Source organism: Shewanella sp. SACH, from assembly GCF_001887095.2.
Lineage (GTDB): Bacteria > Pseudomonadota > Gammaproteobacteria > Enterobacterales > Shewanellaceae > Shewanella > Shewanella baltica.
Genome location: NZ_MPDG02000005.1, coordinates 1 through 57,671, shown reverse-complemented (window position 1 = coordinate 57,671; position 57,671 = coordinate 1). Strand labels below are relative to the sequence as shown.

At 46.6% G+C, this 57,671-nt stretch carries 47 protein-coding genes; 19 read left to right on the top strand and 28 right to left on the bottom strand.

Going from position 1 to position 57,671, the window contains the following annotated elements:
* Nucleotides 1-232 precede the first annotated feature (232 nt).
* The 5 genes from BM607_RS17070 to BM607_RS17050 all read right to left on the bottom strand — a co-directional run bounded on the left by BM607_RS17070 (nt 233) and on the right by BM607_RS17050 (nt 5,475).
* On the bottom strand, nt 233-1,567 hold the full coding sequence (locus BM607_RS17070) for a hypothetical protein (RefSeq protein ID WP_140393431.1): 1,335 nt from the start codon (nt 1,565-1,567) through the stop codon (nt 233-235).
* Nucleotides 1,564-2,673, bottom strand: a complete 1,110-nt coding sequence (locus BM607_RS17065) for a nucleoid-associated protein (protein ID WP_071939923.1) — start codon at nt 2,671-2,673, stop codon at nt 1,564-1,566. Before BM607_RS17065 ends, BM607_RS17070 begins: the two co-directional genes overlap by 4 nt.
* A 91-nt stretch (nt 2,674-2,764) precedes the next feature.
* Entirely contained in the window at nt 2,765-2,995 is a 231-nt protein-coding gene (locus BM607_RS17060) for a hypothetical protein (protein ID WP_071939922.1), read from the bottom strand.
* A 60-nt stretch (nt 2,996-3,055) separates the two neighbouring features.
* Nucleotides 3,056-3,970, bottom strand: a complete 915-nt coding sequence (locus tag BM607_RS21945; protein WP_071939921.1) for a nuclease-related domain-containing protein — start codon at nt 3,968-3,970, stop codon at nt 3,056-3,058.
* A gap of 614 nt (nt 3,971-4,584) precedes the next feature.
* Complete coding sequence (locus BM607_RS17050; RefSeq protein WP_006080194.1) at nt 4,585-5,475, bottom strand: LysR family transcriptional regulator; 891 nt, start codon at nt 5,473-5,475, stop codon at nt 4,585-4,587.
* 138 nt (nt 5,476-5,613) lie between these two features.
* Between BM607_RS17050 and BM607_RS17045 the strand changes: the two genes are divergently transcribed.
* The 4 genes from BM607_RS17045 to BM607_RS17030 all read left to right on the top strand — a co-directional run bounded on the left by BM607_RS17045 (nt 5,614) and on the right by BM607_RS17030 (nt 9,527).
* Nucleotides 5,614-6,846 carry an MFS transporter gene (locus BM607_RS17045; RefSeq protein ID WP_071939920.1) on the top strand — a complete coding sequence of 411 codons (1,233 nt, stop codon included), beginning with the start codon at nt 5,614-5,616 and terminating at the stop codon, nt 6,844-6,846.
* Nucleotides 6,847-6,861: 15 nt separating this feature from the next.
* Nucleotides 6,862-7,911 (top strand): NAD(P)-dependent alcohol dehydrogenase, encoded by a 1,050-nt coding sequence (locus BM607_RS17040; RefSeq protein ID WP_071939919.1) that lies wholly within the window; start codon nt 6,862-6,864, stop codon nt 7,909-7,911.
* 148 nt (nt 7,912-8,059) lie between these two features.
* Nucleotides 8,060-8,464, top strand: coding sequence for a cyclophilin-like fold protein (locus BM607_RS17035; RefSeq protein WP_249269608.1), 405 nt, complete (start codon nt 8,060-8,062; stop codon nt 8,462-8,464).
* Nucleotides 8,465-8,516: 52 nt separating this feature from the next.
* Complete coding sequence (locus BM607_RS17030; protein WP_249269607.1) at nt 8,517-9,527, top strand: alpha/beta hydrolase; 1,011 nt, start codon at nt 8,517-8,519, stop codon at nt 9,525-9,527.
* A 235-nt stretch (nt 9,528-9,762) separates the two neighbouring features.
* Here BM607_RS17030 and BM607_RS17025 read toward each other — a convergent pair whose 3' ends face one another.
* The 3 genes from BM607_RS17025 to BM607_RS17015 all read right to left on the bottom strand — a co-directional run bounded on the left by BM607_RS17025 (nt 9,763) and on the right by BM607_RS17015 (nt 12,099).
* Nucleotides 9,763-10,734: a GGDEF domain-containing protein gene (locus BM607_RS17025; protein WP_071939917.1), complete on the bottom strand. Its 972-nt coding sequence runs from the start codon at nt 10,732-10,734 to the stop codon at nt 9,763-9,765.
* A 390-nt stretch (nt 10,735-11,124) separates the two neighbouring features.
* On the bottom strand, nt 11,125-11,691 hold the full coding sequence (locus BM607_RS17020) for a DUF2726 domain-containing protein (protein ID WP_014620595.1): 567 nt from the start codon (nt 11,689-11,691) through the stop codon (nt 11,125-11,127).
* A 162-nt stretch (nt 11,692-11,853) separates the two neighbouring features.
* Nucleotides 11,854-12,099 carry a DUF3297 family protein gene (locus tag BM607_RS17015; RefSeq protein ID WP_006080205.1) on the bottom strand — a complete coding sequence of 82 codons (246 nt, stop codon included), beginning with the start codon at nt 12,097-12,099 and terminating at the stop codon, nt 11,854-11,856.
* Between the two features lie 317 nt (nt 12,100-12,416).
* Between BM607_RS17015 and BM607_RS17010 the strand changes: the two genes are divergently transcribed.
* On the top strand, nt 12,417-12,833 hold the full coding sequence (locus BM607_RS17010; protein WP_071939916.1) for a ribosome recycling factor family protein: 417 nt from the start codon (nt 12,417-12,419) through the stop codon (nt 12,831-12,833).
* 31 nt (nt 12,834-12,864) lie between these two features.
* Here BM607_RS17010 and BM607_RS17005 read toward each other — a convergent pair whose 3' ends face one another.
* Both BM607_RS17005 and BM607_RS17000 read right to left on the bottom strand, forming a co-directional pair.
* Nucleotides 12,865-13,044, bottom strand: a complete 180-nt coding sequence (locus BM607_RS17005) for a DUF6435 family protein (protein ID WP_011845786.1) — start codon at nt 13,042-13,044, stop codon at nt 12,865-12,867.
* A gap of 221 nt (nt 13,045-13,265) precedes the next feature.
* A complete protein-coding gene (locus BM607_RS17000; RefSeq protein ID WP_071939915.1) occupies nt 13,266-14,930 on the bottom strand; it encodes a methyl-accepting chemotaxis protein in 1,665 nt (554 codons plus the stop codon).
* Nucleotides 14,931-15,249: 319 nt separating this feature from the next.
* On the opposite strand from BM607_RS17000, the gene BM607_RS16995 reads away from it, so the two are divergent.
* A complete protein-coding gene (locus tag BM607_RS16995) occupies nt 15,250-15,480 on the top strand; it encodes a hypothetical protein (RefSeq protein ID WP_006080209.1) in 231 nt (76 codons plus the stop codon).
* 259 nt (nt 15,481-15,739) lie between these two features.
* On the top strand, nt 15,740-17,929 hold the full coding sequence (locus BM607_RS16990; RefSeq protein ID WP_071939914.1) for an OsmC domain/YcaO domain-containing protein: 2,190 nt from the start codon (nt 15,740-15,742) through the stop codon (nt 17,927-17,929).
* Between the two features lie 159 nt (nt 17,930-18,088).
* Here BM607_RS16990 and BM607_RS16985 read toward each other — a convergent pair whose 3' ends face one another.
* Nucleotides 18,089-18,997, bottom strand: coding sequence for a sensor domain-containing diguanylate cyclase (locus BM607_RS16985; protein WP_071939913.1), 909 nt, complete (start codon nt 18,995-18,997; stop codon nt 18,089-18,091).
* Between the two features lie 379 nt (nt 18,998-19,376).
* Here BM607_RS16985 and BM607_RS16980 point away from each other — a divergent pair, with 379 nt between their 5' ends.
* Together BM607_RS16980 and lgt are read left to right on the top strand one after the other, a co-directional pair.
* Nucleotides 19,377-19,847 carry a cupin domain-containing protein gene (locus BM607_RS16980; protein ID WP_012588549.1) on the top strand — a complete coding sequence of 157 codons (471 nt, stop codon included), beginning with the start codon at nt 19,377-19,379 and terminating at the stop codon, nt 19,845-19,847.
* Between the two features lie 226 nt (nt 19,848-20,073).
* Nucleotides 20,074-20,853 carry a prolipoprotein diacylglyceryl transferase gene (lgt, locus tag BM607_RS16975; protein WP_071939912.1) on the top strand — a complete coding sequence of 260 codons (780 nt, stop codon included), beginning with the start codon at nt 20,074-20,076 and terminating at the stop codon, nt 20,851-20,853.
* 83 nt (nt 20,854-20,936) lie between these two features.
* Here lgt and BM607_RS16970 read toward each other — a convergent pair whose 3' ends face one another.
* A complete protein-coding gene (locus BM607_RS16970) occupies nt 20,937-21,854 on the bottom strand; it encodes an alpha/beta hydrolase (protein ID WP_071939911.1) in 918 nt (305 codons plus the stop codon).
* Between the two features lie 533 nt (nt 21,855-22,387).
* Between BM607_RS16970 and BM607_RS16965 the strand changes: the two genes are divergently transcribed.
* Nucleotides 22,388-23,749, top strand: coding sequence for an MATE family efflux transporter (locus BM607_RS16965; protein WP_071939910.1), 1,362 nt, complete (start codon nt 22,388-22,390; stop codon nt 23,747-23,749).
* Between the two features lie 59 nt (nt 23,750-23,808).
* On the opposite strand, the gene BM607_RS16960 is transcribed toward BM607_RS16965, so the two are convergent.
* Nucleotides 23,809-24,234 carry a CBS domain-containing protein gene (locus BM607_RS16960; protein ID WP_011845794.1) on the bottom strand — a complete coding sequence of 142 codons (426 nt, stop codon included), beginning with the start codon at nt 24,232-24,234 and terminating at the stop codon, nt 23,809-23,811.
* Nucleotides 24,235-24,489: 255 nt separating this feature from the next.
* Between BM607_RS16960 and BM607_RS16955 the strand changes: the two genes are divergently transcribed.
* Both BM607_RS16955 and BM607_RS16950 read left to right on the top strand, forming a co-directional pair.
* Nucleotides 24,490-26,256: an alkaline phosphatase D family protein gene (locus BM607_RS16955; RefSeq protein ID WP_071939909.1), complete on the top strand. Its 1,767-nt coding sequence runs from the start codon at nt 24,490-24,492 to the stop codon at nt 26,254-26,256.
* A 285-nt stretch (nt 26,257-26,541) separates the two neighbouring features.
* A complete protein-coding gene (locus BM607_RS16950; RefSeq protein ID WP_006080219.1) occupies nt 26,542-27,108 on the top strand; it encodes a phosphoribosyltransferase family protein in 567 nt (188 codons plus the stop codon).
* A 168-nt stretch (nt 27,109-27,276) separates the two neighbouring features.
* On the opposite strand, the gene BM607_RS16945 is transcribed toward BM607_RS16950, so the two are convergent.
* On the bottom strand, nt 27,277-28,554 hold the full coding sequence (locus tag BM607_RS16945) for a glycerophosphodiester phosphodiesterase family protein (RefSeq protein WP_071939908.1): 1,278 nt from the start codon (nt 28,552-28,554) through the stop codon (nt 27,277-27,279).
* A 370-nt stretch (nt 28,555-28,924) separates the two neighbouring features.
* On the opposite strand from BM607_RS16945, the gene BM607_RS16940 reads away from it, so the two are divergent.
* Entirely contained in the window at nt 28,925-29,227 is a 303-nt protein-coding gene (locus BM607_RS16940) for a DUF3622 domain-containing protein (RefSeq protein ID WP_006080221.1), read from the top strand.
* Nucleotides 29,228-29,593: 366 nt separating this feature from the next.
* Nucleotides 29,594-30,778, top strand: coding sequence for a DUF3103 domain-containing protein (locus BM607_RS16930; RefSeq protein WP_071939907.1), 1,185 nt, complete (start codon nt 29,594-29,596; stop codon nt 30,776-30,778).
* A 99-nt stretch (nt 30,779-30,877) separates the two neighbouring features.
* On the opposite strand, the gene azu is transcribed toward BM607_RS16930, so the two are convergent.
* The 3 genes from azu to rihA form a co-directional block, all read right to left on the bottom strand.
* Nucleotides 30,878-31,354 (bottom strand): azurin, encoded by a 477-nt coding sequence (gene azu, locus BM607_RS16925; RefSeq protein WP_006080224.1) that lies wholly within the window; start codon nt 31,352-31,354, stop codon nt 30,878-30,880.
* Between the two features lie 327 nt (nt 31,355-31,681).
* Nucleotides 31,682-32,593, bottom strand: coding sequence for a ribokinase (gene rbsK / locus BM607_RS16920; RefSeq protein ID WP_071940046.1), 912 nt, complete (start codon nt 32,591-32,593; stop codon nt 31,682-31,684).
* A gap of 19 nt (nt 32,594-32,612) precedes the next feature.
* Nucleotides 32,613-33,569, bottom strand: a complete 957-nt coding sequence (gene rihA / locus BM607_RS16915) for a pyrimidine-specific ribonucleoside hydrolase RihA (protein ID WP_071939906.1) — start codon at nt 33,567-33,569, stop codon at nt 32,613-32,615.
* Between the two features lie 808 nt (nt 33,570-34,377).
* Between rihA and BM607_RS16910 the strand changes: the two genes are divergently transcribed.
* The 3 genes from BM607_RS16910 to BM607_RS16900 are packed head-to-tail and all read left to right on the top strand — an operon-like array spanning nt 34,378 to nt 39,105.
* Nucleotides 34,378-35,610: an efflux RND transporter periplasmic adaptor subunit gene (locus BM607_RS16910; protein WP_071939905.1), complete on the top strand. Its 1,233-nt coding sequence runs from the start codon at nt 34,378-34,380 to the stop codon at nt 35,608-35,610.
* A gap of 2 nt (nt 35,611-35,612) precedes the next feature.
* A complete protein-coding gene (locus BM607_RS16905) occupies nt 35,613-37,646 on the top strand; it encodes a MacB family efflux pump subunit (protein WP_071939904.1) in 2,034 nt (677 codons plus the stop codon).
* A 7-nt stretch (nt 37,647-37,653) separates the two neighbouring features.
* Entirely contained in the window at nt 37,654-39,105 is a 1,452-nt protein-coding gene (locus tag BM607_RS16900; protein WP_071939903.1) for an efflux transporter outer membrane subunit, read from the top strand.
* 155 nt (nt 39,106-39,260) lie between these two features.
* Here the strand turns inward: BM607_RS16900 and BM607_RS16895 are convergent, their stop codons facing one another.
* The 10 genes from BM607_RS16895 to BM607_RS16845 form a co-directional block, all read right to left on the bottom strand.
* Nucleotides 39,261-40,403, bottom strand: a complete 1,143-nt coding sequence (locus tag BM607_RS16895; RefSeq protein ID WP_071939902.1) for a site-2 protease family protein — start codon at nt 40,401-40,403, stop codon at nt 39,261-39,263.
* A gap of 224 nt (nt 40,404-40,627) precedes the next feature.
* On the bottom strand, nt 40,628-41,005 hold the full coding sequence (locus BM607_RS16885) for a DUF4144 family protein (protein ID WP_006083004.1): 378 nt from the start codon (nt 41,003-41,005) through the stop codon (nt 40,628-40,630).
* Nucleotides 41,006-41,234: 229 nt separating this feature from the next.
* The gene (locus tag BM607_RS16880) at nt 41,235-42,923 is read right to left on the bottom strand and encodes a FapA family protein (RefSeq protein ID WP_071939901.1); all 1,689 of its coding nucleotides are present in this window, start codon (nt 42,921-42,923) and stop codon (nt 41,235-41,237) included.
* Nucleotides 42,924-43,404: 481 nt separating this feature from the next.
* Complete coding sequence (locus BM607_RS16875) at nt 43,405-44,448, bottom strand: methyltransferase (RefSeq protein ID WP_006083002.1); 1,044 nt, start codon at nt 44,446-44,448, stop codon at nt 43,405-43,407.
* 171 nt (nt 44,449-44,619) lie between these two features.
* The gene (locus tag BM607_RS16870; RefSeq protein WP_012088317.1) at nt 44,620-45,939 is read right to left on the bottom strand and encodes an alkaline phosphatase; all 1,320 of its coding nucleotides are present in this window, start codon (nt 45,937-45,939) and stop codon (nt 44,620-44,622) included.
* Nucleotides 45,940-46,013: 74 nt separating this feature from the next.
* The gene (gshB, locus tag BM607_RS16865; protein WP_071939900.1) at nt 46,014-46,967 is read right to left on the bottom strand and encodes a glutathione synthase; all 954 of its coding nucleotides are present in this window, start codon (nt 46,965-46,967) and stop codon (nt 46,014-46,016) included.
* Between the two features lie 91 nt (nt 46,968-47,058).
* Nucleotides 47,059-47,790, bottom strand: coding sequence for a 16S rRNA (uracil(1498)-N(3))-methyltransferase (gene rsmE / locus BM607_RS16860; protein ID WP_006082999.1), 732 nt, complete (start codon nt 47,788-47,790; stop codon nt 47,059-47,061).
* 8 nt (nt 47,791-47,798) lie between these two features.
* Nucleotides 47,799-48,578 (bottom strand): endonuclease EndA, encoded by a 780-nt coding sequence (gene endA / locus BM607_RS16855; protein ID WP_087486565.1) that lies wholly within the window; start codon nt 48,576-48,578, stop codon nt 47,799-47,801.
* 170 nt (nt 48,579-48,748) lie between these two features.
* Nucleotides 48,749-49,408 carry a SprT family zinc-dependent metalloprotease gene (locus BM607_RS16850; protein WP_071939898.1) on the bottom strand — a complete coding sequence of 220 codons (660 nt, stop codon included), beginning with the start codon at nt 49,406-49,408 and terminating at the stop codon, nt 48,749-48,751.
* A gap of 268 nt (nt 49,409-49,676) precedes the next feature.
* Nucleotides 49,677-50,834 (bottom strand): hypothetical protein, encoded by a 1,158-nt coding sequence (locus tag BM607_RS16845; RefSeq protein WP_071939897.1) that lies wholly within the window; start codon nt 50,832-50,834, stop codon nt 49,677-49,679.
* Nucleotides 50,835-51,150: 316 nt separating this feature from the next.
* Here BM607_RS16845 and blaOXA point away from each other — a divergent pair, with 316 nt between their 5' ends.
* On the top strand, nt 51,151-52,038 hold the full coding sequence (blaOXA, locus tag BM607_RS16840) for an OXA-548 family class D beta-lactamase (RefSeq protein WP_071939896.1): 888 nt from the start codon (nt 51,151-51,153) through the stop codon (nt 52,036-52,038).
* Here blaOXA and BM607_RS16835 read toward each other — a convergent pair.
* On the bottom strand, nt 52,035-52,946 hold the full coding sequence (locus BM607_RS16835; RefSeq protein ID WP_006082994.1) for a LysR family transcriptional regulator: 912 nt from the start codon (nt 52,944-52,946) through the stop codon (nt 52,035-52,037). The genes blaOXA and BM607_RS16835 overlap by 4 nt on opposite strands.
* Nucleotides 52,947-53,067: 121 nt before the next feature.
* Here BM607_RS16835 and BM607_RS16830 point away from each other — a divergent pair, with 121 nt between their 5' ends.
* Nucleotides 53,068-57,621, top strand: a complete 4,554-nt coding sequence (locus tag BM607_RS16830) for a biotin carboxylase N-terminal domain-containing protein (RefSeq protein WP_071939895.1) — start codon at nt 53,068-53,070, stop codon at nt 57,619-57,621.
* The last annotated feature ends 50 nt before the right edge of the window (nt 57,622-57,671 follow it).

Below are 57,671 nucleotides of genomic sequence, written 5' to 3'. Positions count from 1 at the left end.
GCAGAATTGACAGGTGCGAAGTTGCTTTTGCATGGCTTTGGGATAAAGCATTTCCCAATTGCCTGCCGCAGGCTTTCGCACTGTTACACCAGTGACTCGCCGTAGATACATCCTTGTAGGCTCTACTAAAACATCCATGTTTTAGAAGGTCACTGGTGCAACAATGCCTAATCTGGTGTACTCGTTGAGTGACGAATTATACCTACTCTGACGTTTTAAATGGGTGTTAAGACTAATCTGCGTTATCTTTTAAAAATATTTTTTCTCTTATTATTCTATTCTTTAAAATTAAAATAATTGTTGCTGAAAATGACACTGTAAATATAAATGTTCCTCTTTCAAAATTATTTCCGTATAGGCTATAAAAAACTATAATGCTAAATAAGGCTGGGAGCCAGCATATTACCCTGAAAAACCATAATGTTATATTTATTTTGCTTTGATTTAGATCTAGGTTTTCAGATGCAGTTGCTACTAGAGTTTTCAAAAAGTCAGGATATTGGCTATTTTTAATTTCTTTAGAGGGAAACATGATCTTTTTAGCATGAATAATTCGTTCTAATTGATTTTGTTGATTGAAAATTACTTGTGATGAAATGATTGAAGTAATAACAAGTCCAAGAGTTATGAGTAAACTTTCAAATATTGAGTTGGAGTTCACAATTGGTATTATAGCTACCATGGAAATAGGTACGCCTAATACTTTACCACCTATTTCTCCCATTATTTTAGATAGTTCGTTCGCAATGGTGAGTTCAGCATTTGCAACTTCCTGTCTAACTTTGTGAAAAGCAAACCCACTAATGTATGTGTCGAAGTTTTTTCTAAATAGGATTAGGAAATCATTCCATCCTTGAATTAAGCTGTTGAACTCACTTTCATTTGACGGTTTGTTCTTTAAATACTCAATTAAAGTCGCTCTGAAAACTGACTTTTCTCTACCAATGTTAGGATTTGTTGAATTTGAAGATGAAAAGTCACTAAATACTGATATATCAATCAGAGGTGATAGTAGCATTTCTTCTGTTATTGATGTCTCGATAACAAGTGGACGTCCATTAGATATGTCACTCTCATTCACAAAAACATAACTTGGTTTGTCTGTGCCACTTTTTTTATCATGATAATGAGCTAAATCAGCTAAGCCATTAATTAGTTTGCAAATTGAATCAAGTTTATTTTTTAATATCAGCCCTGTACCGATTTCAGAGCTCTCTCCTGTTGAATAAAAATAAAAACCTTCAATTTTATCTCCGTTCGATAGAGAGAGTCTTCTAGTTAATAGGTCATTTTTATTCTTAAATATAAGTGAGTTTTCAGACTGAAGGATTTTTATACTGACTGTCATTTCAGAGTCGCAAGCAATTACATTATCTATATCTTCGATATCAATAGATTTGTTGCCCATTGATATTTCAGTGATTCTAAAGTGACGTGATGTAGCACATTCTTTTAATAGATTTAGATTATGCACAGTGCAGTGCATCATTCCGCTTAACTTATTATTAACTAACTCTGATGGCAAGCCAATTGATTGGTGTAGTTTTTCGAAATTTGATAAGTTCACTTGTTAGTGCCTGCATCTTTTAATTCAGCTTCTACTAACTCAATTAGTTCGATAGGGATGTTTCTAAATGTTAACGTTCTTTTTTCTTTATCATATTGAACGGCGGAATCTTGAGTTACACCCAATATCCCTCTATCAAGTAAAATTTGATAGTTATCCCCTTTGTAACTCAAATGTGTATGCTTCTTCAGTATTGATTTATTAACTGGGAACTCCACTGGTACACGATTTTCCTCATTGTTTAATGTTTCTAGTAATTCTTCGGAGAGTTTATCTGATTGCTTTTCATTTTCAGCAGGAAAAAACTTTCTTGCAATTTTTTCTACTTCACTTAATTTCGCAGATTCTTTCTTGGATTCACAAATAGTTAAATATCTTAGTAAGGAGTCTTTAAAGTCGTTTTTATATTTTTTCAATTCTGGAGTATTGTTAAAGAATTGATAGGATGCACTTACTATAGTATCTGTAGCCTTTGCTGATGCTGTACCTTTTGCGCAACCTAGAGCTATAACGAAGTAACCAGCAGCAGATCTAGATGTGCTAGGGCTTACGAAGCTCAAATATGATAGATCTTGCCTGTCTATCTCTTGTGCTAATTTATAACTTTTATAACGTTGCAAATTTATTTTTGCAGCTTGGTGCAGACTGTTTAAATCAATTTCGTCAAGTGCTGTAGGTACTAAATCATCATTCAGAGTAATCCCTGCTTTCTTTTTTAGCATTGCTGCAAGAAAAAAATTTCCTTGTTCATTTGTGTAATTAGCAAACAACATATAACCACCTGAACTTGCACTGCTTGTTCCTGCGTAGTGTTCTAGTCGCTTCATAGCTATTTGGGTTATTGCTAAAAAAGATTTATCTGTAGTTGGGTTAATGTATTGATATTTATCAAAATATTCTGGGAAGTATTCAGCTTCTTCTGCTTCGTTAAAAATACCATAATGTGCGCTATTATTCTTTTTTCCATATAGATTCGCCACCCCAGAAACCAGTTTTTGCACGATTTGATTATCTACAGGCAAAAGAACTTTTTTTATAATAGATTTTTTGATGTTTTTATGTTGCTCTTTAACCAACTCATGAATTACAACTTGATTTAAATTCATTATGATTTCCTGTCTTTTTACTGCTGAGTGTCCGATGAGACTACGGCATCATTCATTTTAATTATTTTGGAAGATGAATAATTATGTATATCTACCATTTTCTTGAAAATCTTGTTTTTACAGTAGTTGATATATAAGAGTTTAAGCCTCGTCCTTGCTCTGCTAACTCTTTCATTCTTTCTACTATTTGAATGCCTGGGATTGAATAATCATATAAGTAGAACTGATACCTACCAGATGCAAATTGAACAGTAATAGATTGTTCCTTTATCTCGTAAGCGATCACATTCGAATTACCACCTAGATTTTTGTAGTTAATCATATTATTTCCTTGTTTTTAAATTATGTGAGGTTATAAGCTGACTCAAATTTTCTATATCCATTACTTCCCCGCCTCGCTTTTACTCAGGCATCTTTGGGCTACTTGGTAGATGATGGTGTCGACCTGTTGCTGGGTAAGGGCTTGGGTTCGCAGGGTTGGGATAGTGCCGACTAATTGTTTGTGGTTAACGATCGGGAACGGTGGCTTGGTCTGGCAGGTGACATACCAGCCGGGGAATACGAGTACTGGGGTGGCGGCGACGGGGGAGCCTGTCGCTTTGGTTAACCATTGGCTGACCCATTGGGCTTGCCGTTCTGCTTGTTCGATTGGTTTGGTTTCTGTCCACGAGGGGAAGTTTAAGCGTCCGTCTTTGTAAAATACTTGATAGCCTTTTTTACCAGAGCTTGGGCCATTTCCATTGGTTTGGAGTAGGTCTTTGTTCCGTTTATGGCGGCCTTTGGTTTCAATGGCGAATACACCATTTTTGCCTACGACAAGATGGTCGATGTTAAAGCCGTCGGCTTGGACATCGTGAAATACTTGATAACCGAGTGCTTGTAAGCCTATGAGTTCATTGGCTGTGGCGATTTCGGCTGTATGACCTAGGCGTAATTTGGTGAGCTTTGAAAAGTTTTTCCATGTTTTAAAGCCGCAATAAGCTAATCCCATTAAACCCGTTGTGACAGATATCCACGGGAATTGACCGACTGTGATGTGGGCTTTAAGGCTGCTGACGGCAAACGGCAGGGATACTATCATCGCGCCCATCAGCATACTTCCGATTAAGTCCATCTGCAGATCTTGGATTTGTTGCTGTAAACCATAGGCTGGTATGCGGGCGAGTTGTTCGCGATCGACGGGTAGCTTTACGGTTGCATCGCGATATTTCAGCAAACCATACATGACACCCACTATGGCAAACATGCTGGAGAGTATTATCGCTAGGGATAACATACTGCTACTGAAATCGGTCATTTACGTCCCTGAAGTAATGCGAGTCAATAGTTAACCCGATGATAAAACCGCTAATAAAATTGACTTATCATTTTGGAAAGTGGTGGCAGACTTGTCTGCTAAGAGTTTGGGCGCACATTGCTGATTTGCTTCTTCTTCCTTAAATGGCGTGTTCGATGATTGAGTTCGAGTTTGCCCTGCATTTTCCTTAGTGGTCACACTTTAACCTGCTCTATGCGGTTTAATCAATGATGTTTATCACAATACGTATTTTAAATAATGACTTGTAGCTGTGTTGAAAAGAACAGCTGGGATGTCTTTGTGGAGTCGCTTGTTAGATTTTTATCTTTTCCTTACTAGCTCACAGAAATACACAAGAGTTAAACGAGATTAAGCGCTGTCATGTAAGTGACCGTCCGTGGCAAGGATGCCACGTTCGAGCATACAAGGACGTACTTGCTGCGAGTCACTGGAATGACAGTGCTTAATTCAGAACTCAGATAAAAATGGTGCAGTAATATTTTGCTTAATTGTCGTTTAAGCTTTTATCTCTTCTCTTTGCTCTTATTAGTCCTTAGTCGAGATACACAAAAGCTAAGCGGTCATGTTAGTGACCGTCCAAGAAGAGGGAAATCTCAGCGTAAACGCAGTGCGTCGGCGACTAAGGTAAAAGCGGGGGAGGGTTGGCGGCGACTGGGGTAATACAGATAATAGCCGGCAAAAGACAGGCTCCAGTCTTCAAGGACTTTGACTAAACGCCCTGCTTTGATATGGGGTTCAAATTCTGCTTCTGGCAGGTAAGCGATACCGTTGCTTTGCAAAGCTGCATCGACGATATGGTGCGATGCATTAAAGATAAGTTGGCCGTCCACATGCACATTCAATTGCTTGCCGTCTTTTTCAAACTCCCATACATACAAACCACCGTGGGTCGGGAAGCGAATGTTAATGCAGTTATGCTCGATAAGATCCTGTGGGTGTTTGGGGATGGGGTGCTGCGCAAAATAAGCGGGAGTCGCCACGGCTGCCATTGTTTGATGGGGGCCGATGGGGATCGCGATCATGTCTTTATCTATGGTATCGCCTAGACGGATGCCGGCATCGAAGCGATCAGCCACTATGTCCCTAAAGCCATAATTCACATCGAACTCGACTTTAATATCGGGATAGTTGTGGAGTAACGGCGACAGTTTTGGGATGAGTAAGGTTCGCAGCACGAAATCACCGCAGGTGATCCTGACTGTTCCGGCGGGTTTGTCACGCATGGCTGTTAATGCATCCAGCTCGGATTCAATTTCATCAAATCGATTACCTATCGCATTTAACAGGCGTTCGCCTGCCTCTGTCGCCGATACGCTGCGAGTGGTGCGCGTTAACAGTCTGATTTCAAGTCGGGTTTCTAAACCGCTGATCGCTTGGCTCAGTGCCGATTGGGTGACGCCGAGTAAGGCGGCGGCTCGGGTAAAACTGCCTTCGCGAGCGACGGTGACGAAGCACAAAAGATCGTTCAGATTCCGTTTCATCATACTGTTTTTTGCACCACTTTAATTAGCTGAGCTAATAAGCTCTATAAGCATTCATTAGCTAGTAAGGTTCCAGTGCATTTGAAACAATAGCGACTACAAAGTCAATCAGATTTAAATTTAACCATTGATAGGTATGTAATGACCACTCAGGTATGCGAAACGTCAGAACCACGCTGTGCGATTCAACAAGCAAGTCAACAACAAACGGCAAATTGGAGTGGCGTGCTGGCGATGTCGTTATGCGTGTTTGCCTTGGTCGCCTCGGAATTTATGCCTGTTAGTTTACTGACACCGATTGCCGCTGATTTGAATGTGAGTGAAGGATTGGTCGGGCAGGGCATTGCGATATCTGGTTTTTTTGCCGTGTTAACCAGTTTGAGTATCGCATCAATTGCTAAAGATACGGATCGTAAGTCACTCCTACTTGGGCTCATTTCGTTAATGTTGGTATCGGGCATTGTTATTGCTTATGCCCCTAACTACGCAGTTTATATGCTGGGCCGCTCTTTAATTGGCGTCGTGATTGGTGGATTTTGGTCTTTATCTGGCGCGTCGGCGATCCGTCTGGTGCCAACTGACAAGATCCCTAAAGCCTTGGCGATATTCAATGGTGGCAACGCGCTGGCTATGGTGATTGCTGCACCGCTGGGCAGTTACCTTGGCGCGCATATCGGTTGGCGAGGCGCCTTTTTCGGTTTAGTGCCCGTCGCACTGATCGCGTTTGTGTGGATGTGGTTTAGTTTGCCTGCGATGAAACCCGAAAAACGCGTTGCTGGTTCAGCGAATATATTTTCTCTACTAAACAAGCCGTTGGTTCGATTGGGAATGTTGGCAATTGTGTTGTTCTTTATGGGGCAGTTTGCGTTATTTACCTATGTGCGTCCGTTTCTGGAAACCGCTATCCATGTAGAGGGCAATAACTTGTCATTCATTTTGCTGGTGATGGGCGTCGCGGGTTTTATGGGGACGCTGCTAGTCAGTGTGTTTTTGAAAAACAATCTCTACCGCACGTTAATCTTTATTCCGTTGGTGATGGCGGTAATTGCTTTAGCGTTAATCCTGTTTAGCGATAGCAGTGTTGCCGTAACGACGCTGCTTGCATTGTGGGGCGGCGTTGCCACTGCGGCGCCCGTTGCATGGTGGACTTGGCTTGCGCGAACTATGCCGGAAGATTCTGAGGTCGGTGGCGGCTTAATGGTGGCGGTTATCCAATTGGCTATCGGGCTGGGCTCAACCTTAGGCGGTGTACTATTTGATTTTAATGGTTACCACAGCACATTTTTGCTGAGTGCAACCTTGCTAGCGGCGGCTGCTTTACTCGCGTATTGGACCCAACGTTCAACGCCAGAACCGCTGCTTCACGCTCAATAATGAAGGAATTTTACTATGCAGATTAAAGCTTTTGGTGCAAATGCCAGCCATTTACCGCTGGAACCTATGACGATTACGCGACGCCTACCCGGCGAGGATGATGTGCAGATCAGCATCGACTACTGCGGTGTGTGTCACTCGGATGTGCATCAGGTTCGTTCGGAATGGGCGGGGACCTTATATCCCTGCGTCCCCGGTCACGAGATTGTTGGTCGAGTGACTGCTGTGGGCGGACATGTCTCAAAATTCAACGTGGGTGACTTGGTTGGCGTGGGTTGCATCGTTGATAGCTGTAAACACTGCCATGAGTGTATTGATGATCAAGAAAATTACTGCGATCACATGGTGGGTACTTATAACGGCCCAACCCATGATACGCCTGGTCATACGCTCGGTGGCTACGCGGAACAAATCGTGGTTGATGAACGTTATGTGCTGCGTATCAGTCATCCACAAGCGCAATTAGCGGCAGTGGCTCCACTTCTGTGTGCGGGTATCACCACCTATTCTCCGCTGCGCCATTGGCATGCGGGACCGGGTAAAAAAGTCGGTATTGTCGGCATTGGTGGCCTTGGCCACATGGGGATTAAGCTCGCCCATGCCATGGGGGCTCATGTTGTGGCATTTACCACTTCAGAATCTAAACGTGATGCGGCCAAAGCCTTGGGTGCCGACGAAGTGGTTGTTTCCAAAAATGCCGATGAAATGGCGAAGCATCTGCAGAGTTTAGATTTGATTGTAAATACCGTTGCGGCTCCCCATGATCTGGACGCTTTTTTAAGCCTATTAAAACGCGACGGCACTATGACCTTAGTTGGCGCGCCTGCAACAAATCATCCTTCGCCCAATGCGTTTAATCTGATTATGAAACGCCGCAGCCTTGCGGGTTCAATGATAGGTGGGATCCGTGAAACCCAAGAGATGCTCGATTTTTGTGCTGAAAACAACATAGTGTCGGATATTGAACTGATCCGCGCTGACGAGATTAACACCGCCTATGAGCGCATGCTGAAGGGCGATGTGAAGTATCGGTTCGTTATCGACAACGCCACGCTAGCGCGCTAGCTGAACCCGAGTGTGGATTATGGGTATTCGATGCTTAAGCATTTTGGTCTTACGGATGCCCATGGTTTTATTGCTGTTAATGGTCTGCGTAGAGGTCGCATCCGCTGCGACCTCTGCGTCAGCGAGCCAATACAATGAGTCTATGACTATGCCGCTTGCAAAAAAGAGTTCAGAAAAGAGTGCAGTAAAGATACGCATCATCATCGCAGACACAACATTAACCGCAACGCTTGAAAACACGCAGGCGGCTCGGGATTTTGTGGCGTTATTGCCTTTGGACCTCACGCTTGCGGATTATAACGGCACCGAGAAAATTGCTGATTTACCGGCAAAGCTTTCGCATAAAGACGCGCCACAAGGTTATACCTCCAAAGTGGGCGACATTGCGTATTTTGCGCCTTGGGGAAACCTGGCCTTTTTCTATCACGACTTTGTTTATTCGCGCGGACTCATCCGACTCGGTCAGATAGATGGAAGTGTTGATGCCCTCATGGGCGACAGTGATATCACAGTACGAATAGAGCAAGCACAAAATGGCGATGATTCAGAATAGAGAACCTACAATGTATATGAAAAATTTAAATAAAATCACTAAAGCAATAATAATGCTAGGCCTGTTATCAACGGCAAGCCTGCCTGCATTCGCGCAGGATATGTCTAATGGCGCCGATAATTTCTACCAAAGCGATAGCGTGGCTATGCAACGGGTGACATTTAAAAATCAATATAATATGGAGGTTGTAGGCAATCTGTTTATTCCCAAAAACCTCGATAAAAAAATGACTCATCCAGCGATAGTCGTCGGTCATCCAATGGGAGCTGTAAAAGAGCAAAGTGCTAATTTATATGCCACAAAAATGGCGGAACAAGGGTTTATTACCTTATCGCTAGACTTGTCATTTTGGGGCGAAAGTGAAGGCCAACCTCGTAATGCGGTTTCGCCCGATATTTACGCCGAGGATTTTAGTGCAGCGGTCGATTATCTGGGCACAAATAAGCTGATAGATCGTACTCGTATCGGCGTGTTGGGTATTTGTGGCAGTGGCAGTTTTGTGATTAGTGCTGCCAAGATTGATCCGCGGATGAAAGCTATCGCTACCGTGAGCATGTACAACATGGGCGCAGTAAATCGTCATGCCCTAAACCACTCACAAACCGTTGAACAACGTAAAAAGCTTATCGCAGCAGCTGCGAAACAGCGTGACCTTGAGTTCGGCGGCGGTGAAATTGAATATACCAGCGGGACAGTGCATCAGTTAGATAAGGATACCCATCCAATCCAGCGCGAGTTTTACGATTTTTATCGCACGCCACGGGGCGAATATACGCCAGCAAGCTCCTCACCACAGTTAACCACTCACCCAACGCTGACCAGCAACATAAAGTTTATGAACTTCTACCCGTTTAACGATATTGAAACCATCTCACCACGGCCAATGTTGTTTATTACTGGCGATAAGGCCCATTCAAAGGAGTTTAGTGAAGAAGCCTATCGATTAGCGGGTGAGCCAAAGGAGCTTTACTATGTTAAAGGCGCTGGTCATGTTGATTTGTATGACAGAACTGCACTTATTCCATGGGATAAGTTGACTGAGTTTTTTAGCAAAACCTTATAAATTGATTACCGGATTAAATGAGTGGTTCACACTGAGCGATAACAGCTGAGTTGCTTGAACCACAGGTTTACTGCGTCGTTATTGGGTTTATTGCTGATGAGGATTGTGGGTAATAAATACGAGTGAGGTTTTATTTCTGTTATCAATTAACTCAATCTCACTTATTCAAATTAAAGCGGGTTGTTGGTAGGCATTGTTCCGAGCAATAACGAAATACACTGCTCGTGGCTAAATACTATTCGTTGCTAAAGATTGCGCAGTCGCGGCCTTGTTGTTTGGCGAGGTAAAGCGCTTCATCCGCGCGCTGCAGCCAAGTATCCGTTGTGGTTCCTGGCACCCAGGGCGCGACACCAAATGACACTGTGATTTCTTTGCCATCGGGTGTTGTTAACTCTTTTTTAATCGCCATTCTAAGATTTTGAATAAACTCATCTTGTTCACTCATTTCGGGGATTAAAAGGACAAACTCTTCGCCACCGAATCGATAAAGTCGATCGTTTTTACCAAGGTGCGATGTCGTAATCGCCACAAAACGCTTTAGTACTTGGTCGCCAATAGCATGGCCGAACTTATCGTTTACTGTCTTGAAGTAGTCCAAATCTAGAATGGCTAGCAAGTGTTTAACGCCATTGTGTTCTGCGTTGGATAAGGCCGCCTCCATATCTGAGCCCATGGCTCGGCGATTAAATGCGCCGGTGAGCGGGTCAACGCTATTGAGGGTTTCTAGCAAGCGAAACTGTTTCACGCCGTGCAAAGCATACACAAAGGCGCTCATCGACATCATCAAGATGGTGATCACGAAGGAGAATAGTGAAATGACGTCAAAAATGTTCGCCAGCGCCACCAGTGCAATGCTGGCAATGACGTTAATTAAAAAGGCTTCAATCGGTTTAACTAAAATAAAGGTGCTGGCAAAAACGGGGTAAATCCACAAAAAACTGCCTATTCCGTTAGCGACAACGATGACGACAACACCGGTATTAATAAACACCGCCAATATCGCGCTCACCAAACGGATTTTTTTGGAATAATGCGCATAAGCGACGAACGATATCATCCCTATGATCAGCGTTATATCAATGATTGCCGCAATGTAGTTGCCACTCAGATAACGTATCACCACAAAGGGGAAAACACCCATCACGGCGACAGAACTCAGTAGTAACAATAACGACAGTTGATATTTTTCCTGTAGCTGATTGATCATAATGCTCTCATCGTAAATTAAATTATCATGCCAATCAGACGGAGTACGTTAGCACGCTGAAAACATTTTTGAATGAGAATACGTATAAATTGGGCCAGAGTAAATTGTTAGTTTCTGGCTTTATCTGATGTCGTGCACCTGCTCGTTTGGTATTTTTCCATCGCCTGTCGTAGGGCGTTGCACCGTGAGTAATGTGATTGGCGGCGATGGTTCGCGACGGTCTAAAGATTAACTTGGCACTTCACCCTATCTTCACTCAGGCAATGTTCTCTGACATCAAAACGTGCTTTGCCCCCTGAGCTTAATACCACTATCGCGCTCGAACATATCTGCAATTTAGTGTGAATGACCAGAGTTAATCAACAGGCGATTGAGCACGCTTTGTAGCGCTTAAGTTTTGCTCGCCGTCAGTATGAGTGATGATTCTTCAGCGGCGTGAGTTTTAGCGGGTAAGGCGGTGTGTATGGTGCTGCGAATAAGTTCTAACTGATAGCTGCGTTTGGCGTCGAAGCGGATTAATGGCAGCTTAGCACTTTCGCAGGCTTGTTCGATGAGGAGGTCGCGTTGCTGAGTGCGCGTTTGCTTGTGGCTTTTATCGTCGAGTTCGATGGCGGCGATAACTTCAAGTGTGTGTTTATCGCAGAGTAAGTAATCGAAGTGCTTGGCGGAAATTCTATTAAAGGCGATTTGCCAATGTCTGCGGTTCATGCCTTTTTCTGGAGTGATAACGTCGGCGATGCGCACTTTACCGAGTATTCGGTATTGGTCGCCCACGGCTTGATCTAATATCCCGAGGAATGAGCGTTCAGCACTGGAAAATAGGGCGTCTTGTTTACGGTAGCGGTAGGTATTATCAGAAGATGGGACAAGCAGATTGGTGAAAATGCGTAAGAGTAGCGGTAGTAAAATGATAAGTGCAAAACCCAGCCCGATAAGTATTAATTGATTCGAATTCATCATGACATCCTTGTTTGAGTATTGTCACTGTGACTTGTTAAGCATCCATCCGTGAGTTGCTTACACTGTAATGCCCAAAGTAATGAGGCGTTGAGTGTAGTGACCAAATCTTGTTGGCCACTACATCTACAGCAATACCGGTATTATCGGTACGCACACGTCTTAACGATAAAACGCTTCTACTGTGCCTTTTACTGTCAATAAAAGTGGTTGGCCGCGACGGTCCAAGGATTTACTTGGCACTTTTACCCAACCTTCACTGATGCAATATTCTTCGACATCAAAACGTTCTTTGCCGTTGAGCTTAATACCGATATCGTGCTCGAAAATTTCTGCCACATGGTGTGGGCTGCGTGGGTTAACGGAAAGGCGATCCGGTAAAGCGGGTAAAGATGTTGTGTCGGTCATGGTCGTGATCTGTCATTGTCTATAGTGAAAAAGCGTGCGCTATTGTAGGCAATCCCAGCGCAACGCTCAAGACTTTAACTGTGACTGATTGCGCTGCATGGATAAGTATGGCGGTATCTGTTCGTCAACCTTATTAGCCTGCGAGGATACAGTGCTACACTTTCGCGCGTGGTATTTTCTGGCGCTTGAATGTTAAGTTGAGCAGGCTTTATCCTATAGCCATGAAAATCTGCGATAAATCAACAGTTCTAAACGAGCGGCTATAGATCAACAGCGATTATCCAACAGCTATTAATCAGAGTTATTAATCAAGAGTTATGAACGACGACATTAGTATCTCGCTGCCCTCGCTTATTCATCGAATTGGGCGGGAGGCGGTTAAACAAGCTCAAGCGATTGCAACCCAATATGATTGCGAGCTTAAGCGTGTGCGACGTTCGAGGAATTGGTGCATGGTGGGCGGGGCGATTAAGATCCAATCCTGCAGTGCGCATTTACAAACCGAGTCGTTGCCAGCGAAGCAGTTAACGGCTAAAGATGTCCAGTTTGGTTATCTTATCAAAAAGTTGGAAACGGCCTTGCTGCAACATGCGGATAAGCTAGAGCCCTTAGACGCTAAGTTGATTCGGCTTATCACAGATAATCCCGCGATCACTTTAGGTGAGTTGATGCAACTGACCCAATGCACTATCACAGAGGCCAGATTGGCACGTTTTCAAGCCGACTCTTGGTAGTTTGCTTACTTTGCGTTCTCGCTATGCGCCTCTATTGCTTGGCTGCTTTTTCTAACACTTTTATTTGATTTTCAATTTGCTCGGCTTCAGCGGTCAGCATTGAGTAGGATCGAATATCGCCTTTTCTCTGTGCATGCATCGCTTCTTCAAGCTTGGCATTGTATTGCTGAGTTAACTTTTTTAAAGGGTTTTTCTTAAAGATTGAAAACATGGTCACTTCTACTGAGTTGAGTATTTGGGTTATATACGTAGGTAACGGGATTTAAGTTTTACTTTTTTAAATTAAAAGCAGTGCCTCCAACTCTTAATCCACAATCCACAATCCACAATCCACAGCCATCGGGCTCAGCAAGGCTGGGACGTAATCCCACCTTTTCAGAAAATGAATGGGTTGCTATGTCTTAATTAGCTTACAACCCATTCAAAATAAGTTTAAATCTTAAACTGGCCGACGAGTTTACCTAGGTTAATTCCTTCTTGCGATACGGTTTGGCTGACTCTGGCAGCATCTTCACTGGAATGAAGTAACTCATTCACAATCTCTTGGATGGCGAACACGTTGCGGTTGATTTCTTCGGTCACAGAGCTTTGTTCCGTAGCCGCCGTTGCAATTTGGGTGCTCATGTCGTTGATTGCCGTTACCGCCGATGTCACTGAGCCAAGGCTTTCGGAGATTGCGCGTGAAGAGTCTACCGAGCGTACGCAGCTTTGCTGACTTTCTTCCATCGTTTTCACCGCCAGCGCCACAAGCTTGTGCAGTTCGGATAGCATCTCATTGATTTCTAGCGTGCTTGATTGAGTTCGGCTCGCTAAGTTGCGCACTTCATCTGCCACCACGGCAAAGCCTCGGCCCTGTTCTCCGGCGCGAGCGGCTTCGATAGCGGCATTTAATGCTAATAGGTTAGTTTGCTCGGCGATGCCGCCAATAACAGATAGCACGTTATTGATTTTTTTAGATTGTTCGCTCAAGGATTGAATATTGCCAGCCGCATTGTTGATTTGCGCCATGAGCGCGGATATTTCTTCTAAAGAAGCATCGACGCAACGCTGGGCATTGGCCACATCGCCTGTTGCGGCATGGGTTGCTTCGGCTACTTGCGTGGTATTTTGCGCTACTTCGCTGGCGGTGGCTGACATTTCAGTAATAGCGGTAACCACTTGATCGGTTTCATTGTTATGGCTGATGAGTTGGCTCGACATGACTTTGGTTTGATCGTGAATCGCGTTGGCGGCGGTTTTAACTTTAGCGGTCGCGTTTGCCACATCGCCTATGATGGTTTGGAGCTTATCGACAAACAGGTTAAAGGATCGACCTAGTTGTGCAATTTCATCTTCACCTTTCACAGTGAGGCGTTTAGTTAAATCGCCTTCGCCTTTGGCGATATCGTTTAAGTTGTCCGCCATATTTTTAATCGGTGCCACCATGCGTTGGGCGGTGGCGAGAATAACGACGGCTGTAATCGCAGCGAGTAACAGTGCAATTAACAGAATGGCATAGGACTTATCAATCATCTGCTCAGTGACCGTTGCACGATAATCCTCAACGACAGCGTCGATATCATCGATATAAGCGCCTGTGCCTAGCATCCAATCAGTGCCAGGGATCATCATGGAGTAACCGATTTTCTCAATTTGCTCATTGGTATTGGGTTTTTGGAAATAGAACGAGAAGTTACCGTCACCCTTTTTAGCTGCATCGAGTAAACCAACAATGATTTTTGTGCCGCGGGGATCTGTCATATCAATTTTATTTTGCCCTTCGAGGTTGGGCATGACGGCATGGAATAGGTTTTTGCCTTGGGAGTCGTAGATAAAGAAGTAGCCTGAACTGCCAAAACGGATATCACGGAGCGCTTGGTTCACATTGCCATTTTCTTTTAAAGACAACTGATATTGCACTATGCCAGCGGCAATTTCGGTGGCTTCTTTTATTTGGGTTTTACGTTCACCGATAAGCTTAGTTCTAAACGTTGTGACTTCATCGGCAAGGGCGCTTTGTTCGACGTAGTAAGAAACTGTCATGAGTATGCACAGGGTCAAGATTAACGGGAACAGCGATAACAGCAGCAATTTGTTACGTAAACTGAAATTAGACATGCTTGATGACTCCGTGATGAACATCCTTTTATTGCAGGGCAGTATAGCTAATTCCCCATATTCTTAAGTGCTTAAGTTAACAAAAATATAATGTAAATGACAAAAAGCACGCTTTTTTCTTATGCGTTATGGGTTGGGTATACCTTAAGTTGGGTCACTTTGGTTGATCTTAATCAAGGTCCTATATGGAAAATGCGTTCACTATATTAGTTAAGCTTGATGCAAATGGCGGCTAGACTTTCGCGAACCTTGAGCAGGTATCTAAACTTGCAGCGGGTCGGCAGCAAAGCGACATAGCGGCGAAGGGAAGGGCGGAACAGTGACGAATGAAAAGCTGATTTTAACGCTGAAAATCTGCATTAGTGTGGGTATTTGTCTTATTGCGCTGGGTATTTATCTGCATAACTTTAATGACACTGTTGAAGCGATGGGCGTGCAGGGGATTATTCTCAGTGCTATGTGTGTCGCCTTTGGCATGGCGTTGTCATTACCGACTAAGATGTATTTAACCTTTATGTTGGTTAAGCGAGAGACTGAAAAACATCAATAATTTGTTCTTGCACTTGGTTTTACTCTGCGATCAATTGGCTTACTTTGCCTTCCTGTTATTCAATCTCAGTTCAAACTCAAACCTGCTATTCAACCCACTAAGCTAAGCCGCAAATGCCCCGATTGTGGTTTTTAACATAATTAACCCAAGACTAATGGGCTAAAAACACCGATAATTCCCCCTTAATGACTCATTACCAATGACGCGACTTGGTCGATGGGCTGCTACAGACTCGCATATTTAGTGGAAATCATATTCAATGGAAATCAAAGTTAATTTTCTCGACAATCTTAGACTTGAAGCCAAGTTTGATGATTTTACCGTTACCGCCGATCAGCCGATCCGCTACAAAGGTGATGGTTCTGCTCCTAGTCCGTTTGATTATTTCTTAGCGTCGTCAGCCCTGTGTGCGGCCTATTTCGTGAAGGTGTATTGCAAAGCCCGCGATATTCCAACGGATAACATCAGACTGTCGCAGAACAATATTGTCGATCCTGAAGATCGCTACAACCAGATTTTCCAAATTCAGGTTGAATTGCCAGAAGATATTTCCGATAAAGATCGCGAAGGTATTTTGCGTTCAATTGACCGTTGTACCGTTAAAAAAGTGGTGCAAACGGGGCCAGAATTTAAGATTGAAACCGTTGAAAACCTAGACGCAGACGCCAATGCCATGCTGATGGGCCAGCCTAATGGCGCCTCGAGCACCTTTATTCTGGGTAAAGATCTGCCACTGGAGCAGACCATTGCCAATATGACGGGCATGCTCGCCGATCTTGGGATGAAGATTGAGATCTCATCATGGCGCAATATCGTGCCGAACGTGTGGTCACTGCATATTCGTGACGCCGCTTCGCCAATGTGTTTTACCAATGGTAAAGGCGCGACCAAAGAAAGCGCGCTGTGTTCAGCGCTCGGCGAGTTTATTGAGCGTTTGAATAACAACTTTTTCTATAATGATCAATTCTTTGGTACTGAAATCGCTAATAGCGAATTTGTACATTATCCCAATGAAAAGTGGTTTGCGTTAGAGGAAGACGATGCGTTGCCAGCGGGTATTCTGGATGACTATTGTTTAGAGATTTATAACCCTGACGACGAGCTGTGCGGCTCGCACTTGATTGATACTAATTCGGGCAATATTAAGCGCGGCATTTGTGCGATTCCTTACACCCGTAAATCTGACGGTGAAACGGTTTACTTCCCATCGAACCTGATTGAAAACCTGTTTTTAAGTAACGGTATGAGCGCGGGCAATAACCTGCAAGAAGCGCATGTGCAGTGCTTGTCAGAGATTTTTGAGCGTGCCGTTAAACGCCAAATCATTGAGCAAGAAATTGTTCTGCCAGATGTTCCAATGCAGGTACTTGAAAAATATCCAAGTATCCTCGCGGGCATTAACGGCTTAGAAGAGCAAGGTTTCCCGGTTGTGGTCAAAGACGCTTCACTCGGCGGTCAATTCCCTGTGATGTGCGTGACCTTAATGAACCCGAAAACCGGCGGCGTGTTTGCCTCATTTGGCGCGCACCCAAGCTTTGAAGTGGCATTAGAGCGCAGCCTAACTGAATTACTGCAAGGCCGCAGCTTCGAAGGCTTAAACGATGTGCCAAAACCGACCTTTAATAGCATGGCGGTCAGTGAGCCAGAAAACTTTGTTGAGCATTTTATTGATTCAACAGGGGTAATTTCATGGCGCTTCTTTAGCAGTAAATTTGATTATGAATTCTGCGAATGGGATTTCTCTGGCACCAGTGAAGAAGAGGCCAGCGGTCTGTTTGGTATCTTAGAAGAGTTAGGTAAAGAGGTGTATATCGCCGAGTTTACCGATTTAGGCGCATCGGCATGTCGAATTTTAGTACCTGATTACTCTGAGATTTATCCAGTTGATGACTTGATTTGGGATAACACCAACAAGGCGCTGGCATACCGTGAAGATATCCTAAATCTGCATTCGTTAAGCACTAAGCAATTGGCTAATTTGGTTAATCGTTTAGAAGAAAGCCAACTCGATAACTACACGGATATCCGCACCTTAATCGGCATTGTATTCGATGAAAATACCGTTTGGGGTCAGCTCACGATTATCGAGCTTAAGATCCTGATTTATTTGGCGCTCGGTGCACACGAAGACGCGATTGAGCTAGTTGGTGAGTTCCTGCAGTTTAACGACAATACCGTTAAACGCGGCCTGTTCTACCAAGCCATGAATGCTGTATTGGAAGTGACCTTAGATGACGAGCTAGAACTTGATGATTTTATCCACAACTTCAACCGCATGTTCGGTAAAGAAGTGATGGACAATGTCGTTGGCTCAGTCACAGGTAAAGTGCGTTTTTATGGCCTGACTAAGACCAGCATGCAGCTCGAAGGCATTGAGCCGCACTTAAGGTTGATTGAAAGCTATAAAAAACTGCATCAAGCCCGTAAAGCTGCGAAAGATCTGAATTAAGTCTGTTGTTTGGCAATAGCTTTATGCATTAAAAAGCGAACCTTAGGGTTCGCTTTTTTGTTGGCTGCCTTTTGATGCGCGCTTCTTATGAGCACTTGTGACTATCATTTATTAAGGGCGCTTGTTATTGCTATGTGTGCTTTGAAATGTTCAACCCGCTTAGGCTGTATTTGATATCACTCGATTTTTACCGTTACGTTTCGCTTGATACAGGGCCGCATCGGCTCGCTTAAGCGTGTCTTCATAGGAAGTATCCAATGCTTCTATGCTGGCAACCCCGATACTTACGGTGGCAAACAAACCATTAACCGCATGTTGTTGCAGCGCAGAGTAAAAACAATCGCAGAGGTATTCAGCAAATTTAACTGCCTGAGACTGTTCTACACCGGGCAGGGCAATCACAAATTCATCCCCTCCAAAACGATACGCGCTATCGGTTTTTCTAAATTGAGTGCGACAGGTTTCGGCAACGGCGATGATAATTTTATCGCCAGCATGGTGGCCTAGCTGGTCATTGATGGACTTTAAGTGGTCTAAATCGAGGATCAAGATTGAGGTGGGCGTACGGTGGCGCTGAAAAGTGTCGAATTGAACGGTTAAGTCGCGTTCTAATCGGCGGCGATTATATAATCCTGTGAGCTGATCGGTATCGCTGAGCTGACGCAGCTGCAGTTCAAGCTCATGTCGCTGTGAGATATTACTGGCGACCCAGAGCACCACTGGCTCATCATTGACGAGAAAGTCTAGCGCTTGAATTCGTCCCTCAAACCAAATGGGTCGATCTGGGCCCGCGTCAGGTAAGCCTTTGACATCTTTATTACTGAGTTCATATTCTTCAATCAGTAATGCTCGGCTAGCTAAGGCTTGTTCGATAATGCCTAAGAAGTAATTTGTTTTATCGGGGTTTAATACATCAGCAATGTACAAACCGACTAAGCCACTGCCATCGTGGTAATAACGCCCATCTTTACCGCCGAATACAGCCACGTACCGACCACTTTTTGACAATATTAAGGCAGGATCTGGCAGTGCATCGAGGATTAACGCCATCTGTTCAATATTGATCATCAATTAAGATCCCTGTGGAAAATCACTTAACTTTATGTCTGCGTGTCCAAGTCATCATTACGAGCCGCTCTTTGGAGCTTTAGCCGCCAATGAATCCCGCTAACTCATAATAATCTAGCCGCTTTTGGTGCGAACAACAAACCATAACGACACGCCGTACAATTTATTTGTCGTCACGATTTTGCCAAGTCGCCAGCGCGATTGATGCCATAAGCCATAACTCTCTCTTTGCCTATTGTAACGAGTCAATAGTGATATGTTGGACTTAAGCGTGTGTGCTTATGTTCAAAAAGCTCAACCGCAGCGCTTAGTGAGCAGATGTTTTTCGAGTAGACTCTAGAACCTGAATTGCGGTTTTAATTTTACCCAGGGATTTATAATGCATACAGCCGATGATTTTATTGAACATTTAGCACTAGAACAGCATGTTGAAGGCGGCTATTACCGCTCATCCTATCGTTCTGAAACGCCGTTTGATCAGACTCGGGCATTATGGAGCAGCATCTATTTTTTACTGCGCACGGGGGAAGTTTCCCACTTTCACCGCCTAACCGCCGATGAAATGTGGTACTTCCATGCAGGACAATCGCTCACCATTTATATGATTGCCCCTGATGGCGTGTTAACCACGGCGCAATTGGGACTCGATTTAGCGGCGGGCGAGCGACCACAATTTTTGGTGCCTAAGGGCTGTATCTTTGGTTCGGCGATGAATCAACCCGGCTTTTCGCTCGTGGGCTGCATGGTGTCCCCCGGTTTTACCTTCGATGATTTCGAGTTATTTAGCCGAAAAACGTTACTAGCTCAATATCCGCAGCACAGCGAAATCATCAAGCGTCTGAGCCGATAGTGGTATAAAAAAAGCGCGTTCATTAGAGCGTGAATTAACCCATTAATGAGTGAGAGTTCGATTCGGTCGAAATAACATCATTCGGCTAAATCAACGCTACTCAGTGTCGTTAAATTTGGCTCAATAGTAAGATATCCCCGCGACAAGGCTTGTCTATTGGCGTTTAACCACGTAAAACAGGCTTTTTGGCGTACCTCTATGTACCAAGTGTTAGGAGTAATTGAATTTGGAACACTTAGTGTGGGAGCTCGATCCTGTATTAATCTCGTTTATGGGACTAAAAATACATTGGTATGGAGTCTTGTTTGCTGTTGCTATCACTGCTGGTTTTCAGGTGATGAAGCGGATTTATATCAAGGAAAACCTCGATGTTGAGTCCCTTGATAATCTGCTGATTTATTGTGTGGTTGGCATCATAGTGGGCGCGCGTTTAGCCCATTGTATTTTTTACGATCCGGCTTATTACTTTGCCCATCCGCTTAAGATTTTAGCGATTTGGGAAGGTGGACTCGCCAGCCACGGTGGGGGGGTAGGGGCGATTCTGGCGCTGTATTATTACCAACGCAAAGTGAAGCTGCCCTTCCTGTTTTTGTTGGATAGACTCGCTATCGCCACCGCCATTTTTGGCTTTTTTGTGCGTATGGCGAACTTTGCCAACTCAGAGATTTTAGGCGATCCAACGACTCAACCTTGGGGCATTATATTTGCCCGTGTTGATATGTTGCCAAGGCATCCGGCGCAGCTTTATGAGGCTTTTGCCTATTTGGCTATCTTTGTCGCGCTTTATGCTCTGTATCAATTTACGCATATTAAACAACGGCATGGAGCGATTTTCGGCCTGTTCCTCGTGTCGGTATTTAGTGCGCGAATTGCGATTGAATCGATTAAAGTCAGCCAAGCGGCATACTCTGAATCAGTGCTAAGTGCGGGACAACTTCTTAGCTTACCGTTTTTAGCCGTTGGCATAGTCTTGTTATTTTTGGCGTATCGAAAGAAAGCCGTTTAAGTCAGAATATCAAACGGTTTAAAAAGGCTTTCTATCTAGATAGAAAGCCTTTTTTATGAAGGAATTAATCCTCAAGGATGACGTTAGGCTGTCTTCACTATATTGCTCACTTGCACCATGGCATCCCGTGCGGAGCGGCTCACTCCCGAGAGTTGGAAGAAGCCATGGATGACCCCAAGATAGCGGCGGCAGTGGGCATTCACGCCAGCCTCTAATAGATGCCTAAATAGCTGTTCTCCTTCATCGACGAGCGGATCAAATTCTGCGGTGATGATATGGGTTTCGGGCAGTCCCGCTAGGTCAGCGCTTCGCAGCGGACTGGCTTCGGCATCGGTTCTGGGGTGCCAATCTAAATACAGATCAAATCCAGTGAGTAAGGTGTCGCGGGTGATGATGTATTTCTCGCCATTATCGCTATAGCTTTGGCTTTTAGCGGTGGCATCGAGCATTGGATAGATAAGCACTTGTTTTTGTGGCAACCATTGTCCTTTGGCTTTTAAACGTAGGCAAGTGACGAGGGCTAAATGGCCGCCAGCGCTGTCGCCCATCAGGGTAATCTTGTCCTTATCGCCACCCCATTGTTGGCAATGCTGATAAATAACTTCGGCGGCATGGCAGGCATCGTCGTGGGCGGCGGGGTAAACATGTTCTGGGGCGAGGCGATAGCTCACCGCAATAACCAGTGCGCCAGCATCATTGGCGAGTTTACGCAGTTGTTGATTGTGGGTTTCAACGCTGCCACTGACAAAACAGCCGCCATGGTAGTAAATGACAACGGGTAAATCGTTTGCCGCCGAAGGTTTGAACAGGGTCAAGTCTGCGCCATCGATGGAAACTGCGCGCACCTCGAACACGTCTTCCGCTTCACCTGCGAGTACCGTGCTGGCGATATAACCTTGCCTACGTTGCTCAATGGTTTGCTCTCGCACAGATGGGCAACCCGCTGCGATAAACTCGCTAACCAATTGTTTAATCCCCTCTTCTAAATAGAGTTGGCTCATTTAATCTTCCCTCATTTTTCTGTGTGCTTAGCAGTTCTGCAATGGGCTGAGTTTATCGGCAGTTTAATTGAAATGGTAGCCGCAGTGATGAGAAGCAATAGCGGATTAGCAGCATTGACATGATTTCTGCCAGTAACTATTTTTGCTCAATTTGTTTTTGCTCAGATTGTTGTGCGCACTCTGGCTCTGTACTCATTAATTAGATGCTTGTTAGCCTAAATTCACACACTGTGATGAGTCCTGTTTTTAGCTCTGCCATCAACTCATTAATGAATACGGTTGCAGTCGGCATATTTTCAATATTACAGATTGAGTTGTATGGCGACTTGTAAGAAAATTACCAACTCAATTGACCATTAGGCTGGATGCGCTTAAATTTCCGCCTGATTGTGTGTTGGTTAGCACTAGGTTGTCTATTTGTGAAAGTTGCTTTCAGTATCTTGGCTAAAATATAGGTTGCCAAGATACCGTTTGAGCGACACATTGAGCCAGCGCTCACATCGTTATCCGTACTCTATTTGCAGGAATTCTCCGTGGCTAAAGCACCTAAAACATTGCAACAACGCATGAGCATAGTCGCCCTCACTTGGCCGATTTTTGTCGAGACCTTGCTGCAATCACTGCTTGGGATCAGCGACATTTTTATGCTTAGCCACTATTCCGATAATGCGGTTGCAGCGGTGGGGCTCACGACTCAGCTGATGTTCTTCATGATGGTTATGTCCATGATGGTGAGCACAGGTGCGAGTATTTTGATTAGCCAGAACAATGGCGCAGGTCAGTCGCAACAGGCTGTCGATATCGGGGTGGCAAGTGTTGCATTGAGTTTAGGACTCGCCTTGATCATGGGCGCCTCTATGTTCTTCGGCGCTAAGGGGATTATCGGCCTATTTGCGCTTGAACACGATGTGGCAGGCTTTGGATATGACTACTTAGTGATTTGCGGCAGCTTGAGTATAGGCTTGGTCATGAACATCGCTTTTGCCGCGATTCTAAGGAGTTACGGCTTTACCCGCTCGGCTATGTTAGTCACCTCAAGCACAGGCTTGATGAACGTTATCGGTAACTATATTGCCCTGTATTCTCCCTTTGACATGCCTGTTTATGGGGTAACAGGGGTGGCAATTTCCACCGTCACCAGCCAGATCATCGGCGCTGTGATTATGCTGATGGTGATCCGCTATAAAAAGATCCCGCTGCCACTGCAACGGCTTAAATTATTACCGCGCAGCACCTATTGGAGCGTGATACGTATCGGCTTGCTCAATGCCGGTGAGATGTTGTCTTACAATGTGGCGCAGATGACCATCATCTATTTTATCAGTCAAATGGGGACTTTATCGCTCACGGCTTATACCTATGGCCTAAATATCAGCCGGTTTATTTATTGTTTTGCGGTGGCGCTCGGGCAGGCGACGCAAATTCAGACCGGGTACTATGTCGGCAAACAATGGTTCGATGAAATCACTGCGAGAGTGCAACGCTACTGTCTGGTGGGTTTTGTCACTTCGCTGGTCATAGTGTTAGTCTTCTACTGGCAGCGATTCACTATTGTTGGCTGGTTAAGTGAGAACGAGGAAGTCATCCAACTGACGGCGTTATTACTGGCAGGTTCTATCGCGCTTGAAACGGGGCGGGTGTTTAATCTGGTGATTATTTCGGCATTAAAAGGGGCGGGTGATGTGGCGTTCCCCGTGCGGGTTGGCCTCTTTAGCATGTGGGGGATTGGCGTGCTATTGGCATGGTTCTTTGGCCTTCATTTAGGCTATGGCGTACTCGCCGCTTGGCTTGCCGTCGCCGCCGATGAGTGGATACGCGGCCTGATTATGGTATACCGCTGGCGCTCGTGCCGTTGGCAACGTTTTACTCGAATACCCGCTGTGACTGCAGTGTAGTTTTGGTGAGGTGAATTGGAAGCGCAGCAAACATTGGCTGCGCTTTTTGTTTGATAAGCTTAACTTTGCTGCTTCAACAGGGTACGGCACAGCTTGATAAAGTCCGATGACGTGACGATACCGAGCACCTTTTTATCGGCATCGACGACGGGTAAGCAGCCGAGTTTGTTTTCGATAAAATATTCCACCACCACAGTTAAGGGCTCGTCGGCAGTAAGATGCTGAAAGTCTTGGTCCATCACGGTTGTGATCGGCGTGTATCGTTCCTTGCGCTCGAGCGCGCCTTGGCCGTACTTATTCAACATAGTCATCACGCTGGCGATCATCTTTTTATGGGTGAGTACGCCAACGAGGGTACCATCAATTTCAGAAATCACGGGTAAGTGGCGTACGCCACGGGTTTGCATCAGATGGTGGGCATCTTTCAAACTGGCGCCATCGCTGATGCAGATGACTTGATCACTCATAATATCGCTGACTTTCATTGTTAAATTCCTTTTCTTGCCATTCTTAGGCGTGCATTTAACACGCTGCGTTAGCCTGCACCGATGTTAGCAGCTTACTTGTTCGCTGCGCCAGCCCTGCATAAATAAAGTGCGCCATTCAGTATAAGTGTTTGAATTGATAGAAATCATAAAAGGCTGACAAAGATGTCACAAATGTGTAACAGTGATGTCTCACAATCGGGGTCTCATTAGACCTCATACCAGTGAAGCCTTATCTAACAAGGAATAATAATAATGAATCGTACCGTAACTCGTCGTGACTTTTTGGCTATGTCGGCCAAAGGTGTTGGCGTTGCTGTGATCTCTTACGGCTTGATGGGCTGTAGCGATAGTAATGATGATAATTCTGTACCCGCGCAATTTTTACATGGGATTGCCAGTGGCGATCCTGCGATTGATGCTGTGATCCTTTGGACCCGTGTCACGCCTGAATCTGAGGGTGATGTAAAAGTGAGCTGGCAAGTGGCAAGCGATGCGGCCTTTAGTCAATTAGTGACCACGGGTGAGATGGTCACTAATGCAAGCCGTGACTACACGGTTAAGATTGATGCCCGCGGTTTACGTGCTGGCCAAAACTACTTTTACCGCTTTATGACTGGTGACAAAACCTCAGCCGTGGGTAAAACCCGCACGCTGCCTGAGGGCGATGTGAGTTCTGTCAAACTGGCGGTGATGTCCTGTGCGAACTTTCCAGCCGGATACTTTAACGTCTATGAATTAGCGGCGGCGCAGGATGACTTAGATGCCGTGGTGCATTTAGGCGATTACATCTATGAATATGCCCGTGGCGGTTATGCCAGTGAGCATGCTGCAGAGCTTGGCCGTGAAGTCTTACCGGCCACTGAGTTGCTGACATTGGGCGATTATCGCACCCGTTATGGCCAGTATCATACCGATGCGAGTCTGCAAAAGTTACACGCGAAAGTGCCTTTTATCACAGTTTGGGATGACCACGAAGTGGCCAACGATACTTGGCGTGATGGCGCTGAGAATCATAATGAAGGCGAAGGCGATTTTGCTGTCCGCAAAGAAGCGGCACTGCAAGCCTATTTCGAGTGGCTGCCTATTCGCCCATGGCGCGAAGGGAACCATGAAGAGATTTACCGCAGCTTCAGTTACGGCAATCTTGTCGACCTGCACATGCTCGATACCCGTGTATTGGCCCGTGATAAACAGCTCGATTATGCCGATTATATGGATCCGACAACGGGTTCGTTTGCGGGTGAGCGTTTCCTTGCCGATGTGACTTCGACCACTCGCACTATGCTGGGTCTGACGCAATTGTTATGGCTGCAAGGCACTTTGCTGCAAGCAACGGGCAAGTGGCAGGTGTTAGGGCAACAGATTTTGATGGGCAAGATGTCATTGCCGGCGGCGATTGCGACTCAGCAGATGAGCATTCCCCAGTATGCTATGTTAGGCGCGTTAGCTAAGCTAGCGGCGCGTGCGGCCGCAAATGATCCCACGCTGACCGCCCAAGAGTTGCAATATCTTCAGGCTAATCAAGCTTTACTAACCCCAGAAGTTATCGCACTGCTGCAATTACCTGCCATTCCATACAACTTAGATGCTTGGGACGGTTACGCCTACGAGCGTGAGGTGATTTTAGGTACGGCTAAATCGAAAAACCTCAACCTAGTTGTGATCGCGGGCGATACCCATAATGCTTGGGCTAACGAGCTTAAAGATGTGAATGGCGATACCGTTGGGGTGGAGTTTGCGACCAGCTCAGTGTCTTCACCAGGTCTTGAGTACTATTTGAATCTGCCAGCTGAGCAGATCCCTGCGACTGAGGCGGCGATCGTCGAGTTAGTGCCAGATCTTAAGTACGCTAACTTAAGAGATCGCGGCTTTATGACGCTCACTTTCACCGCTGATGAGGTGCGCAGCGACTGGCATTATGTGGATACCATTCTATCGAAGGATTTCCAAGCGGCAACGGCACGTGGTTATAGCGCCAAGGCAAAAGTGGGCGAGCATGTGATTACGCCTATCGTTTAACGCAGATATTTATTCGCTGTTTTTAGGCCACCTTAGGGTGGCCTTTTTGTTGCTTTTTGCCTAAAAAGGCAAAATAAATGTCTGTTGTCACGCAAGTTCTTACTATTACTGCAGCACATCGCATTTTTTTGGTATAAAATTCGCTCCCAAAATTCGGCGGCTGCCTACACTTGCTAAGGCAAAGCTGTTTTAGTGTTTTGGGAACCTTTACCCGCCGAACAGACCTTACAGGGGTCATAAGCTTTAACGACCTAAGAATAAAATCAATGTGATGGGGACTGTGTCATGTCAGAAAAGTATTTTGTTACCGCGCAGCAATTGCTGGAAGATTCATTTTTATTAGCTTCGCAAGTGTATGAGAGTGGCTTTCGTCCGCAGTTTATCGTGGGTATTTGGCGTGGCGGCGCTCCAATCGGGATCGCGGTACAGGAATTTTTCGACTTTAAACAAGTAGAAACCGATCACATTGCCGTGCGTACTTCTTCCTATTATGGGATTGGTACCGACAAGCAAAGCAAAGAAATCAAAGTTCACGGCCTGCATTACATCGTTGAAAATGCGAACGCAAGCGACGGTTTATTGATTGTGGATGATGTGTTTGACTCTGGCCGCAGTATCCATGCATTAAAAGAAAAACTCGGTCAGTTGATGCGCCTGAATATGCCAACCGATATCCGTATCGCTTGCCCTTATTACAAGCCAAAAAATACCGCCGTGCCTTTAAAGCCTGACTATTACATCCATGCCTCTGAAGACTGGTTAGTGTTCCCGCATGAAGTCACAGGTTTAACGCCGGAAGAAATAGCCGAAGGCAAGGGCGATTTAAAGAATATCCAGCACCTGTTTAAATAACCTGAACTCGGGATAATGAGGCCCGAAAAGATGCCTATTCAGCGGCTCTGTTTATCCCGAGCTCAGGTTAAAGAGGTTGCTCGCGGCGAGATATAGACTATTTTCGCAATAAAAAAAATGCGTTAACGAGCAATCGTTAACGCATTTTTTGTTTTCTATATCGATGACTTATAAATCCATACAGTTCGCATAGTAAGTCACAGTGGCGGGCCAGTCGGAGAATACTCCAATCACACCGACATCTTTAGCTAACACATCGAGTAATTCAAAGGTATCGCCTTCGTTATCTATGGCTTCGGTAATGCTTTGATAATAAAAGCCGCCACCATTTTTTAATAATCCAGAACGTTCCAGCGACCAAGTGATGATCTTAAGCCCAGCGCCTTTGGCGGCCTTAGCGTATTCCGAAGGGATGATCTTTTTGTCCGCATCTAAGGCGACTAAAACCCAGAGTGGCGGCGCGATAATTTCGACGCCTTGGGTTTTCAAATCTGCCATTGATGGTGACCAAGTGGCAGAGTTTTGCGGATCGAAAGCGCTGTTATAATCGTATCTGTCATCGAGAAATACGGCTTGTTTCGCAAACTCAGGTGCGTTGGCGACCCAATATTTGATGTCATCTAAGATAAATGATTGAGGGAATACTTGCGAAGCATCGACGCCAGCCGCTGTGTATTCATCTAACATTTTTTGCGCGTAATCCTGCTGAGTAAAACCATCGAATGGCATAGATACGCTGGCGGCTTTGAGTTCTGGCGTCATCTTCACGCCAGCTTTTTTAAACATTTCAATACTTTCGGCGTGGGTCATCAAGGTGCCATTACCTGCGTAGAGATCGGTGCGCCAGCTTGGAGTGCCATTGATGAATTCGGCCGCAGTGGTCGCTTTAGGATTGCTGCCTTCCATTTTACCCTTGAGGGTTTTAAATTCGGCGAGGGTGATATCGCTGGTGCAACAGGTCGCCGATGCGCTGACGCCATTGGCTGCATCGGCTGGAGTGAATGGGCTCGAACATTTATTAGCCAGTTCAGGCACGGCTAAAATGTTGGTCGTGCTGGCAAGATCGCACTGTGAGTGGCGGCAAACTAAAGCTTTATCGGCGGTGAAGGTGACATCACATTCAACTATGCCTGCGCCAGAATCGATAGCCGCTTGGTAGGATTCCTTTGTATGCTCAGGGAATTGCATTGGTGCGCCACGGTGACCGATGGAAAACTCGCTGCGATAAAAATTGTCAGTGGTACATTGTTCTAAGCGGGTTTTAAGTGCGCTGTCTTGCATTTGACGCACGAGGAATAAAGGTCTTTCTCCCACTTGAGCTGGAACAGGTTTGCTGGCAGGTGGCGTGACTTCTGTGTTGTTATCGTCACTATTGCAACCAGCTAATAAAGCGCTGGTGGCAATTAACAGGCCGAGTGAGATCGACGAAATAGGGCGTAGTTTCATCAGATTTACCTATGAGTAATGATGTAAATTATTAATATTAATCAGAAACTCTAAAGTGTTAATGTGACTAAAAAAGCCTATTTTTATGACATAAACAAGAATATATACCGTTTGCACGACGATTATCTAAAGCACGCTAGCTTGCGATAAACAGCCATAGACAGAGGATGAGCGGGATATATGCGCAGTGTTGTTTTAGACTTGAGAATTGACTCCACTGGGCGAGTCGATGAAACTGGCATGAATATTTTCATCTGGGCGATCTTTCTGGGCCGAAATCAAGTACACTGCGCTCCTTTTGTTTTATGATGAGCGTTTGGTTCGCTTGATAAGACAAACGTGACAAGCATCATTTAGGAAATAGAGCAGAATGAGCAAGGGCAAAAAATACGATTTTCGCGTGACACAGGGCGACAAAGGTTGGAAAACTGAAATCACTCGTCGCATGACATCAACTAAAACGGTTGTGTCTAAGAGCCATGATGGTTTTGCGACCGAAGCCGAAGCGCAAGCTTGGGGCTTAACTGAATTACAAGTGTTTTTAGGCACGTTAACTGAGCGCAACAAGCGTCGTTCAGAGAAACAAGCTAAAGCAAAATTAGCGGCAGCATTAGCGGCTGAAGCGGCAACTGATGCCGAAGATCTTGATGAAGATGATTTCGACGAAGAGTAACACTCACTCGTTCAGTATTGTCTTATCAAGCTAGTGTGATTGTTAGGGCGCGCATGACGCGTTCTGAAACGTCACTCTGGCTATAAATAACAAAAGGCGGATCTTAGGAGCCGCCTTTTGTGTTTTTGTCGCTCAACCTCTTTGAGCTTATCAACTCATTTTTTCCTGTTCACTCCGCACGTTTTGGTCGATTGAGAGCCGTTATCGCTATAGTCTTGTTTTTAGAGAGTTTCAGCGCTATTGCGTATTCTATACCATTAATAAATAACGATAATTATTATCGTTTGGTTTACTTGGATTCAGGTCTGTGCTCATATGTAGAGAATTCGAACACACGTTTAATTTTATTAAGGTAAGGGAACACCTATGAAACTACTTCAATCCAGTTTATTGCTGTGTTTGTCGGCTTCGGCAACCATGAGTTATGGCCAAGCCTTAGATGGAGAGGCGTTACGCTTGCTACAGGCGTCGCTAAAGGATTCGACTTTGGATGCACAAGCTCAGTTAACCAATACTAAGCGGGCATTGGCGTTAGATTTGAGCCATCAATATGCGCAGCTTGCGCCTATCTTACAGACTGAAATAAACCAGTATCAGTTGGCCGTAAATGCCGATGACATTCTGTCTCAGCATAGGCTCAATGATAATGTGATCACCAAAGCCGATGCGTCGATTCGCCGAGTGAAGGGCTTAAGTGCCAAAGCAGATTCTCTGGTGCAAGTGCGTCTAGCAGATGAAACCATGTTAACCCCATGGCAGCAAGGTGAGTCTCCTTTATTTGCCTATGAGCCCGATGGTGACGAGAGTCAGTGGGATTATATTGAAGCCTTTGATATTCATGGGCAAGTTCATCAATTAGACGTGTATAACCTACCGCAGCAGCCGGTGTTTGTGGTCGGTATCGATAGTAAAAAAGCCTTTGTGGCTGGCTTAGAGGTGATGCGGGCGACATTTGCCGAAGCACAATCGGCGAAAAAAGATGGTGCGCTACTGAGCCGTGCGCAAACACAGGCGGTGGCAGACAAGCCTATTTCCACCACAGTGATCAAACAAATATCCTTGAAGGATGATCATGAGCCGTGGATTTCTGGTCGTGCCGAGATTTACGGCATAGTGACAGGGGTTGACCCGAGCCGTGAAGAACCTGTGCTCGATATCGTCGAAATGCCCTATTTAGATTATTCGGATACGACCTATTATCCGAATCAAATCATCATCCATTGGGAGCGTTATCGTTGGGCGGCTGCGGACATGATCCTAATGGAGCATGACGATGGCACTAACTATAAAGTGTTGGCCACTAAGTTGTTGGAAGCGGCGGAGCAGATCTTAAAGTCGATCCCCGATCCTGAAGCTCAGGGTTATGCGCTGATCCCGCAAATCACCAATGGTATTTTAAGTGTGATGCCGGATGCTTGGTTCACCAATGACGATGACTTTGTCGACGTGTATTACACCTTACAGGAAGGGGTTGAATATCCTAACTTGAACGGGGCTAACGGTAATGCGATGACGAGCTTTGCGCCATTAGTCATCCAACCAAGACCATGATGAATTATTGCGGTTAAATGCATTGGCTGGAATGTAAAAGCGGATCCTAAGATCCGCTTTTTTGTTTTTATCACTTAACGTTAGGCTAAGCCATTCACCTTAAGCTTTTAGCTTGAAACTACCTTGCATAATCGCCCAGTGGCCTGGGAAGCTGCAGAAGAATTGGTAGGCTTCAGTAGCGCTCATGCCAGCAGTGCTAAAGGTGATAGACGTTGATTCGCCGCCGCCCACTAATGGCGTGTGAGCGATAACGCGAGTATCACCTGCTTTGACATAGGCAGCATCAGGACCGGCACTCATACCTTCGGTCGCTACGGCTGACATATCGGCTGCCTTAGTTAATACCCAGTTGTGGCCCATAGCTGCTTTTGGCAAAGTGCCTGAGTGGGTTAAGGTTAAGGTCACTTCTTTACAGCTTGCAGGTACAGACAGCTCTTTAGTGTCAAATTGCATTGCATCAGTGGCGGCAATTTTCAGTTCACATTCGTTGGCACTCGCTTGGCTAGCGAATAATAATCCGAGGCCGATTAGGCTAGTGCTGGTCACGTTACGTAAAGCTGTGCTTTTTGCTTTCATCTGGTACTTCCTTATTTGAACAAGGGTAGCCGAGTCCTTTTGACTCGGACATGCGCCTGCAAGCATAAGCAATCTTTATTAAATGGGAATGAAATCAGCGTGTAAATTATGTATATGCAACTTTCGTTTGAGTGCTGCATTCTCAGTGACTGCAAAATTCTGTAACGGCAAAATCGCTAGCGGTACACATAGACGAGCGAGTACTTAGCTGGCGTGAACTAAGTACTCAGGAGTTATTGTTTATAATTTTTGATTTATGACTTTGATTTATAAATGATAATTTAGGCAGTCGAACTCAGGGCGTCTAACTCAAAGTCGCTTACTTTTTTAGTACGAAAGCTCCTGTCGATAGGGAATCGCACGTTGTGCACCTGGGCGAGTGACAGTAATGGCACTGGCTGCATTGGCAAATCCCACGGCTGCAGCAATCGACATGCCCTCGCTTAAGCCCACAACTAAGGCGCCATTGAAGGTATCCCCTGCGGCGACTGTGTCTATGGCCTGCACTTCAAACGCAGGTATTAGCCCATTAAAACCTGGGCTGCTGATAAATGCGCCACGGCTACCTAAGGTAATGACCACAATCTTTACTCCCTGCTGGTGGAGAAGTTGCGCTGCCATGTGTGCATCATCAATATGGTTGATCTCAACTCCCGTTAAGGCTTCTGCTTCGGTTTCATTGGGGGTAATAATATCTACCCACTTGAGTACATCTTGGCCAAGTGCCGTCGCTGGAGCAGGATTTAGCACAGTCGTCACGCCAAGATTCTTGGCTATTTGCAGCGCCTTTGCCACTGTGGCAGCGGGCGTTTCCAATTGTGTTAACAAGTACTCCGCATTAGCAAACAGGGCGTAATGAGCTTCTAAGTCATCGGGTGAAAGGCTGGCGTTGGCACCTGCGGCAACGCCAATCGTATTCTCACCGTTATCACCGATAAAAATCATGGCAGTGCCAGTGCTCAGTCCGGCTATTTGGCGGATCCCTTCCGCACTGATGCCATCTTTCATCCAGCTTTGACGCATATCATCGCCGATACTGTCTTGGCCGAGGTGACAGATAAAATCAGTGCGTGAACCTGATTTGGCTAAGCGCGCGCAGGCGACGGCTTGATTGGCCCCTTTGCCGCCCTGTTCGAGGCGGTAATCTCGGCTCATTAAGGTTTGCCCTGCAGCGGGCAGGTACTCAAATTTCATCACATGGTCGGCATTTGCACTGCCGATAACGAGTATCTGGCTCATAGAAGACTCACTGTCATTTTTATCTGCGATTGAGATAAGTTGCATCATAGACGCGTAAACTGTCTACCAGTAAATCGACAAAGCCTTGCCTATCGATCCCAAACAGCACAGTCGCATTGGCGGCTTTACCTGTTAGCTGATAGCGATCGACCACTGTCATGCCTAAGGTCAACTCACTTTGGGTTTCAATGCTTACCCAGCAATCTTGCGCCTCAAATAGTTCAGGTTTAAGCAACCAAGCGATAGTGCAGGGGTCGTGCAATGGCGCACCAATAAAGCCCCATTTAGGATCTCTGTGGTAAATCATAAAGAAATCCAATAATTCGGCGACGCATTGAGCAATTGGATTTTGAATCGCGCGAATACGTTCTATGTCTTCATCCATGATTTGCGCCTGATGAGTCACATCGAGCCCACACATAGTAATGGGAATACCGGATTTAAAGACAATATCGGCGGCTTCAGGGTCGACAAAAATATTAAACTCGGCGGCAGGCGTCCAATTGCCGACACCGGCTGCGCCGCCCATTAGCACTATGCGTTCGATCTTGGCGTGTAATTCGTGGTGGCTGGCGAGCAAAAGCGCGATATTGGTGAGTGGTCCTGTGGGGACGAGTGTCACAGGCTTATCGCTTTGGCGAATTTGCTGCGCCATTAATTCAACTGCGGTAATGGCTTGAGGACTAAAACTTGGATTAGGCAATGCAGGGCCGTCGAGTCCGGTTTCACCATGGACATTGTCGGCAATGATTAATTCGCGAGCTAATGGCTTGACGGCGCCGCCAGCGACAGGAATATCACTGCGATTTAATAAGGTTAAGATCCGCAGGGCATTATTGAGCGTTTTATCCGGCGTTTGGTTACCGGCGCTGGTGGTGACGGCCAGTGGAACCAGCTCTGGATGGGCGAGAGCTAAAATGAGCGCAATAGCGTCGTCATGACCGGGATCGCAATCCAGAATAATAGGGCGAGTCATACTGTTACTCCTTTAAACAGCGGTGATGGGTGCTTAGAATAGCATGCCATTAGTTAGGCGCTAGCCTGTGGAGGGGACTTGCAGAGTAAACTGTGAGCATTTTCGTCTTTTTATCAACAAGCTGCTAGAATTTACAGCTGTTTGATAATGGCAGACTCACCTAATTTAAGTATGTAGAATATTCATACATGTATAACATTGTTGGCCTTATACAATACGAATTAACACTTAAGCACAGGGAATATTCAATTCCCTGTGAAGTAGCTTTCGGGGGGAAGGGACGCCCCATCGGAAGCGTTAGCGATTTTCGAATAAGCACGAAGCCACTAATCAATGCATGTAACTTCGCTAGTGTGAGTACTGCCTAGCAGTGTTACGAACGAGATCCAGGGATGGCGAACTGGCAGTTAGACATGGACGTTGTTCGGCAAGGGAGATCCAAGAGGGGATTGCTGTTGAACCCCTGTTGGTCGGGTGTGGGGTGAAGCCCCACGATTTTGATTTTTATTGAAAAATAATTAAGCGAAGAATAACGAGTATTGCTTAAATTATACGACTGTAAAATATAGACCCCGACAATTTACCACCTAACGATTTGGTATCGCACTAAATCGGCATTGCTGCCTAAGCACCACTTAGCCGTGCTTGTCATGCAAATTTCTACACAGATATTTGCAAATCTTTACCTGTTAACGACACTTCCTTCGTCTACTGTCTATGGCTAACTCTATATACTGTTGGAACAATTTCTGTTCCTTAGCAAGATGAATGCTTGCTGTCTTTAGCATTGATGGACACGACAATACCGATGAAAAAATCCTCAAAGCGTAAATTGCTGCTCGCGTTAAGCGGCTTAATCCTCCTGGGTGGCGGTGCTTATTTTATGTGGCATAAGCCTGAAACTGCACCTGCCTATGTGACAGAAGTGGTGCGCCGTGGCGATATCGAAAACTCAGTGCTGGCCAATGGCATGTTGCAGGCCTCTAAACTGGTGAGTGTGGGGGCGCAGGTATCGGGGCAAATCTTAAGTTTGCCGCTGGCACTGGGGGATGAAGTAAAGAAAGGCGATTTGATTGCTCAAATTGACAGTCTAGCGCAGCAGAATAATTTGAAGGATGCCCTCGCATCACTCAAGAGTATCAATGCCCAGTTCCGCGCCAAACAGGCGCAGATCCGCCAAGCCAAGTTGGAGTTTAGCCGCCAGCAGCAAATGCTTGCCGACAAGGCCAGTTCCCGCGCAGATTATGAAGTGGCCGATGCTAATTTAACGGTTTATCAAGCCGAGCTTGAGCAATTAGAAGCGCAAAAACAACAGGCTGAGATTAACGTCGACAGTGCCCGAATCGATTTAGGTTATACCAAAATCACCGCGCCTATGGATGGCACTGTGGTGTATTCGGCGGTGGAAGTGGGGCAAACCGTTAACGCCAATCAAACGACGCCGACAATCGTGGAAATGGCGCAGCTGGATACCATGACAGTTAAAGCACAGATTTCCGAAGCCGATGTCGTCAATGTCCATCCGGGTCAAGCCGTGTATTTCACGGTTCTTGGCAAACCGAATCATCCCTACCGTGGCATCTTAAGGGCGATTGAACCTGGACCGATTTCGATGGATGGCGACGATAGTAATATGAGCTCTAGCGACTCAGACGCCATTTATTACCATGGGTTATTTGATGTTGAAAATCCTGACCGCACCTTGCGTATCGGCATGACGGCGCAGGTGTCCATAGTGTTAGCCAAGGCCGATGATGCGCTATTAGTGCCTGCGCAAATATTACGTATAAAGCCGAGGGAGAAATCAGCGTCGCCAGAGGCTAAGTCTGGCGAGCGTAAAGCCCGCAGTGGCCCGCAATATCAAGTGCCTGTGTTAGTTGATAACCAAGTGCAATATGTGGATGTCACGGTTGGGATCAACAACAAAATCAATGCCGAAATCATAGCGGGCTTGAAGGAGGGCGATCAGGTCGTGCTTGGCATGCCGTCCGCCGATGATGGCAGCAGCAAATTCCGTCGTCAACCTAGCGTGAGGTTTTAACAGTGACAACGGCATTACTTGAAATTTCAGGTTGTTATCGCACTTTTCAGGCGGGTGAGCAACAACTTACTGTGCTAAAAGATGTGAACCTGTCGATTGGCCGTGGCGAGATGGTGGCGATAGTGGGCGCCTCTGGCTCGGGTAAATCGACCCTAATGAACATTCTTGGTTGTTTAGATAAGCCGTCAAAGGGCGCGTATTTTATCAATGGCCAAGATACCTCAACGATGGACGTGGATGAGTTAGCCCAGCTGCGCCGCGAGCACTTTGGTTTTATCTTTCAGCGTTATCATTTACTGGGCGATTTGACCGCCATAGGCAACGTCGAAGTGCCCGCCGTGTATGCGGGTAAAGAACGCACGGTGCGTAAAGACAGAGCCGAGCATTTGTTGACGCGTTTAGGCCTTGGCGACAGGCTTGACCATAAACCCAATCAGCTCAGTGGTGGTCAACAGCAGCGGGTCAGTGTGGCGCGCGCCTTGATGAATGGCGGCGATGTGATCCTTGCCGATGAGCCGACTGGTGCGCTGGATAGTCACAGTGGTGAAGAAATGATGCAGTTGTTGCAGGAGCTGCACAGCGACGGTCATACCATCATTATCGTGACCCACGATATGCACGTGGCCCAATATGCCGACCGCATTATCGAAATCAAAGACGGCGTGATCATCAGCGATGAGCGCAGTCAGGATAAACAGACGGCTAAGCCGCAAAGCTCGACATCACATAACACGACCTCACAAAATACGGCGTCACAAAAGCCTAACGGCACTGTGGTCGCAAAAACAGTGGCAGCAAAAGACAGCTCGCGTGCTCGGGTGGCTTCGTGGGACAGATATGTCGAGGCGCTTAAAATGGCGCTGGTGGCTATGTCGACCCACAGGTTACGTACCTTTTTGACTATGCTCGGGATTATTATCGGTATCGCCTCTGTGGTTTCTGTGGTGGCCTTAGGTGAAGGCTCACAGCAGGCCATTCTCAAAAGTATCAGTTCGATGGGAACCAATACGATTGATATTCGCCCGGGTTCAGGTTTTGGCGATCGACGCTCGGCACGGGTGCGTACCTTAACGGCGACCGATGCCAATGCCCTTAAAAATCTGCCCTATGTCGATAGCGTGACACCAAGTATTGGCTCTAGCGCGACGGTACGTTTTGGTAATAAAGCGGTATCGGCCTCGGTGAATGGGGTGGGGCCGGAGTTCTTTCGCGTGAGAGGTTATGAGTTAGCGCAGGGGCAGTTTTGGGATGATGCCAGCGTTGCAACACTCGCCCAAGATGCGGTGATTGATGACAACACCCGTAAGGAGCTCTTTCCTAACAGTGCAGGCGCTAATAATTCGGCCATCGGCCAAGTGATTTTCCTCGGGGATTTACCCGTGCGCATCATAGGTGTGACGCAGCCAAAAGAAAGTGCTTTTGGTAACAGCGATGCGCTCAATGTGTGGGTGCCTTACACCACAGTTTCTGGCCGTATGATAGGTAAAAACTATTTGGATGGTATCACAGTGCGACTCGATGAAACTGTGCCGAGCAATGCGGCGGAGCAGGGCATTATCGCGCTGCTTAAAATGCGCCACGGCACTCAAGATTTCTTCACCATCAATACCGATACCATTAGGCAGAACATCGAAAAAACCACAGCAACCATGACCTTACTGATCTCGGCGATCGCGGTAATTTCCCTTGTCGTTGGCGGAATTGGGGTGATGAATATTATGTTAGTGTCTGTGACTGAGCGGACCCGTGAAATCGGGGTTCGTATGGCTGTGGGCGCGCGTCAGAGTGATATTTTGCGCCAGTTCCTTATCGAAGCCATCTTAGTGTGTTTGTGTGGCGGAACCTTAGGTATCGCTTTGTCCTACTTAATTGGCGTGGTGTTTGCGCAAACGGGAGGCAGTTTCCAAATGATTTACTCCACCACCTCCATCGTTGCCGCCTTTGCCTGTTCGACCTTAATTGGTGTGCTATTTGGTTTCTTACCCGCCCGCAATGCGGCGCAGTTAGATCCCGTTGACGCATTAGCCAGAGAGTAATAACACCATGAATACAAAAATATTTAATCGACACTTTTCGCCTCGTAGCTGCGCGATTGCTGTGGGCATGGCTTTGGGAATAACCTTGCTGAGTGGCTGTGGCAGTTTTATGCGTTCAGACTTTGAACCGCCCGCATTGGCGATTCCTGAGCAGTGGCAAAACACCACAGTGAACGAGCAAGTAAAAGTCGATCCTTGGTGGCAGCAGTTTCATCAGCCTGAGCTTGATAAGCTGGTCAGCCAAGTGTTGAGCACCAACAATGACTTAACGCTGGCGACTTTAACCCTGCGTAAAGCACGCTTGCAGGCAGGGCTAACACGGGACGATCTGTACCCGCAATTATCGGCCAATCTTGGCGCTTCCCATAATCAGCCGCTTGATGGCGGCGACGCGACTAAGAGTTACCAAGCCAACTTGTCTGTCAGTTATGAGGTGGATTTGTGGGGCAAAGTGTCAGCCAATATCGACCAAGCCCAATGGGCGGCGCTGGCGAGCGCCGAAGATAGGGAAAGCACCACCCAAAGTCTAGTGGCGACCACTGCATCCTTGTACTGGCAGATAGGTTATTTAAATCAACGGGTTGATTTGAGCCAAAAGAGCATAGCGTACAGCAAGCAAACGCTGGCTTTAACCCAAAGGCAGTATGATTCTGGCGCCGTGACGCAAGTGAATGTGCTCGAATCGCAGCGCAGTATGGCGGGACAAGAGGCGGCCCATAGCCAGCTTATCCAGCAATTAACTGTGGCTAAAAATGCCCTCGCGATATTACTCAATCAGGCACCAGCTGCTGATCCGGCGCAGAGTTTAGCCTCAGGGGAGACTTGGGTTGAGATTAAGCAACTCCCCGATGTGGCAGTGCCGGACGTTAGCGTGGGTGTACCAGCAGATTTGTTAGTCAGACGCCCAGATGTGAAGGCTTCCTTGTATCAACTGCGCTCCGCCTTGGCGAGTAAAGACGCGACCTATGCGAGTTATTTCCCAAGCCTGAGTTTAACCGGCGGTGTCGGGGAGTCGACCTCAGAGTTAAAAGAGCTGTTACGTAATCCCGTTGGCAGTTTAGGCGCTGGGCTTGTCTTGCCCTTTTTGCAGTGGAATCAAATGCAAATCAATAACGACATTGCCGATATCGATTATCAAACTGCAGTGGTAAATTATCGCAAGACGCTTTATTCCGCCTTTGAAGATGTCGATAATGCGATTTCGGCTAAGCAGCAATATCGTTATCAAGGGGAGAAGTTGGCTCAGCAATTCAGTGCTGCGGCAGCCGTTGAAGCCATTTACGAGAGTCAGTATCGCAATGGTGCTATCGGTATTCAGAATTGGATTGATGCCCAAGAGAATCGTCGCAGCGCCGAGGCGGCTTTGCTCGAGAATCGTTACAACCAACTCACCGCCCAAGCGACGCTTTATCAAGCCCTTGGCGGCAGCGATATCGCCCCGCCTTTGGCAAAGGAATAACGCATTGTTGTAAAAGCATCGCAGCACTATAGAAAAACAAAAACCGCTATTAATAGCGGTTTTTCGTTTTTGCATCACTCAGGGCAAGTGCAAGCGCAAGTGTTAGCACTCTCAGAGTGCAGTGCCTTTGCGCTGCTTTTAGCCGTTAAGCTGAATTAGCTGCGCAATATTTGCAGCGGCAGACTGAGCATATCATCGCCGGTTCCGGCTAAGTGCCAGATGATGCCGACTAAAGCGCCAACCGTGAGCAAGTACCAAATCACCGAGAAGATTTGCCCGTATCTGTCTAACGGCAGCAGGTGGCTTTGATGGCGTGTGCGCCACTCGAAGATGATTTCTAAGCTGCCGATCAACAACAAGAATCCCAATAAGGCTAAGCCTAAGGTGTAGCTGATATACACACCGAAAGCGGCACCGGCGGCGCAGGCGACCAAGCCCATAATGCTGTTCATCGAAAAGCTGATGCTCTTTAAAATATGCCCGCCATCGAGTGGTAAAATTGGCAATAAATTAAATAGGTTAAGCAGCGCATTAAAGGCGGCAAGGCCAGCAAAAAACACATTGCCCGTGGCGTGGTAAGCAATCAAGGACGCGATGGACATCAGGAGTCCAAAGGTTGGCCCCATGATGGAAATCACCACATCTTGCCAACGCGTATTAATTTTTTCATCGGAGAGCGCGAGCCCACCCATAAAGGGAATAAGGTAAATTCCTTTGGTTTTCATCCCAAAATATTTCATCGCGCGGATATGGCCGTATTCGTGGAATACCAAGCAGGCGATGAGCGCGAGGGCGAATTGGAAGGAGAATAGCCAAGAATAAGCCGCAACGCTGGCGCCCGCTAATACCACTTTTATGACTTTGGCGCTTTTTAACAGTTTAAAACCAAGGGAGGCGAGTCCAACCATGCTCAGTTTTTGCTGCTTAACGATGGGCGTTTCAGGAGTTTGGCGTTCGATATCTTTTTCGGTGCGTCGTCCTTGGTCGATAATTTTGTCATCCTGCAGCAAGCAGTAATCGAGGCGGAAAGGCTGCCAAACGAGATCGGTTTCGAGGCGAACTTGAATTTTACTTTCTGTCATGGCGATGGCTTGCTCGCCACTTTCTGTCGCCAATGGACTGCTGTGGTGGGTGAGCTCAAAGACATGAACCTTGAGGCCGCCATTGTCGACGGAAGCTTCTTTTTGTGAGACTAAGGTGTTGTCCCAGAAGAGTTGTTGCCAGCCCGCGAGTGAGCCTTCTAAGCGCAGTTGTTTGCCTAAGCAGTCAATCTTAAGTAGTTCCAATTTCGGTTCCATCTGTTTGTATATTTAGTGCCAACTTAAACGTCATCCCTTGAGTCGACGCAGAAAATGGTCATTTTGAAGTGTATTTTAGCTGCGCTTTGCCAGTGGACTCGGCGCTGCTACACAGCGGCAAATTATGCCTGTGAATTTACTATGAGGATATTAGCTTTTAAGGTCATAGTGTTTTTTATTGAGCAACTGAGTTGTTGGTAGATAGTATCTCAGCTGTTTGCCGTTTATTCATCGAGGGTGCGTACAATTTCAATCCCTTGGGAAATCGTTGTGAAAGCCAGCTTAGCGACGCAGCATTGCCCCAGTGCTTGGGCATGGTTTTGAACCCACTTGATAAATTCATTGAGCGGCAAATCTTGTTTCTGGCGCAGTAATTGCGGCAGTTCGCCGACGGGGTCTTCATGGATTTTCTGCGGACAGGCACTGATTAGATAACGCTGGCCTTTTGAGTCGAGCAATTGATCGGTATCGATAAAATGATGCTGATAGAGACAGGCGAGTTCGAGCCAATCCCTTTGGTGTTCTAGGTAAAGTAATTCGTCACTTTGAGTCAGTTTTACAATGGCTGGCCATTCAATACTCGACATCTTAACGCTAGTCATTTCAGATCCTTAGGAAGTTTAAAATGGGCTCTGAGACAGTCTCTGAGAACAATCGGCGGCAGTAGACAAGGATTAGGATTATACAAGAAGATACTTGGCATGCTGCTGCGTGAGTTTATCTGACAGCAGTATGCCACGCTGAGGGAAGATTGATAGAGGCCAGAACAAGTTCACTGAGTCTGGCTGAATGAGGAAGGCGTGACGACTGAGTCATCACTCCTAGCCAAGATTATGCGGTCGGAGCGGCTTTGGCTTTGGCGTTATAGTCAAAGTTAATCTCTTGACTGACATTGGCAATGCAGCAAGTGCCGTGTTCACGGGCGGTGCGATGATTCGCTGGACCTATATGTAACTCAACGTTAAGGAATACGTGTTTAAGCACTTCGATACGGTATTTCTCGTAATAGCCTTCGACCTCTTGTTTGAAGGTATCGAACTCGAGTTCTTCGCGGCTGCGCTCATCCATAATGCGATTCTTTTCATCGAGCATCATCTTGATTTGCTCGATCATCGCCGCGTCGCCTTGCCATTCTGATTTAGGCGGCAGCTTATTGAGGCGAGCCTCGATATCTAAACTGGCGACGACCATAGCTTTAACGCTTTCATCGAGCAGCTTGAGATCTTGCTTGAGTTCGGCATGTTCCATCGCGCAATAAACGTCGGTTTTGGTTCCCGCCGTTGCCCCTATGACAACCGCCGTGATGCCTTTCTCAGCACGCGCGACACCGCCGACCAGATCGCCACGACGACCACTCGGATCGCTGACCGTTAAACTGCCAGCGGTTTTGGTATGGCTGTGCAGCAACTGTTTAGTGACTAAGATATTGCCCTTGGCTACCAAATTGGAATATTGCACAAACTGGGCGCTGATTTGGCCTTGAGAATGGATATTGGTAGAGTATTCATTGGCTTTGATTTGTCTGCCAATGATGCCTTTACTGACTGTGACATCACCTTCCGCCTCTAGGGTAGCGGAGTCCACAAAGCCCATCACGGTAATATCGCCCGAGCTTTTAACGACCATGCCCTCGTGGACATCGCCTGTGATTAAAATACTGCCCTTAAAGCTGATATGACCTGTGCCGATGTCGACATCTTTAAGCTGTAAAATATCATCGACATTCATACCAGTACGGGTTTCGACGGGTTGCCCTGGTACTGTGGCGATGAGTTTATTGGGATCTTTGGGGTGAAAATCTGTGCCTGTACCTGCTTGAAGCACGGCATCTTTACCCGGTTTTTGTTTAAGCACTTCGCCCTTAATATTGTAACCCGGCGTGCCTTCGGTGGCGGGGTGCTTAACCATTAAGAGATCATTGGCTTTGACGACGATAAGCGAGCCGAGATTGCGCATATCGACACTGCCATCTTCCCGCTCTTGTGGCTGGAGTAAGCGTTCGCGTGCAAGGAACACTTTGCGTTCTAATACCGCATTGAGTCCATTGACTGGCGCTTTACCTTGGGCGATGTCACTTTGGCAGACTTCGCCCGCCTTGAGCGTACCGAGTTGTTTCAGTAGCGCTTGAATTTTGAGTTTGCTCAACCCCATGCAGACGTTGTTCTTTTTGAGATGGGTAAGGATCTCTGGCAAATCTATCTGTTTACCGCCCCATGCTGCGGTCAGTTTTAGGCTGGCTTGCATTTTATCTGGGCTAATTTCGATTGCTATGGTGCCATCGCGGCGTTCAGCCAAAGTGGCGTAGAGCTCAAATTTCCCGTCGTCTTGACTGCACAGAGAGTTGATTTTAGCGACGGTTTTAGTAATGGCAGGCTCTAGCGGAAACAAGGAGGCGAATTCAGGTAAAGACAACAGGCGCATTATATCTTCATGGGTGACTGGGCCATGGACATTAGGGATCAGGCGCAATTCAGCTTTGGTCTTATCGCTGTTTAGCTCAATGAGTTCAGGGTCCAGCATAGGGGCATTCCTAGTAATTGCGTTTTATTATTGTTTAAGAAGCTGATTTGAGTATAACAGTAGAAACTTAGGGTAAAGAAGCCTTTTTGGCTGCAAAAACAGCAAATGTTGGCATTTTGTTGTCAATGGTCTATAGGGTGGTTTTTAAATAGTTTTTTATAAGAAATTGAATGGGATAAGCAGTGTTATCTCTGGTTTATTGGTACTAATAGCAGTGTAAGCCGCAACTTAATGCTAACTTTCGATTTAGCCATTATTTTGATGTTTTAAATCAAATCCCTATGCTAGGAACGGCAGTTTGATGTAAATGAAAGCCTGTTTACCGGAATTGCTGACATGCGGCAGATCACAATATTGAGTTTTGTAACGCGAGGAAAGATAAGCTTTATCTGAAAAAACAGGGATAGTGATACGAGTGAGTATGAGGCGTAGTCAATAACGCGCCTATAGCTGAAGCATAAGCGCGTTCTCGATAGCGGTTTTACTTGTGTTGGAAGTAATACAACTTGTACTTGTTGTTATCGGCAACCACTTTTAATTGGCCAAATTCGGCGGCAATGATATCGGAATAGGGCAAGTGGCGGTTGGCGACAATTTGCCAAATGCCGTTATGTTGTAATTGCTTGGCACTATCAGTGACAAAGTTCTGCGCTATGCTGGTGGTGCTTGCAAGGCCATCGTGGAACGGCGGATTGGAGATAATGCCGTTAAATTTCCCTGTAGTTTGCGCGAGTCCATCGGAAGGATAGACTTTGGCCGTCATGCCATTGGCGGCTAAGGTGAGTTCGCAGGAAGCCAAGGCCATCGCATTAATATCGACACACTCTAAGGATAAGCTCGGCTGGGCTTTGAGCAGGGCCGCGGCAATCACGCCGGCGCCGCAACCAAAATCGAGCACTCGGCCCGAGAGTGTCGGCAGGTGCGACAGTAACAATTCAGTGCCCAGATCTAAGCGTTTTTCGCTAAATACCCCGACTAAGTTACAGATACTGATCTCGCCCTGCGGCGTCGAGAGTTGATACTGACTGACCCAGTCACTGAGCTTCATCGCCGGCGCGCTGCCTTCTAAGCTGCTGCCAAATAACAGGCAGTGGCGAGCGTTATCGAGCTTCATCCCAGTCGCAAAATACTCAGGTAACAGCTTCACTAAAGACTTAATCCCGCCTTTGTTTTCTCCAACGACTAACAGTTGGCCGTTAGGCACAAGATGATTGGCGGCGAGGTTAAACAAATAAGGTGCTAAGGGTTTGGCTTTGGGGAAATAAACAATAACCGTATCGTACTTTTCTCGTTCAAGCGGATCTTGGTGCGGCAGGTCATGGCCGAAATAGCAACGCAGCTTTGTGTTGGCGTGCGGCGCTAAGTGCAAGTAATGGTGGTAATCCAAGGCGAGTGCATCGACCGATGCCGCGACATCGAGCAGGGCTTTTGGCAGTAGATCGGCTTCATGATTGAGCACTAACACTTTATGTTGGCTTAGGCTGTCTTGATTACGAATAATGACTTGCGATGGATTGGTTAACACGGTTACTGGCACCTATAAACTTAAGTGTGGGCATTATACCCGTTATTCACGCCTGAGCCAGTTTGCATCGAATCCCTACTCAAAGACCTAATAAAATCCCTAATAAAAAGACCCAATAAAAAAGGCAACTGCATTATGCGGTTGCCTTTAATGAACGGAATCGATTAACGCTTAGCTTTTAGGTTTCTTCGGTTTAGGTAATAAGCTAAAAATCTTATTGGCGATATCGGTATTATCTTGATGGCCGTTAAACAGCTCAGACGCCGGACCTGCGGCAAAAACTTGTACGTCTGTGCCTGTGTGACCGTCGGTTGTCCAACCTGTATCAGTACGTTTATCAATAACATGGCGAATCGCCACCGCCATGGTTTCTAATCCCTGCATTCTGGCGACGTTCAATTTGGCGACTTCTTCTTCGCTAAGTTCAAAGCCTAAACCGCGGGCGAGATCGGCTTGCCATTGTTCACCAGTGATGGCGGCTAAGGCCAAAGTGTCTGTGCTGGCCGAGATATTACGCAGGATTTCAGGGTTCCAGCTGTAGTTGCCATCGACGCCAATCGATAGACCACCGGTATTGTGGTCGGCGGTGATCACCATCAGGGTATCGGGATGTTCACGCACAAATTGCTCAACCACTTCAATGGCATTGGAGAATTCATCCATCTCACCCATGGCTGTGGCGATGTCGTTATTGTGGCCCGCCCAGTCGATGAGACTCCCTTCGACTAACAACACAAAACCTTGGTCATTTTGCGACAGTAAGCTGAGTGCCTTTTGAGTTAAGGTGCTGAGTTTTCTTGCATCTTTCTCATCAATAGCCCAAGGCAATTGTACTTCAGCAAATAGGCCCAACACTTTTGGTTGGGTGATGCTGGCGAGATCCTCAAAACGGCTAATGTGCTGATAGCCCTTGGCTTTGAACTGCTCTAATAGCGCAGGAGGAAAATACTTTTGACCACCGCCTAAAAATACATCGGCGTTGGTTTCTAAATAGCTGAGTGCCAGAGCGTCGTAGTTTTTACGGCTCTCGTTGTGGGCCAAAAAGGCGGCTGGCGTGGCGTGGTTGATTTGTGACGTTACCGCGACACCTGTGCTGAGGCCAAGGGATTTGGCTTTTTCGAGTATGGTCGGCAGTGGTTGCTTTTGGGTATCGACCGAAATCGCCCCATTATACGATTTAACCCCTGTGGCCAGCGCTGTGGCGGCAGCGGCTGAGTCAGTCACATAACCACTGACGCTCGCGGGATAGGTGCTCGCCATGCCCACCAGTAAACGGTCGAATACGGTTTGTTCGACTTCTTCGGTGTCAGGATTATCTTTGTAATAGCGGTAGGCGCTAGTGTAAGACGGCCCCATACCATCACCTATCATGATGACGATATTTTTCGGTCGCGATGGCGCTTTCGTTGGACCCGTTTCATCTGCCCAAGCTGGCGTAGATAACAGCAAACTGATGCCGAGTAACAAGAGTGGCGCTTTGGTGAAACTCATATCACATCCCTAGAAGTGGTTCGGCGCTCACGATTTGCTCGCGCCTTACAATCAACAAACTCGTTGGTAAATTCTTATGCTTTTGCGTTAATGCGTGCTTCGATAGCATCCATTAACATGCCCGTGATATCGACATCAAATGCCGCTTGGATTTCACGGATACAGGTTGGGCTCGTCACATTGATCTCAGTCAGCTTGTCACCAATGACATCCAGCCCGACAAAAATCAGTCCACGTTTTTTAAGCTCAGGGCCAATGGCGCGGGCAATTGTCCAATCGCTGTCGGATAAAGGCTGCGCCACACCGCTACCCCCAGCAGCTAAGTTGCCACGGGTTTCGCCTTTCATTGGGATACGTGCCAAGGCGTAAGGTACCGGCACGCCATCGACCACTAAAATGCGTTTATCGCCTTTAGTAATTTCAGGGATAAAGGCCTGCGCCATCGCATATTGTTGGCCATAGCTGGTCAAGGTTTCTATGATCACCCCAAGGTTAGGATCATCCTGCTTCACGCGGAAAATCGAGGTGCCGCCCATGCCATCTAAAGGCTTGAGAATGATATCGCCCTTAGCTTGGTGGAAAGCGCGGATACGTTTGGCATCACGGGTCACGATTGTTTCTGGGGTGAATTCGCTAAACCATGCGGTGAACAGCTTTTCGTTAGCATCGCGTAGGCTTTGCGGCTTGTTGACGATCAACACGCCTTGCTCTTCGGCGCGCTCAAGCATGTAAGTGGCGTAGATGAACTCAGTATCAAATGGCGGGTCTTTACGCATTAAGATCACGTCGAGTTCGCTCATTGGCGTGTCTTGAGATTCACCTAGCTCATACCATTTACTCGCATCATTGATGACCGTTAACGGACGCATATTGGCCATCGCCACGCCGTTGACCATGGCAAGATCGGCCATTTCCATATAAAACAGCTGATAACCTCTGTCCTGCGCGGCCATTAACATGGCAAAACTGGAGTCTTTCTTAATGTTGATCTCACTGATGGGGTCCATCACTATGCCGAGTTTTATCATTAATCTGTTCCTTATTTGTCGCCGTTTGCAGGCAAAAAAGCATTTATTGGATAATGGGTTCTGTTATGCCAGCGCAGCTTGCGGCTGCGGTTTAGCCTAAATCACCAAATCTGAGTTGCAGCGCTGTAATGGCCGTGAGCGAGGCGGTTTCAGTGCGAAGCACTCTAGGGCCAAGCAACACATCGGTAAATTGATAGGTTTCTGTCATGGCGATTTCTTCCGCTGACAAACCGCCTTCTGGGCCTATTAACAGGCGCACGCGGGTGTGCGCTAAATCTAACCCATTAATACCGTGTGCGGCACGTGGATGTAAATTGAGTTTCAGCGCCGAGGTTGGCTCACTGCACCAATCGTGTAAGTCCATCGCTGGGCGAACCACGGGCACTTGGCTGCGGCCCGATTGTTCACAGGCGCTTACAACGATTTTCTGCCATTGCTGAATTTTTTTCTCTAGGCGTTCGCCATTAAGCTTTACACCGCAGCGATCGGAAAACAGCGGCGTAATGGTATTCACACCCAGCTCGACCGATTTTTGAATGGTGAATTCCATTCTATCACCACGGGAAATCACTTGACCTAAGTGCAAGTTGAGTGGCGACTCAGATAAATTGGCCTCACAGGAAAGCAGTTTAACTGTGACATGCTTCTTACCCGCATCGACAATTTCAGCAAGATAATCATGGCCATCGCCATTGAATAGGCTGATATGTTCGCCGTTACCCATACGCAGCACTTTGCCGATATGGGCCGCGCCATCTTCGTCTAAGTTCAACTGTTGATTGATGGCTAATGGTTGAGGTTGATAAATTCTTGGGACTCTCATTGTCGACCTTACTCGGCTAATTGTTGACGCAGTGGTGGCGCATTGCAGGCATTCTGCACAAAGGGATTATGGTTGCCTTGAGTTTGCGCTATAGCGTTATCGCGTTTGCACTCAATAGTATCAACTGGATAGGTTTTATCCCATGCCTTAAACAATTTTAATTGGCTCGACGCGATTTTAAGCCCATAGGTCTGCTGCATATAGAGGTAGGTTCTGGCTATCTTACCGCGAGCGTTTACGGGCGGCTGCGCCTGACGATTCTTAAAATCGACCACCATAGCGCATTGGCCATACTGGTCGGCTTTACCGTTCCATTGGCTAAAACGGAAGTTGCTGCGATCGCCGTTCACTTCACCGATAGCGGGCACTAAGTTGTGCATGTCCGCTTCCATCTTATTAAATTCGTTACTGTTATCGGCGCAGTTTTTACGCCCGCCCTTTTGCCAGCATTGGAGCTGATGGCCAAATTCCCAGGCGGGCACTATGTGTTCCCACTCGATACGGTTGGCGCGGGTTTCCTGTTTACGGACTTGATAACCGCAGCTGGCGAGATCGGGTTTCCACGATTTGCCTTTGATTTGAATATCGCAGCCACAGTAAAAACTGGTGGCGGGTAGAGTGCCTTGGCGACTTCCGGCGTAGAGCGCCTGCGACTTGGTTTTCGCTTGGCTGAAACTGCTGGGGTGTGACACTGAGGCACTAGCGGGCACAGATAAGGTCGCGGCCCAAGTGATTAGGCACAACAAAAGTCGCCGCGAATGAACGGTTAAAGAAGTTTTGTTCAAAATTTATCCCAAAATAACAAACACTACGCGAGCCTTTGGCTCGTCTTTTATGGCGTGATGGTAAGGGAAATGCCGCTGCTTATGCAAATTGCGTCGTACTTTTTACTCACGCAATCCCCAAATGCTGAAATTCGAATTGTGGAGTGGGTGTGAGGATTGTGCGCGAAGAGTGCTTAGATCGCCGTTAAATGGGTCTTGCAGCGTTTACAGATATAACGGCTTTCACCGCGTAGCACCTTGTTATGGCGGCGAATACTCAACCGAATCGGTCCACAGGCGCAGCGATACTCCACGTCTTTACCAGCAACAGAAGTGGTATTGAAGCTGTGGGTGGTACTCGGATTGACCTTAAATACCGTTAACATTAAAGATTGCCATTCTTTACCGTGGGGCTTGGTTTTGCCAAAAAGCTGAAAACACAATAAATGACAAATTTCGTGCGGTACAACTTCAGTTAGAAAAGCTTCGCTGTTTTCGCGTAGCAACACGGGATTGAATCGCAAACGATTCTGCTGCAGATGAGCCGTACCCGCGCTCTTTCCCCTGAGACTAAATTGTGTGACTGGGCGTGGGAAAGCGCGCTTAAGCGATATCTCCGCTTCTTGATAACAAGCTTCAATTCGCTCTAGTACTTGTATTTGCAGTGACGAGAGTGGGCGTGATGAACCGGTGAAAATATGTGCCTGAGCCGGATCTTGTACTGGTGGACTCGTTATCAGCTGCGACTTATCTTGGCTTTGGCCCAAGGCTGCGTATGTCGATTTTGTCAGTGGGGCGAGTGCTTCACTGCTGCGACGACGTAAAGCGTTGAGTAAGTCTGCAGGTTTCAACATAGGTTAGCGTTGGATCTCGTCGGTTAAAGGTAAACATTGAGTACTTAACACTCATTTGGTTGTAAAAGCATCAGTTATGAAGCGTCAGTTTTGAAGCCAATCCTATGTATGGCGCTTGGCTTCTGCGTTCGAACGCTTGTTCTTGCAATCCGCTCTTATACTCAGCCTTCCAAATCAGCGATTGAAATCAGCGCTTGAAATAAGAGTCAGGCCAAGCGTTCGCATCATAGCGAACGCTATCTGACAATACCAGCCTACTCAGCCTAGGTTATAGACTCGCCGCGGCCTGCATCACCATAGTGCGCACTTGTTCGACTATGGCTTGCTCAGTATCGGCGTCATAGCCTTTGACTCTTGGGGTGTGAATATGGCCGACTTTCGCACGGCTATTAAACTTTTGCTGCAACACTAGGGCGCGATAGGAAATTTCATTAGAAAGATAACCGCCGCCAGATCCTTCGACTGACGTTTCGTTTTGCAGCTCATTCAATGATGTTGCACTAAACTCGCCGCGGGCAAGGGTAGTGACAGTGTGGTTATCGTTGACTTTCCATTGGCCATCTTTTACTTGCATGGCGGCAACAGGCAGCGAGAATTCGACAAATTGCGGGCCGATAAAATCTTTGCCATTGAGCTTGGGGGCAACCGGTGCGGTTTTAGTGCCGCCAGTGAGGACGTTTTGGTTATCGGGCGCCGCTGCACTGCGATTTCGGGCAGGGAAGCGTTCAATATCAAAGTCAGTTCGGCCCATGCTGACGGTAAATACAAATTGGGTTTTAGGATCGCGGTATATCGGGCTCAGTAGCGATTCGATAAGTCCTTGGTTAAAATCTTCAAAACGCACTGGCACCATAGCAGTTTCGATTTGCGCCGTTTTGCCATTTACATCAAAGCGGAAACCATCCAAGGCGAGGGCGACTAAGCCGGAAGGATTACTCTGGGTGATATCTTTATCGAGGAAGAAGGGATCGAAACCCGTGAGGAATATTTTGATTTGAACATCATCAGCATATTGAATATCGCTAAAACCCCGAGAGGCCTTTTCAACTGCACTCATTAATATGTCATTTTGCCAATCGGCCATTTTAAAGTTGGCGCTGGTGCTCTTAAGACTATTAAGCATGGCAAGGCGAGCCCAATATAAAGGTCGGTCGTCAACATGACCTGACTGCACATCGCGTACTGCCTGTTGCCATAATCTGTGACCTTGGCGCGCGGCTAATTGGGTGGCATCGACTTCGTTTTTCTTAGAACTTAACTGCTGGGTCAGGCCATCATCGAGTGCTTGATAACGAGTCACGACTTCACCCATGGTTTTTTCGGCTGTTGGTAGGCGGGATACTTCAACATCACCAAATAGCTGCACAGCACTGGCCGTATTGATCAAGCTACTGGCGAGGATTAGCATTAACACTGGCTTCAACATTTTGATTTCCCTGTAGTGATTAGACGTTATTGATTGGAAATGATGTTCATCTCGTCCTGCGGAAGGCTCTTATGCCAAAAAGTATGCACTACAAGCAGAGGGTAATAAAGTTATGCTCAGTGATCTTCGTCATCTTATGCCAATATCTTCTATCTCAAAGGCGGCGGAGCTGGCATCAGTCCTTATATGGCAGAACTTACTTGCCTCTTTTTTGCCACAATTGGTCAGCAGTTTGCTAGGGCATGCAAACACGCTAAGTGATAGCCTTAAGCACTTTTTTAGTTCATTGGATTTTTTGTTTCTACAAGGAGACTTTATGCGTTCGTTCGCCATATCGACTGTGTTGGTGATGTCCTCACTGTTAGCGTCGTCAATCTTTGCTGCCCCAGCTTTTGCCTCAACAGCGGCGAAGACGGAGTGGCAAGAAACCCGCAGTTGGGATGCCATTTTTACTCAGCACCAAGTTGAACCGCAACAAGCTAAGCAACAACAAGCTAAACCGCAAAAAACTAAGTCCCAACAAGCCTCGGGCGTAGTGGTGCTGTGGAACGAAAACAAGCAACAGGGATATACCAACAATCTCAAACGTGCCAATCAAGGTTTTTTACCTGCATCGACCTTTAAAATCCCCAATAGCTTGATTGCGCTTGAGTTGGGTGTGGTGAAGGATGAGCACCAAGTGTTTAAATGGGATGGTAAAAGTCGTGATATCGCCACTTGGAATCGTGACCATAACTTGATTACCGGGATGAAGTATTCGGTTGTGCCTGTCTATCAAGAGTTTGCCCGCCAAATTGGTGAGGCGCGGATGTCGAAGATGATCGCCTCCTTCGATTATGGCAATGAGGATATCTCGGGTAACTTAGATAGCTTTTGGCTCGATGGCGGTATTCGGATTTCTGCCACTGAGCAAATTGATTTCCTGCGTCGGCTTTATCACAACAAGATCCATGCCTCAGAGCGCAGTCAACGAATCGTTAAGCAGGCCATGCTCACAGAGGCGAATTCTGACTATATTATTCGCGCAAAAACCGGCTATGCGGTCAGAGCTGATCCAAGTATTGGCTGGTGGGTAGGTTGGGTAGAACTCGATGATAATGTGTGGTTTTTTGCAATGAATATGGATATTCCCGACGCCGCAGGTTTGCCATTGCGTCAAGCCATCACTAAAGAAGTTTTAAAACTGGAACACGTAATTCCTTAGCCCATGAGGGATTGCAGACTTTCTTGGCTGCTAAAGCGTTTTACGAAGAAGTCTAAGAAGACGCTGATGTTGGTGGCCAGTTGACGTCGGCTCGAATAAACCCCGTAAACCTTAAAGGGTTCAATCGGCCATTCCTGTAAAATCGGTACTAGTTGTCCATTGGCAAGTTCGGTCTTACAGGCCGAATTGGATAACATGGCGATGCCAAAATCATCCATGGCTAACTGTTTTACCATGATAGGGCTATTGACCCGCACTTTACGCTGAAAGTTCGCCATGGTTTTACGCGAACCTTTACCCAGTGGCCAAATCGGCGCCGAGCGAGAAGTCCCCAATAAAATGCCACTGTGCAGGCTGAGTTCTTTTGGCGTTGCGGGTGTGCCTTTGAGTTTTAAGTAACCTGGGCTTGCGACTAAAATCGGTTGGCGTTCAAACAGTAATCGTGCGACTAAGTCCGACGATTGAAGTGGGCCATATTTGATGGCTATGTCATATCCTTCGCCGACCAAACCAATATCGTTGTCGGTAAACTGGACATCTAATTCAACATTGGGATATAAACGCATAAATCCGCTACAGAGGTTAGCGATAAGTTCTTGGCTAAATGACACAGGGATCGCAATCCGTAATGATCCTGACACATCATCGTGAGTATTCTCGATAACAGCCTTGGCCGCTTCCACCTCATTGCGAATGGAATCACAGTGTTGGTAAAAGAGTGCCCCGACTTGGGTCAGACTCAAGTTACGGGTGTCGCGCTGTAGCAATCGCACGCCAAGTTGTTCTTCAAGCTGCGCGATTTTGCGACTTATGGTGGATTTTGGGTGGCCGGTTTCACGTGCAGCTTGGGAGAATCCCTTAGCTCTAACTACGGCTGCAAATAGCATCATACCGTTTAAATCTGGCATGTTTTTCCCACTGTCTCATATTTGGAACATAGCGTCTTATGCAGTTTAATGGCATTTGACGGGATAACAAAGTTATATTTATTGGCTAAAAATTTTCAGAGGCTAAGCAGAGGATCTTTTGATGACCAGCAATAATCAGCCCACACACATGACTCAAGCCCAAACGCCCGATCCGCTTTTTTTACAAGCCGAGCATTTGGCAAAGGATTTTTCTCTGTTTCCTAAGCACAGCAAACAGAGTTTATCGGAAGAAATTAAAGGTCTTTTAAATGAGGATGCCATTCAGGCAAACTTGAAAGACTTGGCATCGTTAGATGTCGACGGTTACGTTGCTAAAGTGATCCAGCCGACCCAAGATAAAGGTCGTCCTGGTGCAAAACGTATCATTGCCGATCTTAAAGGTCGCTTGATTACCGAAACTCACTTGGGCTCTTTTTACAGTGCTGAGGTCGAGCTGAACTTCGGTTCACGCACTCGTCGTATTGGCTTTATCGCCCAAGAACGCACTACCGCAAACGGTGCTTGGATGCCTGAGCATCATTACGCCGCCTGTAAAGCAATTCGTCATTTTGCCGAATTGTCTATGCCAATTATCTATTTAATTGATACTCCTGGGGCGGATGCTGGCGAAATCGCTAACAGCCAAAACCAAGCGCATTCAATTTCTAAAGCTATCGCAGAAAGCGCCAACGTTGACGTACCAACAGTTGGTATTGTGATCGGTGCCGGTTATTCTGGCGGTGCGATTCCATTAGCGGCGGCGAACATTCTGTTGTCGTTGCGTGACGGCATTTTTAACACGATCCAGCCACAAGGTCTGCAAAGTATTGCCCGTAAGTACAACTTATCTTGGCAAGAATGTGCGAAATCTGTGGGGGTATCGCCAGAAGAGCTTTATACCTCAGGTTGTATCGACGGTATTATCGACTTTTCACCGGGCGACCGTGATGAGCGTCAGCACAATCTGCGCCGCGCTATTATTAGCAGCGTAGAAGCGGTTGAGCGTGCAGCGATGAATTTTGTGCGTGAATCTAAAGATTTACGTGAGCATTATGATCGCAGCTTAACCCGTTTCCTTAATCCATCTAAAAACTTGATGGCTTTGGAACTGAACGCAGAATTGGCTGTGGCAACGAGCCCGACCAGTCACCACAACCTGTTCGGTAGCGCCTATCGTTATCTGCGTTATTTAACGCTGCGTAGCCGTATCCATTCGATTTCTCAAGAGCAGTATGGTCGTCTGTCACGTGCTAGCGTGCCAGAAGGTGATCTGTTGGCGCGTATTCAACAAGAACAAGACCGTGTGTTCCAAGCTTGGTTATCTAACCCAGACAAACTGGTTTATGACGAAGAACTGAACAAATTGTGGACTACTTTTGTCGCTAAGCGTGATGAAGTGTCTACCGAGCGTAACATGTTGACTCGTTTGATTTTGGGTGAACCAAAAGAGAACTATAAGAAAGCACGTAAGGCGCTGTTATTTAACATCAGCTGGTCTTTATATCACCGCTGGAAGAGCAATGCGGCCAACAACTTCAAAGGGCTGATTCAGCACTTAGAAAGTTTGCCAAAGTCTGTGACTCAAGCCAAATGGCCTGAGCTGAATCAGCTGACCGTACTCGATGTGGTTGTTAATGAAGAGCTGCGTGAAGACTTTATTTGGCAATGCCATAACATTCTGATCTTCAATGCCTTGTACGACAACGTTGTCGGCAGCTTAGCGTCAATCGCGAAAGAAGCCATGATGTCGAAGAGTTTGTCACGTAATTCAGTGAACAACCTGCTGCACAAGTCAATCGACCATGCAATGTCGACACAAGATACCTCGAACGACAAAGCTAAGTTCTACAAGTGGCTTAAATACTTCATGGGTCAATCGAACCGTGCAGATTTATTAGTCCGCGTAGAACAGTGGAAGAGTGTGGGTTTCCCGCAGCTTAACGACAGTCTATTCGTGGTACTGACTTACTTCTTCGAACGTTTACTGCCTGAGTATTTCGATAGCGAAAGCGATACCAGTAAGTACACTGGCGCGATCAACCCTGTGCGTATCGGTCGTCGTAAGGACTTCTGGAACCGCTTGACCATGGGTTATCAGGATCTATTGATCCAAAAAGTGCTGCGTGACGAAAAACGTAAAGGCAACATGACTTGGGAAAATGTGGTTAAGCAGTTCTTTACCCATTTCGAAGAGATCAATGGCGACAAAATGTCGGCTAACTTGCTCAACTTCCCAGGCTTCCGTTTATCGATTGAAGACGCGTTAGATAAAGGCATTCGCCCATGTGGTTTGATCACAGGTATTGCTGACTTTAAAGAAAAAGGTCAAAAAGTTCGCGTGGGTGTGGCTGTGTCTAACACTGCATTCCAAGCCGGTGCATTCGATATGGCCAGTGCCGAGAAATTCTCAGCACTATTGATTGAGTGTGCTAAGCGTAAATTACCAGTCGTGTGCTTTATCAGTTCAGGTGGTATGCAGACTAAAGAAGGTGCTGCGGCACTATTCTCTATGGCTGTGGTGAACGACCGTATCACGCGCTTTGTTCGTGATAACGAATTGCCAGTATTGATGTTTGGTTTTGGTGACTGTACCGGTGGTGCGCAGGCGAGTTTTGTGACTCACCCATTAGTGCAAACTTACTACCTGTCTGGTACTAACATGCCGTTCGCGGGTCAAATGGTGGTGCCAGCTTACTTACCATCAACGGCAACGCTGTCTAACTACTTGTCAAAAGTACCTGGCGCAATGGCGGGCTTAGTCCACAACCCATTCAGCGACAATTTAGACACTCAGTTAGCAGGTATCGATCCTCTGATGCCAATGCCTTCGGCAAAAATTAACGACGTGATCATCAATGCACTATCGACCTTAGTGGTTGAAGCTGCTGTTGAAGAAGATGTGATCGTACAGAACGATCCACGCCAGTTAATGAAGCCAATTAACAAAGTATTGGTTCACGCCCGTGGTTGTACTGCGGTGAAACTGATCCGTAAGGCTCACGACAATAATATCAATGTGGTATTAGTGGCGTCTGATCCTGATATGACGTCAGTACCAGCCGACATGTTGAAAGACACCGACAAGTTAGTTTGTTTAGGGGGGAATACCTCGGACGAAAGTTACTTGAACGCATACTCAGTGCTGAAAGTAGCCGAGTATGAGCAAGTGGATGCATTGCACCCAGGTATCGGTTTCTTATCTGAAAGCCCGCAGTTTGCTGCCTTGTGTGTGAATAACGGTGTTAACTTTGTTGGCCCTAGCGTGCATTCAATGACGACTATGGGTAACAAGTCAAACGCCATTAAGACATCACAAGCGCAAAATGTACCTGTAGTGCCTGGTTCTCACGGCATTCTGACTAATGCTGAGCAAGCCATAAACGTGGCGAGCGAAATCGGCTATCCAGTACTGCTTAAAGCGGTACAAGGTGGTGGCGGTAAAGGTATTCAGGTAGTGAAACGCCCTGAAGACATGATTGGTCTATTCCAAAAAACGGCAACCGAAGCGGCTGCTGCCTTCGGTAACGGTGACTTGTACCTAGAGAAATATGTGACATCACTACGTCACATCGAAGTGCAGTTACTGCGTGACAAGTTCGGCAACGCCAAAGTATTAGGTTTACGTGACTGTTCGGTTCAACGTAACAACCAAAAAGTGGTCGAAGAGTCTGGTTCAACTATGTTGCCAGATGAGCTGAAGAGACAAGTACTGGCTTATACCCGTGCTTTAGGTGACGCGACCGATTACATGGGCGCAGGTACCGTTGAGTTCATCTATAACTTAGATGCGAACGAAGTCTACTTCATGGAAATGAACACGCGTCTGCAGGTTGAGCATCCAGTAACGGAAGCGACGTCAGGTATTGATATCGTTAGCGCGCAGTTTGATATTGCAGCTGGCCGTTCAATCGAAGCGTTGGAGCCGAAAGAAATTGGTTATGCGATGGAAGTACGTGTGACGGCTGAGAAAGCGGCGCTCGATAGCCATGGCATACTGCAGCTGATCCCAAATCCAGGCAAGATCACTGAATGTGTGTTCCCAGATCATCCAGATGTGGAAATCATTTCGATTGCTGCGCCAGGTAAAGAAGTATCGCCATACTACGATAGCTTGATTGCGCAAATTATCATGCGCGGTGAAAACCGTGAAGATGTGATTGCCAAACTGTACGAATACTTAGACAGCGTAGTGCTGAAAGGCATCGCGACTAACATTCCGTTACTCAAGCTTATCCTGAAAGACGGCACCTTCAACGAAGGTGTTTACGATACTAACTATCTGCCACGTTTAATGGCTGAGCTGGATATTCCTGCGTTGATCGCAGAAATGGAAGCCGCAGCTGAAACTGTGGAAGTCGATACTGAGTCACTACGTGTTGGTGAAAGTAACGAACTGAAAGTGTTAGCCCAAGGCGCAGGTATCTTCTATACCTCTTCTGCACCGGGTGAAGCGGACTTTGTGAAAGAAGGTGACATAGTCACAGTTGATCAAACGTTAGCACTCACAGAAGCGATGAAGATGTTCTCGCAAGTGACCTTAGCCGGCTTTAACCGTCAGAGTGCGATTCTGTACCCTGAGGATAAGAAGTATCGCATCGAGCGCATCCTGAACAGCAATGGTCAGCAAGTGTCTCAAGGTGACTTACTCTTCGTGGTCTCGCCAGTTGAAGAATAAGCTCAGCGTTTAACGCAATAGCTGAATGAGAAAATACCCGCCACTGGCGG

Bases quoted from the DNA above. Each gene is read 5' to 3' on its own strand.
- BM607_RS17065 (WP_071939923.1), bottom strand. From the start codon at position 2,673: ATGAATTTAAATCAAGTTGTAATTCATGAGTTGGTTAAAGAGCAACAT.
- BM607_RS17060 (WP_071939922.1), bottom strand. From the start codon at position 2,995: ATGATTAACTACAAAAATCTAGGTGGTAATTCGAATGTGATCGCTTAC.
- BM607_RS21945 (WP_071939921.1), bottom strand. From the start codon at position 3,970: ATGACCGATTTCAGTAGCAGTATGTTATCCCTAGCGATAATACTCTCC.
- BM607_RS17050 (WP_006080194.1), bottom strand. From the start codon at position 5,475: ATGATGAAACGGAATCTGAACGATCTTTTGTGCTTCGTCACCGTCGCT.
- BM607_RS17045 (WP_071939920.1), top strand. From the start codon at position 5,614: ATGACCACTCAGGTATGCGAAACGTCAGAACCACGCTGTGCGATTCAA.
- BM607_RS17040 (WP_071939919.1), top strand. From the start codon at position 6,862: ATGCAGATTAAAGCTTTTGGTGCAAATGCCAGCCATTTACCGCTGGAA.
- BM607_RS17035 (WP_249269608.1), top strand. From the start codon at position 8,060: ATGCCGCTTGCAAAAAAGAGTTCAGAAAAGAGTGCAGTAAAGATACGC.
- BM607_RS17030 (WP_249269607.1), top strand. From the start codon at position 8,517: ATGCTAGGCCTGTTATCAACGGCAAGCCTGCCTGCATTCGCGCAGGAT.
- BM607_RS17025 (WP_071939917.1), bottom strand. From the start codon at position 10,734: ATGATCAATCAGCTACAGGAAAAATATCAACTGTCGTTATTGTTACTA.
- BM607_RS17020 (WP_014620595.1), bottom strand. From the start codon at position 11,691: ATGAATTCGAATCAATTAATACTTATCGGGCTGGGTTTTGCACTTATC.
- BM607_RS17015 (WP_006080205.1), bottom strand. From the start codon at position 12,099: ATGACCGACACAACATCTTTACCCGCTTTACCGGATCGCCTTTCCGTT.
- BM607_RS17010 (WP_071939916.1), top strand. From the start codon at position 12,417: ATGAACGACGACATTAGTATCTCGCTGCCCTCGCTTATTCATCGAATT.
- BM607_RS17005 (WP_011845786.1), bottom strand. From the start codon at position 13,044: ATGTTTTCAATCTTTAAGAAAAACCCTTTAAAAAAGTTAACTCAGCAA.
- BM607_RS17000 (WP_071939915.1), bottom strand. From the start codon at position 14,930: ATGTCTAATTTCAGTTTACGTAACAAATTGCTGCTGTTATCGCTGTTC.
- BM607_RS16990 (WP_071939914.1), top strand. From the start codon at position 15,740: ATGGAAATCAAAGTTAATTTTCTCGACAATCTTAGACTTGAAGCCAAG.
- BM607_RS16985 (WP_071939913.1), bottom strand. From the start codon at position 18,997: ATGATCAATATTGAACAGATGGCGTTAATCCTCGATGCACTGCCAGAT.
- BM607_RS16980 (WP_012588549.1), top strand. From the start codon at position 19,377: ATGCATACAGCCGATGATTTTATTGAACATTTAGCACTAGAACAGCAT.
- BM607_RS16970 (WP_071939911.1), bottom strand. From the start codon at position 21,854: ATGAGCCAACTCTATTTAGAAGAGGGGATTAAACAATTGGTTAGCGAG.
- BM607_RS16960 (WP_011845794.1), bottom strand. From the start codon at position 24,234: ATGAAAGTCAGCGATATTATGAGTGATCAAGTCATCTGCATCAGCGAT.
- BM607_RS16955 (WP_071939909.1), top strand. From the start codon at position 24,490: ATGAATCGTACCGTAACTCGTCGTGACTTTTTGGCTATGTCGGCCAAA.
- BM607_RS16950 (WP_006080219.1), top strand. From the start codon at position 26,542: ATGTCAGAAAAGTATTTTGTTACCGCGCAGCAATTGCTGGAAGATTCA.
- BM607_RS16945 (WP_071939908.1), bottom strand. From the start codon at position 28,554: ATGAAACTACGCCCTATTTCGTCGATCTCACTCGGCCTGTTAATTGCC.
- BM607_RS16940 (WP_006080221.1), top strand. From the start codon at position 28,925: ATGAGCAAGGGCAAAAAATACGATTTTCGCGTGACACAGGGCGACAAA.
- BM607_RS16930 (WP_071939907.1), top strand. From the start codon at position 29,594: ATGAAACTACTTCAATCCAGTTTATTGCTGTGTTTGTCGGCTTCGGCA.
- azu (WP_006080224.1), bottom strand. From the start codon at position 31,354: ATGAAAGCAAAAAGCACAGCTTTACGTAACGTGACCAGCACTAGCCTA.
- rbsK (WP_071940046.1), bottom strand. From the start codon at position 32,593: ATGAGCCAGATACTCGTTATCGGCAGTGCAAATGCCGACCATGTGATG.
- rihA (WP_071939906.1), bottom strand. From the start codon at position 33,569: ATGACTCGCCCTATTATTCTGGATTGCGATCCCGGTCATGACGACGCT.
- BM607_RS16910 (WP_071939905.1), top strand. From the start codon at position 34,378: ATGAAAAAATCCTCAAAGCGTAAATTGCTGCTCGCGTTAAGCGGCTTA.
- BM607_RS16900 (WP_071939903.1), top strand. From the start codon at position 37,654: ATGAATACAAAAATATTTAATCGACACTTTTCGCCTCGTAGCTGCGCG.
- BM607_RS16895 (WP_071939902.1), bottom strand. From the start codon at position 40,403: ATGGAACCGAAATTGGAACTACTTAAGATTGACTGCTTAGGCAAACAA.
- BM607_RS16885 (WP_006083004.1), bottom strand. From the start codon at position 41,005: ATGACTAGCGTTAAGATGTCGAGTATTGAATGGCCAGCCATTGTAAAA.
- BM607_RS16880 (WP_071939901.1), bottom strand. From the start codon at position 42,923: ATGCTGGACCCTGAACTCATTGAGCTAAACAGCGATAAGACCAAAGCT.
- BM607_RS16870 (WP_012088317.1), bottom strand. From the start codon at position 45,939: ATGAGTTTCACCAAAGCGCCACTCTTGTTACTCGGCATCAGTTTGCTG.
- gshB (WP_071939900.1), bottom strand. From the start codon at position 46,967: ATGATAAAACTCGGCATAGTGATGGACCCCATCAGTGAGATCAACATT.
- rsmE (WP_006082999.1), bottom strand. From the start codon at position 47,790: ATGAGAGTCCCAAGAATTTATCAACCTCAACCATTAGCCATCAATCAA.
- BM607_RS16850 (WP_071939898.1), bottom strand. From the start codon at position 49,408: ATGTTGAAACCTGCAGACTTACTCAACGCTTTACGTCGTCGCAGCAGT.
- BM607_RS16845 (WP_071939897.1), bottom strand. From the start codon at position 50,834: ATGTTGAAGCCAGTGTTAATGCTAATCCTCGCCAGTAGCTTGATCAAT.
- blaOXA (WP_071939896.1), top strand. From the start codon at position 51,151: ATGCGTTCGTTCGCCATATCGACTGTGTTGGTGATGTCCTCACTGTTA.
- BM607_RS16835 (WP_006082994.1), bottom strand. From the start codon at position 52,946: ATGCCAGATTTAAACGGTATGATGCTATTTGCAGCCGTAGTTAGAGCT.
- BM607_RS16830 (WP_071939895.1), top strand. From the start codon at position 53,068: ATGACCAGCAATAATCAGCCCACACACATGACTCAAGCCCAAACGCCC.